Below are 54,941 nucleotides of genomic sequence, written 5' to 3' on the forward strand. Positions count from 1 at the left end.
CCTCGTCGTCGAGATGACCGACGGCACCGCCGAGTACAACCGGGACACCTACCGCGTCTCCTTCTTCTACGACCTGGCCAAGGCGTCCGTCCTGCGCATGGCGTTCTCCCTGGGCCACGAACTCGGCCCGCGCGGCGCCACCGCCCTCGCGCTCACCCCCGGCTGGCTGCGCTCGGAGATGATGCTCGACACCTTCGACGTCGGCGAGGAGAACTGGCGGGACGCCCTGGAGCGCGTCCCGCACTTCGCCATCTCCGAGACGCCCTTCTACGTCGGCCGTGCCGTGGCCGCGCTGGCCGCCGACCCGGACGTCGCGCGCTGGAACGGCCGCTCGCTCTCCAGCGGGCAGCTCGCCCAGGAGTACGGCTTCACCGACCGCGACGGCAGCAGGCCCGACGCCTGGCGCTATCTCGTCGAGGTCCAGGACGCGGGCAGGCCGGCGGATGCGACGGGGTATCGCTGAGATCAGGTGTGGTGCACCGGCTGCAGCGGCCAGCGAGCAGAGTGGCCCGGGGGCAGCGCCAGATCGTCCCGTACGGCCGCGTAGTAGCCCTCGCGCCCGGCGCGCTGCCGATCCAACAGGGCCTGCCACGCCTGCGGGTCACGCGTCCCCTCGCGCAGGAACTGCTCCATCTCCATCACCCCGACCACCCACGTCCGAGCCCGCTCCACCACCTCCGGACTGCCCAGGAGGATCAGCGCCTCCCCGGACGGATCCCGTGCGAGGGTGGCCTCGGCCAGCAGCGGCGCGGCCTCTTCCGGGGACAAGGGGTGCGGGTGCGGGTCGTTGCCCAGGTATGACGCCACCCGGTATGTCAGAGTGACGCTCTTCTTCAACGAGCGCGCGTAGTCGGCGTACACCGAGAGCCGCCGTTCCTCCCACCGGGCCGCCCGCTCCCGTTGGAAGCGGGCCCGGTCGCCCCGCACGATCGCCAGATACGAGCCGAGGGCACCGATGACCACGCCGATCAGTGCCGGAAGTTGTTGTATGAACGCGGACATGGGCGCACGGTATCTGTCATGAGGCGCTTTGAAGGATACGGAGTTCTGATCACGGGCGCGGCCCGCGGCATCGGCGCGGCCACCGCCCGTCGGCTGGCCGAGGAGGGCGCTCGGGTGCTCGTCACGGACGTGGACCCGGCCGAGGCGGAGAAGACGGCCGCCTCGATCCGCGAACTGGGAGCGTGGGCCGAGGAGTTGGCGTGTGATGTGGGGGACCGGGCGGCGGTGGAGGCGGCCGTCGCGTACGCCGTGGACTCCTTCGGCTCGCTCGACGTCCTGGTCAACAACGCGTACGGGTGCTCTCCCGACGCCCCGCTCTTCGAGGACGAGCCGGACGAGGTGTGGGCCCGTGACCTCGACCTCACCCTGACCGGCGCGTACCGCTGCAGCCGCGCGGCCCTCCCGCATCTGGTGGCCTCGGGCCGGGGCGCCATCGTCAACATCGGCTCGGTGAACGGCATCCAGGACTTCGGCAACCATGCCTACAGCGCGGCCAAGGCGGGTCTCATGTCCCTCACGCGTACCCTCGCGGGGCACGCGGCCGCCCGCGGTGTGCGGGTCAACCTGGTCGCGCCGGGTACGGTCCGCACCACGGCGTGGGAGGGCCGCGACGACGATCTCGCCCAGGCGTCGGGGATCTATCCGCTGGGACGGGTCGGTGAACCGGACGACATCGCGGCCGCCGTCGCCTTCCTCGCCTCCCGGGACGCGGCATGGATCACCGGGACCACGCTGTGCGTGGACGGCGGCCTCACCGCGGTCAACACGGGTTTCCGGAACGCGGTGAGGCAGTGAGGGCGGCCGACCGCAGGACGGAGAACACCCTCTCGGTGTCGGCCTTGGTCGTACGCCAGTTGCTGAAGGCGGCCCGCAGCCCCTGCGTCCCCGCGTACACGGTCGGCGTCACGAAGGCCTCGCCCGAGGCCGCGACCGCCGCCGCCAGCGCGTGCACCCGCTCCCGCGTGGGCTCGTCCGCGAGGGTGAAGCAGACGACGTTGAGCCGGACGGGTGCCAGGAGCCGCAACTCCGGTACCTCCGTGATGCGTTGCCCCAGCAGCCGGGCGAGCGCGATGTTCCGCTCGACGATCTCGCGATGCCCCTCGCGTCCGTACGCCATCAGCGAGAACCACGCCGGGAGCGCCCGCAGCCGACGCGAGTTCTCCGGCGTGAGGTGCAGGAAGTCGGGGTCGCCGGTCGGCAGGCCCAGGTACGGGGACTCGTTGTGGAAGACCCGGACCTGAAGGTCCCGGCGGCGCGTGAACTGCACGGCCGCGTCGTAGGGGACGTTGAGCCACTTGTGCAGGTCGACACAGACGGAGTCGGCCGCGTCGAGCCCGTCGACGAGATGCGCGTACGACGGTGACAGCGCGGCGAAGCCGCCGAACGCCGCGTCCACGTGCAGCCAGAAGTCGTACCGCTCCTTGAGCGCGGCGATGGCCCGCAGATCGTCGAAGTCGACGGTGTTCACGGTTCCGGCGTTCGCCACGACGACCGCCGGGCGCCCGTCGAGGCCGTCGAGGGCGGCGGCCAGCCGCTCGACGTCGACGGCCTCCCGGTTCCCGGACAGCACCGGCACCGTAAGCAGCCGGTCCCGGCCGATGCCGAGCACGGACAGCGCCTTGGTGACGCTGGAGTGCGGGGAGGCGGACAGCACGTCGACCGGTCCGAGCGCGGCGGCACCTTCCTGTGACACGGACACGCCCAGCCGCTCGCCGAGCCACTCCCGCGCGATCGCCAGACCGACCGTGTTCGAGACGGTCGCGCCGGTCACGAACGCCCCGCTGTGCGCCTCGCCCAGTCCGAACAGCTCGCGCAGCCAGCCCACCGTCTCCCGCTCCAGCGCGCTCGCCGAGGATCCGCCGCCGCCGGACACGTTCTGGTCGTACGCGCCGGTCAGCCAGTCCCCGGTGAGCGAGGCGGGCGTCGCGCCGCCGGTGACGAAACCGAGGTAGCGGGGCCCCGCGGAACCGGAGAATCCGGGCGCCCAGCGCTCGGCGAACCGACTCAGCGCCCCCTGCGCGCCGTGCCCCTCGGCGGGCAGGGGCTCCGGGTCGGGCACCTTGCCGGAGTGGGCGACAGGACGCCCGTCGAGTCCGTCCACCTCCCCGGCGGCGAAGTCGCGGGCGGACTGCAGGAGCTCGGGAAGCCGGGAGAGATCGTCGGCGAGTGTGCGGTGCATGGCGGCAGCGTAGATCGGGCGGCGCACCCGGAGCCTGGTCCAATTCGGGGTCATTGGACTGCTCCCAATGTCACCGTTTCGTCGCAGACCGGACAGCCGTACAACGCCTGCGCCCCGACGCGGGTCTAGCAGGCGGAAAACGAGGGAAACACCGGTGAACACGCAGACAGAAGGGCCTGACATGGGGGACATACGCAGACGGGGAGCCGTCGCTCTGGGCATCACCGGACTGGTCGCGCCGCTGACGCTCGCGCTGGGCACGGCGCCCGCGCAGGCCGCGAGCTGCACGACACAGACCGGCCCGTACCAGAAGCAGGTGGAGAAGTTCCTCGGCCGACCGGTCGACGGGCGGCAGTCCACCGCCGACTGCAAGGCGATCCAGGCCTTCCAGACCAAGCACGGCATCACCCCGAACGCGGGCTACGCCGGGTCCGTCACCTGGGGCGTGATGGACCTGATGAACAAGCAGAAGGCCGTCGGCAACAAGCCCAACAAGGACGGCAAGTGTCCCGTCAACAAGGGCCGCATCGCCTGCGTCAACCTGACCCTCCAGCTCAGCTGGATCCAGGACGGCAGCAGGCTCGTCTACGGTCCGGTGCCGGTCCGCACGGGACGCGACGGGTACGAGACCCGCACCGGTCTGAAGAAGATCTACTGGCGGGACATCGACCACGTCTCGAACATCTACAACGTGCCCATGCCCTACAGCCAGTTCTTCGACGGCGGCCAGGCCTTCCACTCGGTCGGCCTGAGCATGTGGAACCCGCCCGGCTCGCACGGCTGCGTCAACATGACCACGACCACCGCCAAGAAGTACTGGTCGCTGCTGAAGAACGGCGACGACGTCTTCGTGTACGGCCGCAAGCCGGGCACCTGACGGCACCCGGCCCCGCCCGGGGACCTCACGCCCCGGGCGCCTCCCCGAAGTCCGGGATCTCCAGCCTGACCCCGCCCTGCCGCGCGGACTCGTGCGCGACGATGCCCGGCAGGGTGTAGCGGGCGGCGACCCACGCGTTCACCGACGGCAGCTTCCGGGTGTTGACCGCGGTCACGAAGTCGTCCACCAGGAAGTGGTGGCTGCCCTCGTGCCCGTTGTGCAGGTGGTCGAACTCCCGGGGGAGCCGCGCCCGGTCGTGCACCGGCGCCGACCCGGACGTGAACGCGGCCCGCAGCGCCGGGGCGATGTGCTGGAGCGAGGGATCGTCCGGCGCCAGCGTCGGCTTGGGCTCGAGCAGCTCCGTGATGTCCCGCACCCCCTTCTTGTCCTGCCAGAAGCTCACCGTCGCGAGCTGTTCCATGCTGGCGTCGGTCCCGAAGAACCGGAAACGCGACTCCCGGATGTGCGAGGGATAACCGACCCGTCGGAACTCGTTCGTACGGAACGAGCCGCCGCCCGCCACTTCGAACAGCGCGGTCGCGTTGGAGAAGTCATTGCCGAACTGGCTGACCTCCTTGTCGAACACCCCGTCCCCGCGCTCGTCGCGCACCCCGATCGCCGACACGCTCACCGCGTGCGTACGCCAGGCGCCGAGCACCCCGCCCACCGAGTGCGTCGGGTAGAGCAGCGGGGGATAGCTGGCGGTCGCCTTCCAGTTCTCGCCGCCGCTGTACTGGTAGGCCTCGTAGAACCCGAGATCCATGTCGTGGACGTAGTCGCCCTCGGCGTAGAACAGCCGCCCGAAGGCGCCCTCGGCGATCTGGTTGCGGGCGTGCACCGTCGCCGGGTTGTACTGGCTGGTCTCGCCCATCATGTACGTCAGTCCGGTCGCCCGCACCGCGTCGATGATCGCCGCGATCTCGTCCCGGGTGATGGCCATCGGCACCGCGGAGTACACGTGCTTGCCGGCCCGGAGTCCCCGGAGTACCAGCGGCCCGTGGGTCCAGCGCTGGGTGAAGATCGCGACGGCGTCCACCGCCTTCGACTCCAGCATCGCCTCGTACGAGGGGAAGGTGCCCGACAGCCCTTCGGCTGCCGCCAGTTCGTCCGCCCGCTCGGGGAGCAGATCGGTGACGTGGACATCGCCGACGCCGGGGTGGGCGAGGAACAGCTTCGCGAACTGGCCGGAGAACTGACCGGCGCCGACGATGCCGAGAGAGAACGTCATCTGAGCAACATCCTTCACTGGTGGAGACTTCACGGGTCGGGCTCGTCCTGGACTCATTTACTTTTGATGCGGAACAATCAAGGCGTCAAGAGTCGTGTACGCATCCTTTCCGGCGAACTGCCGTGCCATAGAGTGGCGCCATTACTTCTGAGGCGAAATAAAATCTTGTGGGAGTCCTCATGACCACACGTGCCGAGGCCGGCTGGCCGCCGCTGAGTCCGGGTGAGCGTGCGGTGGCGATCGAGGTGCTCGTGCACGGACCGCTGTCGCGCAGCGAGATCGCGCGCCGCCTGAACCTGTCGGCGGGCAGTCTCACCCGGCTGACCAAACCGCTGATCGAGTCCGGCCTGCTGATCGAGGCCGTCGAGTCGGGGGAGGGGGAGAACGCGGAGGTACGGCAGGGGCGTCCCTCACAGCCGCTGGACATCGTCGCCGAGTCCCGCTCCTTCATCGGATTCAAGATCACCGAGGACATGGTCTACGGCGTCGTCACCACGCTGCGCAGCGACGTCGTGGCGCGTCATGACCGCCCGCTGACCACCCACACCCCGGCCGAAGTCGCCGACCTGCTGGCGGAGATGACCGAGGAACTCACCCGGTCCCTTCCCGCACCGGCCGGCATCGGCATCGGAGTCGGCGGCCGTGTCGAGAAACGATCGGTCGTCGCCGAGTCGGCCTTCCTCGGCTGGACGGACGTCCCACTCGCCGAACTCGTCGAACCGCGCACCGGGTTGCCGGTGGTCGTCGAGAACGACGTCGCCGCCCTCGTGGAGGCCGAGACCTGGTTCGGCGCCGGCCGTGGACTCGACCGTTTCGTGGTCCTCACCATCGGCGCAGGGATCGGCTACGGCCTCGTCCTCGGCGGCAGCCGGGTCGCCTCCGTCGAGGACGGGCGGGGCGTGGGCCGCCGCTGGATCGTGAACCCGTACGGCCCCCTCACTCCCGAAGGGGAACGTGGCAGCGCCATCTCCCTGTTGACCATCCCCAGCATCCGCTACCAGGTGAGGGCCGCCACCGGCGAGGACCTTACCTACGAGGAGATCCTCGCCCGTGCCGCGGCGGGTGACCCGCTGCCGGCCCGCGTCCTCGACGAGGCGGCCCGCGCGCTCGGCACCCTCGTCGCGCAGATCGCCAACTTCGCCATGCCGCAGAAGATCCTGCTCGCCGGGGAGGGCGTCGGACTCGTCGATGTGGCGGGCCCGGTCGTCGAGGAGACGATCCTCACACACCGCCACCCGCAGGCCGATCCGGTCGACCTGGAGACGAAGGTCTCCGACTTCCACGACTGGGCGCGCGGGGCCGCGGTGCTGGCCATTCAGGTGCTGGTGCTGGGGACGGGGGAAGGACGGTCAGCAGGTGCGGAGGGTGATCCCACGTAGGACGAGTGATCAGGTTCACGGTCCGTAATGTCGCAAGGCGCACCTTTACTCACATCGCCTTCACGCCAAGGCCCGTATGCTTCACACCATGTCCACCACTCCTGAAACCGACTCCGTGCGGTCCGCCGCCGATGTCAACGAGGAGATCCGGGCCCTCTGGTTCAGGGCCGGTGGGACGCTGAGCATGGAGGAGCGGCGGGAGTACCAGCGGCTCGTCCTGGAGTGGGCGGAAGCCGCCCCCCAGTCGCCCACACAGGCGGCGTGAGCCCGCTCGGCCGCCCCACGGGGCCCGTGACGAACGGGGCGTGACTCCTGGTTGCGAATCTCCGCCCCGTTCCCCGTCCGCAGCCCCGGCCTCAGCCCCAACTCTGCGAGTACTGCCGTCGGTAGCGGTTGCGATCCTGTTCCGTGCGGATGTACCGCGTGGCGACCAGCGCGATGATGCTGCCGGCGATGACCAGCAGCCCCGGACCGATGTTCTGCGGGTCCGTGAGGCGGGTGAGGAGCGGTTCGGAGGGGCCCGAGCCGACCGCCTGGACCGAGCCGGGCGCGGCGGATCCCGGCACGACGGCCGCGCCCTGCGAGGACGCGGGGGCGGGGGACGACTGGGCGGTGGCTCCCGCCGCGCCCTGGGCCGCGGCCCCCGGTCCGGTCAGTTTCACCCCGAGCGCCGTGAGCGCCTTGGTGATCGGCTGGAAGAACGTCGTACCACCCGCGGTGCAGTCCCCGTTGCCCCCTGAGGTCACGCCGAGCGCGATGCCCTCGGAGAACAACGGACCGCCGCTGTCGCCCGGTTCGGCGCACACATTGGTCTCGATCAGACCGGTCACAGTGCCCTCGGGGTAGTTGACCGTCGCGTTGAGCGCCTTCACCTCACCGTCGTGGAGTCCACTGGTGCTGCCGCTGCGGAAGACCCGCTGGCCGACCGTCGCATCGGCGTCGCCGATGATCTGGACGCCCTTGCCGCCCCCGATCGAGACGACGTTGTTCCCGGTGTCGTTCTGACCGTTGTTGTACTGGATGAGGGAGAAGTCGCTGCCGGGGAACGCCGTGGTGACCGTCTGCCCCAGCTGCTTGGCGCCCTGGTTGTCGCCGAACCAGACGGACCCGGCCGGCCCGCAGTGCCCGGCCGTCAGGATGAACTCGTTGCGCCCGTTGGTCACGTTGTAGCCCGCCGAACAGCGCCCGCCGGTCGAGAACATCGGCAGGGCGGCGTTGAGCCGTGTGGTGAACGTGCCCTCGGTCCGCTCCATGCGGACCGAACTGCCCATGCTCTCGCCGAGCTTCTTCATCCGGGACCAGTCGGCGGCGGAGACGGTGCGGTCGGCCTGCACCACCACCTCGTTGTGGACATAGTCCATGGCCCAGGCGGTGCCCGCGACCCGTGGCGCCGCCTTCAGCGCCTTCGTCACGGAGTTGAGGTCCTCCATGCTGTGGCTCACGACCTTGGGGCGGGCGCCCGCCGTCTTCACCTCGGCCGCCGCGGCCGAGTCGGTCACCGCGACCACAGGGCGCCCGTCGGCGGCGATCCAACTGCCCGCCGTACGGGAGGTACCGAGGGTCGACACCAGGCCCGCGCCCTTGCCCGCGGCGGCCAGGGTGGCGCTCTGGGGGGCACGTGACGCGGCGGACGGCTCGCTCGCCATGGCGTGCGTCACCATCAACCCTCCGCAGAGGACCCCGCCGACGGCCGCGAGTCGCGCCCCCCGTCGGACGATCCGTCGTCGTGCGTGCCTCATGCATGGGCTCCCGAAGCCGTACGGTGCGGCGTCGACGCCGCCGGGGCTCCGGTCGTGAGCCCTCCTTCCATACGTGCGCCCGTGCCCCCGCGTTCACCCTCGGCCGTTCTCCGGTTCAGGGTTTGCGGCCCACCCCGCCGAACATGGCCACTTCCGCCGGTTCGTCCCCGTCCGTCGCCTCCGGCCGCCAGCGCGAACAGGAGACGACACCGGGCTTCAGGAGATCGAGACCGTCGAAGAACCGGGTGATCGCCTCGGGGGTGCGCTGGGTGATCCAGGGTGTGCCGTGCTGGTTCCAGTAGGAGACGGCGGCATCCACGTCCGGCATCGCCGGGCTGGTGATCGTGTGCGAGAGGACCAGATGGCTCCCCGAGGGCAGCCCCTCCAGCAGTCGGCGCACGATGTCGTACGCCTCCACGTCGTCGCCGATGAAGATGACGACCCCGAGCAGCATCAACCCGACCGGCTCGCTCAGGTCCAGCGTCCTCGCGGCGCGTTCGAGGATGGCGTCCACATTGCGAAGGTCCTCGTCGAGATGGTCGGTGCGGCCCTCGGGGGCACTGGTGAGCAGGGCGCGGGCGTGCGCCAGGACCAGCGGGTCGTTGTCGACGTACACGATCCGGGCGTCCGGGGCGAACCGCTGCGCCACCTCGTGCGTGTTGTCCGCGGTCGGCAGGCCGGTGCCTATGTCGAGGAACTGGCGTGTTCCGCACTCGGCGACCAGATGGCGTACGGCGCGTCCCAGGAACAGCCGGTCCGCCCGCGCGTAGTCGCCGATTCCCGGGTGCAGTTGACGGATCCGCTCCCCGGCCGCCCGGTCGACCTCGTAGTAGTCGCCACCGCCGAGCCAGTAGTTCCAGATCCGGGCCGTGTGCGGGCGCGTCGTGATGATCCGGCTGAGCACCTCCTCGGCGGGGAGGTTCGAGGCGGCCGGGTTCTCGGGCACGGAATCAGCTCCTGGGCATTTCCTGAGATGACGTGGCAACCGGCAATGTAGGCGTCAACAAGTCGGCGGGAAAGGGAAGTTGCCACTCTCTTGTCGGCCGTACCAGTGGCAACCCCGGGGGCCTGCCATGATGTGCGCATGCGCGTGCTGATGCCGGTCCCCGACCGCGACTTCGATGTCACTGAAGTGGCCGTTCCCTGGCGGATCCTCACCGATGCGGGGCACGAGGTCGTGCTCGCCACCGAGCACGCGGGCACCCGGCCGGCGGCGGACCCGCGGCTGCTGACGGGGGTGCTCTTCGGACAACTGGGCGCCGCCGAGGAGCCCCGGCGCTTCTACGAGCAGCTCACCGGGGCACCTGAGTTCACCACCACCGTCTCCTGGGCCGAGGCCGATGTCATGGAGTACGACGGCCTGCTGCTGCCCGGCGGACACGCACCCGGCATGCGGCAGTACCTCGGCTCGACGGCGCTTCACCAGCAGATCGCCCGCTTCTGGGCCCTCGAACGGCCCGTCGGCGCGATCTGCCACGGCGTCCTGGTGCTCGCCCGCGCCCGCGACCTCACCACCGGCCGCAGTGTCCTGGCCGACCGGCGCACGACTTGCCTGCCCAAATACATGGAACGCACGGCCTACTTCACCACCGCCTGGCGCCTCGGCCGCTACTACCGCACTTATCCGGCGTACGTCGAGGACGAGGTCAGGGCGGCCCTCGCCGACCCGGAAACGCAGTTCGCACGCGGCCCCCGCACCCTGACCCGGCGCGGTACCGCCGCCGACGACACGGACGCGTTCGTCGTCGAGGACGGCCGCTACCTCTCGGCCCGCTGGCCGGGTGACGCCTACCTCTTCGGCCGCCGCTACCTCGCTCTGCTGAACAGCACCACCGAACGATGACCAGGTCCTGTCCACCCGACAGGCCTCAGCGGCGCATGCGGGCGGCGACCTCCTCCGGCGTCAGGTACCTGTCGGTGTGCTCGAATTCCCGCAGGGTCCCCTTCCGGTCGGCGAGGAAGCCGGTGCGCACGAAGTCGTCGCCCGCCACCGCGTTGAGGAACCAGTTGGTGGCCGTACGGATCCGGGCCGTGCCCGTGCGCAGCGCGTACAGGTGGTATCCACGGGCCACGACCTGCGCGGGCACGCCCTTGAGACCGATGCCGAGCGGCTTGGACACCGCGTCGTGGCCGCCGAGGTCGACGACCAGGCCCAGGTCCTTGTGCTTGTACGGCGTCATGGGCTGCCCCCGCAGCACCGCCGCCAGGTTCTTCGCCGCGTGCCGGCCCTGCCGGGCGGCGTGCTGCGCGGTCGGCGGGCAGTAGGAACCGTCGGCCCTGGCCAGGTCGGGCACGGCGGCCGCGTCGCCCAGCGCGAACACCCCGTCCAGGCCCGGCACCTTGAAGTCCGTCTCGGTGAGGACCCGGCCGCGTACGGTCTCCGCGCCCAGCGAGTCGACCAGCGGACTCGCCGCCACACCGGCCGTCCACACCAGCGTCCGTGACGGCAGTACCCGGCCGTCCGTGAGGGTGATCTTGCCCTCCGTGACCGAGGCGACGGTCGTCTTGAGGGAGATCTCCAGTCCGCGCTCGCTCAGCAGGCGCAGCGCACTCGCCCCTAGCTTGTCACCGAGCTCCGGGAGCAGCTTGGGGGCGACGTCCACCAGGTGCCACTTGATGAGCCCGGGATCCAGTCGCGGGTGGTAGCGCTTCGACGCGGCGGTGGTCAGGCGCTGCAGGCAGGCCGCGGTCTCGGCGCCCGCGTATCCGCCGCCGACCACGACGAACTGTAGTCGCGCCGCCCGCTCGTCCTCGTCCGACGTGGCCGCGGCCAGGTCGAGTTGGGCGATCACATGGTCACGCAGATACACCGCTTGGGCGAGCGTCTTCATTCCGCGCGCCTCGTCGAGGAGACCGGGGATGTCGAAGGTGCGGGTCACGCTGCCCGGGGTGAGCAGCAAGTAGTCGTACGACAGATCGACGAACTCCCCCGTGATCTTGCGTACGACGCACCTCTTGGACGCGGGATCCACGCCGATCACCCCGCCCGGCAGGAACGTCGTGCGCCTCAGGATCCTGCGCAGCGAGGGGGCCACGGACTGCGGGGTGACGACACCGGCGGCGACGTGCGGCAGCAGCGGCAGATAGAGCTGATAGTCGGTGGGGCTGACCAGGGTGATCCGGGCGTCACCCGGCTGAAGTGCGTGCTCGAGCCCGCGTGCGCACTCGACGCCGGCGAACCCGCCGCCGACGATCACGATGTTCGGTGCGTCCATCCCAGCTGCCTCTCTCCGTGTGCCGACATCGCGGCCCGCCGCCCGCGAGCCCAGGCTCACACGGGATGACCCTGGGTGCCACCCCGCGTCGGAGGGGAGGGCAGCGGCCACGAGTTCTTCTACCGATCAGTAACTTCCTCTTCCCTTCTCGTACATCCTTAGGCACGATCATTTGTCCAGCGGCGACGGTCGAGGCACCTCGCCGCTCCGACGTGAAAAGGGGACGAGCATGACAGGACGCGGTGTGGGGCGCCGGATCGGCGCGGTCTCGGCGGTCGTGGCGCTGGGCATCGGGGGGACGGTCACCGCTGCGGGGACCGCCGCCGCGGCTCCGGCCCAGACGGCGGTGAGCGCGACGGCGACGACGGCCGCGGTCGACTACGCCACCTGGCAGAGCGACGTCAAGGCGGTCATCGACCAGGCACGGCCCTACGTCGAGCAGCGCACTGCGAACGCCGCAGGGCAGAAGCTGGCCCTCGTCTTCGACATCGACAACACCACGCTGGAGACGGACTTCCACCCGTGGTACGAGCTGCCGACCCCGGCGGTCAAGCCCTCGCTCGACCTCGCCCGCTACGCGCGCTCCCGCGGCGTCGACATCTTCTTCATCAGCGCACGTCCGGGCATCATCTCGTCCTTGACGCAGTGGAACCTGACGAGCGTCGGCTACCCGGTCTCCGGTCTCTACACGCGCGACCTGCCCGATCTGTTCGACGAGGTCAGCGCCTACAAGACCAGCAAGCGCGCGGAGATCGAGTCGCTGGGCTACACGATCATCGCCAATGTCGGCAACAACGACACCGACCTCGTCGGTGGCCACGCCGAGCGCACGTTCAAGCTGCCGGACTACAACGGCCAGCTGTCCTGAACGGGCGGCCTGGACTCCCGGCCGTGACTGCTTAGACTTCCCGCATGGACGAGACGAAGCTGGACGCGCTCGGTTCGAGCAAGTTCCTGCTGATCACGAGCTACCGCAAGAACGGTACGGGGGTGGCGACGCCCGTGTGGGTGGTCCGCGACGGTGCGGCGCTCGGCGCCTGGACCAGCGCGGACTCTTGGAAGGTGAAGCGGATCCGCAACCGGGCCGACGTTCTGGTGGGTCCGTGCGACGCGCGCGGCAATCCGACCGGCGAGCAGGTCCCCGCCACGGCGGAGATCCTCGACCCGGCCGCCACCGCGCGCTACCGGCAGCTGATCGCGGGCAAGTACGGCATCATCGGCCGTCTCACCCTCTTCGGCAGCCGTCTGCGGCGGGGCGAGGGCGGCACGGTCGGGATTCGCATCTCCGTGACCACGTGAGGAGGGGGTGAGGGCCCGGCCACCGCCGGGGCAACTCACCTGTACGGGGCCGAAGTTCATGGAGAACTTCGGCCCCTCGTCCGAGTCGTGGTTCCGGTCCCAGGACAGGATGTAGTTGCTGTCCGGATAGAAGTAGTTGTCCAGGAACTGCTGTCGCGTGGTGCGGACGACGAAACTCGTACCGTGGTCGAAGGTGCCGTCCGGGCGCAGACAGCCGAAGGTGCGCGCGGTGTCGGCGTTTGCGGCGAATGCGCCGCCCACGCTGGTGAGTCCGGCCGGATGGCCGGGCTGGTAGCGCAGGTTGTGCAGGACGACGTCGAGCTTGAAGCCGCCGCAGCCCGGGGTCGGGTCGTAGTCGTGGTGGACGACCAGGCACTTGCGGTCGCCGAAGTAGGCGGTGGGGTCAGGGTTGTAGTGATGCGGCACCGTCTGCCTGTAGAACCTGACGCTGGCCGAGACGCCTCCGTCGGTCGGTGTATGCCTGGTTGCCCGGTGGGTGGGGTTGTCGGGGGCCTGTCGGGGTTGTCGGTGCCGTGTAGGTGATCTGTCAGCCGCTGTTGCGACCTTGAGCCGTCCCGTCGCAGCGAGCACCAGGAGCCTGCCCCATGTCGCCCACGTCGCCCATGTCGTCCATGTCCCGTACCCGGTCATGGGATGTCCGTCGGCTGCCGCGTGCCGACGGCAGCACCATTCTGATCACCGGCGGCAACGCGGGCATCGGGTATTTCGTTGCCGAGCAACTCGCCGGGACCGGAGCCACCGTCGTCCTGGGCAGTCGGGATCCGGCGAAGGCCGAAGCCGCCATGGGCTCGATCCGATCCCGCGTCCGGGGTGCGCGGCTGCGCCATCTCCGGTTGGACCTAGCTGATCTGGCGTCGCTCAGGACCTCGGTGGACTCGCTGGAGACGGAGCGCCTCGACGCGGTGGTCTGCAACGCCGGGGTGGCGCTCGACGAGCCGCCGCGCCGGTGGACCGGGGACGGCAACGAGCTGATGTTCGGAACCAACCACCTCGGGCACTTCGCGCTGACCCGGTGGCTGGCGCCGCTGCTGTCGGCCGCACCGGCGGCCCGCGTCGTGACGGTCGGCAGTTTCGCGGCGCGGTCCGAGCGGCTGGACCTGGACGATCCGCAGTCCGGCAGGGACTACCGGCCGAAGCGCACCTACGGGCGTTCGAAGCTGGCGCAGATGACCTTCGGATTCGAGCTCGACCGCCGTCTGCGGGCGGCCGGCAGCCCGGTGCTGAGTGTGGTGGCTCATCCCGGCGGCGCGCTGGACTCCCTGACCCCTTCCCGGCCGCCGGTGCATGTGCGCAGTGCCGGTGCACGGCTGCGTGGCCTGCCTGCCGGTCTCCTTGTCCAGGGCAAGGAGGCCGGTGCGTGGCCCGCGGTGCGGGCCGTTCTCGACCCCGGGGTGGGAGGAGGGCAGTTGTGGGGGCCGACGGTCTTCGGCCTGCGCGGCGAGCCGCGGCTCGAACCTGTCCGGGACCACTTCGCCGACGCCCGGGTCGCGGCTCGGCTGTGGGATCTCAGCCGCGACCTGACGGGCGTCGAGCCGAGTTTCGAGCCGCGGTAGACCCACGCGAACGGGACGACCCGGCCGCGCAGATCCGTTCCTCAGCGGGATTCGTAGCCGGTCCAGGCATGGAGCTTGTCGGGGTTGAGGACCATCCACACGTCGGTGATCAGTCCGTCATGGATGTCCACGGCGAGGACGGCGATCGTGGTGCCGGCGATGCGGACGGTGACACCGGGGGTGCCGTTGACGTCCTCCTCGACGAGTTCCACCTCGGGTTCGTTGCGCATGAGGCCGAGGAAGAGGCGGGCGACCTTGTCCCGGCCAATGATCGGGCGCAGGGCGGCGCGGACCTTGCCGCCTCCGTCGCTGCGTGACTCGACGGCGGGGTCGAGGAGCGCGACGAGGGTGTCGAGGTCGCCGGTCCGGCAGGCGTGGCGGAACGCAGTGACGATCTGCCGGTGTTCGTCTGCGGTACTGCTGCCGGGCCGCTGGTCGGCGATGCGTCGGCGGGCGGAGGAGGCGAGCCGGCGGCAGGCGGCGGGGGTGCGGCCCACGGTGTCGGCGATCTCGGTGAACGGCATGCCGAAGATGTCGTGGAGGACGAAGGCCACGCGCTCCGCGGGAGTGAACGAGTCCAGGACCACCAGCATGCCCATGCTGACCGACTCGTCGAGGGTGATCCGGTCGGCAGGGTCGGCCCCGCCCTCATCGCCTGCGCTGGTCCACGCGGCACTGTGCCGGACGGGCTCGGGCAGCCACTCACCGGTGTATTGCTCGCGGCGGACGCGGGCCGAGGCGAGGTGGTCGAGGCAGATCCGGGAGGCGACCCGGGTCAGCCAGGCCAGCGGTGCGACGATCGCCTGCTGTTCCTTCTCGGGCAGGCTGTACCAGCGGGCGTAGGTCTCCTGGACCACGTCCTCGGCGTCCTGCAGGGATCCGAGCATGCGGTAGCCGAGGTTGAGCAGGCGGCGGCGTTCGGCCATGAGGCTGCCGAGGGTGGGGTCCTGGGCGGGTCCCGGGGGTGTGGACACGGGGCCGTCATCCTCCCTGGTGGGCGTGGTGGGCGGTGTGGTGGGTGAGCCATTCGGCGAAGGTCTGGCTGCCGCGGGGGCCGGGTCCGGTGGGGAGCAGGCCGTCGCCGGTCATGGCCGTGCCGGTGGCGCCGGGCATCTTCACGGGCAGCAGCAGCCGGTGCTGGTGGCGGGCCCGCAGCAGACGTCGCGTCATGTCGACGACCTGTTCGACACGCGGTCCGGCGAGTTCGGGGGCCATGGCCTGGGCCGGGCCGGGGACGAGTTGTACGAGGTGCCGCGCGACCTCGCGGGCGGCGACGGGTTGGGTTCGCATCCGGGGTACGACCGCGAGCGGTCCAGGGACCCGGTCGAGGGTCTGCTGGGCGAACTCGTGGAACTGGGTGGCGCGCAGCACCGTCCACGGCGTCCGCCCGCTCCTCAGTACGTTCTCCTGGCGCAGTTTTCCCTGGTAGTAGCCGAGGCCGACCCGGTCGATCCCGACGATCGACAACAGTATGTGGTGGCGGACCCCGGCCTGTTCACCGGCGCCCAGGAGGGCGTGGGCGACGCGGTCGAAGAAGGCGATGGCCTTCTTGCCGCTCGTGGTGGTCACGTTGGTGACGTCGATGACCGCCTCCACGCCGGCCAGGGCCGCGTCGAGTCCGGTGCCGGTCACGAGGTCCACCCCTGTGGACCGGGCCAGTACCACCGGGTGGTGCCCGGCCGCAGTCAGCTCCTCGACCACGAACCGTCCCACCAGTCCGGTACCGCCTGCCACCGCCACCCGCATGCCGGGCTCCTCCTTCGCGCTCACGCTGCCGTTGTCGCCGTTGCGGTTGTGCGTCATCGTGCGCGGTCCTGTCGTGCGGGGAGGGCGGGGAGCAGCAGCAGGGCCGCGAGCAGGATGAGTGCGGCGAGGAAGACCACGTTGAGGATCTGGTCGCGGGTGTTGTACATGTCGAGGTGCTGGACGTGGTAGCTGAAGTGCAGCACGTTGAAGAGCAGCCACACGGCACCTGTGGTCTGCACCAGCCGCGTGTTGTGCGCGGAGCGCAGGGCGATGACGGTCAGGACGGCCAGGGCCAGGAACATGGCTCCGGCGTCCTTGGTGAGGTGTTCGTTGTAGGGGCCCAGCTGGGGCAGCCAGCTCAGTCCGAGGCCGGGGAAGTTCGCGTACCAGCTCGTCGGCGAGCAGTAGGCCCAGATGCCTGTGTACAGCCCGGTCACGGCCAGGAGACCGAGACTGGCGTACCTGATTTTCGAGTTCATACCTCTATGACGAGACAGCCCCCTCGAATGTGAGGGGGGTGCCCCGCCCGGGTGAAGACGGCCGGTGGCGACCGCCCGGGCCATGGCCCCTCCCTCCCCACCGGTGCCGAACTTCGCCGCCTGCGGCAACGCCCTCTTGGTCGATCCGGCGATCGGCCGGGTCGCCACGACGAGGCCCACGACGAGGCCCGCGGCGCCGGCACTGCGACAGGGCCTAGAGGCATTCCCAGGGGCGCGCCCGGTCGTCTCCGCGAGGGCGACGAACTTTCCGTGGCGGGCGGCGACAGACTCGCCGACGCGCGCCTCCTTGGTGGGGAGGCGCCGACAGAGAGTGGTCGGCTTCACTCCGGACCGACCGTGCGTTCCGCCCCCTGCGGCGTCAGGGCCGGGGCCCCGGATCCGTCGGTCGTTTCCCGCACGCGGTCCCCCGACGCCGAGGCGGCTCCGAAGACGTCCCGCGTTGAACAACCAAGCCGGGACCATGACTTCATCCGAAGCTGCCAGGCCATGGATAAACCTTCAATCAAGCGTCTCCCGGTCCGGTCAAAGGGTCTACCCGCATAGACGTTCCCAGTGCTGTCATGCGCACGACCGCCCGGAATTCCTGCCGGGCACCACATCGGGAGACCCCCACGATGTCCCGCATATCCCGCCCCCTCATCACCTCCCTGTCCGCCCTCGCTCTCGCCGCCGCCAGCATCACCGTCGCCACCGGAAGCGCCCACGCCGCGACGTGCAGCCAGGCCTACCTCCCCCTGCCGGACCCCAGCTGTCAGCCCGGCGCCCTCAACCCGGACGTCACCCAGTCCACCATCGACTCCACGATCTGTGTCTCCGGCTGGACCGCGACCGTACGGCCCTCCAGTTCGTACACCACCGCCCTGAAGAAGAAGCAGATCGTCGAGTACGGCTACACCGACACCAGCACTTCGGACTACGAAGAAGACCACTTCGTGCCCCTGGAGCTCGGCGGTGCCCCGAAGAGCGAGCTGAACCTCTGGCCCGAGCCGCACTACGGCAGCAAGACCGCGGCCAACAAGGACACCGTCGAGAACAAACTCAAGAAGGCCGTCTGCGCGGGTACGGTCTCGCTCTCCGACGCCCAGGACGCCATCATCAACGACTGGACCACCGCTCTCTCCGACCTCGGCCTCAGCTGACGCGCCATCCCTCGCGGCGCGGCCGAACAACCTCGCCGGGCCCGATCCCTCTGTGGATCGGGCCCGGCTTCCTTGTGTCACCGAACGGGCGGGGCAGGGGAGTCGACCGGATGTGTTCTGCGCGAAGCGTTGACTAGAAAGCGCTTACCCCTTACGTTTCCCGTTCGGCAGCCTGACCCGCGCCTGACATCTCATATGTGAGACATCAGATCTCCGAGCCGCATCACCTGGGAATGTGCGCACTCCCTGGAGCCGAAGATCCTCGGTGGGAGCGTCATGAGCGCCTCATGCTGTCCGCCATGGTGTACATCGTTCGCGTACATGACCTACGGCACTCCCGAAGGGACGCACCCGCATGCGTACTCGCCCCCCACGAACACGCACCCGCAGACCGGCCCTGGCCACGGCCACCGCGGCCGCCCTGGCCGCTACCACCGCTCTCGTCCTCCCGTCGTCCGCCTCGGCGACCGACAACTCTCCGGTCGGTTTCGGTGCCGGGACCACCGGTGGCGGGGGAGCCACCGCCGTCACCGTCTCCACCCTCGACGCCTTCAAGGCGGCCGTCACGGGCGACACCGCCAAGGTGGTCCGTGTGAACGGCCTGATCACGCTCAGTGGACAGGTCGACATCGGCTCCAACACCACCGTTCTCGGCGTGGGTTCGGCGTCCGGTTTCACCGGCGGCGGGCTGCGGCTGAAGAAGGTGACCAACGTGGTCGTCCGCAACCTGGACATCAGCAAGCCGCTCAAGCCGGCCGACGGCATCACCGTGCAGGCGTCGACGAAGGTGTGGATCGACCACAACTCCTTCTCGTCCGACCGTGACCACGGCAAGGACTACTACGACGGTCTGCTCGACATCAATCACGGCTCCGACTACGTCACCGTGTCCTGGAACACCTTCAAGGACCACTACAAGGGCTCGCTCGTCGGCCACAGCGACAACAACGCGAGCGAGGACACCGGGCATCTGCGGGTGACGTACCACCACAACTGGTTCAACAACGTCAACTCCCGCATCCCCAGCCTGCGCTTCGGCACCGGCCACTTCTACGACAACTACGTCGTCGGGGCGGACACCGCCGTGCACTCCCGCATGGGCGCCCAGATGCTCGTCGAGAACAACGTCTTCCGCACCACCACGGTCGCCGTCACGACCAACCGCGACAGTGACGTCGACGGATACGCCAACCTGCGCGGCAACGACCTCGGGGGAGCCGCCACCGAGATCTCGCAGGTGGGCACCTTCACCACCCCGCCCTACGGCTACACCGCCGAGCCCGCCTCAAGCGTCGTCGCCTCGGTGACGTCCGGCGCGGGCGCAGGAAAGCTCTGACCGCCCCCACGTTCAGAAGGAGGAATCGGGACATGACCTCATCAGTACGCCCGCGTGCCCGACGGCGCGCCCTCACCGGCTCCCTGGCCGCAGTCGGCCTGTCGGCTGTCATGATCATGGCAAACGGCGCCCTGTCTCCGGCGAGTGCCGCCACCTGGCCCACCGCGAACGGCAGTCAGGCGGTCTCGGCCACCATCTCGGTCTCCGGTACCAAGGACTACGGGATGAAGCGGCTCTACGGCACCGGCGACCTGGGCTCCGGCAGTCAGGACGAGGACCAGGGGCCGATCCTGGAGCTGGCCGCCGGCACCGTTCTCAAGAACGTCATCATCGGCGCCCCCGCCGCGGACGGCGTCCACTGCCTGGGCAGCTGCACGCTGCAGAACGTCTGGTGGGAGGACGTGGGCGAGGACGCGGCGACGTTCCTGGGCTCCTCGTCATCCAACGTCTACACCGTCTCGGGCGGCGGGGCGAAGGAAGCCAGCGACAAGGTGTTCCAGTTCAACGGCGCCGGAACGCTGAACGTCTCGAACTTCGCGGTGCGGACCTTCGGTACGTTCGTCCGCTCGTGCGGCAACTGCAAGACGCAGTACAAGCGGGCGATCAACCTCAACGGGATCGAGGCCACCTACAAGGGAAGCAAGCTCGTCGGCATCAACACCAACTACGGCGACAGCGCGACCCTCAAGGCCATCAAGATCGTCGGGGATTCCAGCAAGAAGATCATCCCCTGCCAGAAGTACATCGGCAACAACACGGGGGCCGAACCGACCACGAACGGGACCGGCCCCGACAGCACGTACTGCAAGTACGCGACGTCCGACATCACGTACGGCTGAGGGTTCTCTCCCGGTGACTGAACGAACTGGCAGCGCGCGCCGGTTCGTTCAGCCGCCCCGCATCAACTCCAGCCGCGATAGGGGCCGTCGACGAGCTGGAACACCGGCTGGTCGCGCACCGGGTCCTGGGCGGTGGAGAGTTGGACCCGGTCGCCGCTGTGGACGTCGGCGGGCGCGCCCATCACCCGACCGCGCACAGTGAACCCCTCCGCCATCTCGATGAGGGAGACGTTCCGGGCCGCCGGGGTGTTGCGGTGGACGACGGTGGAATGGCGTACGACGCCGGCCCCCGCACTCGTCTCCGTCCGCAGGTCGCTGCCCGCGCAGACCGGGCAGAGAAGGCGGTGGAACATCGCCGTCCCGCACCAGCGGCACCGCTGGAAGAGGAGAGCGTCCGAGGTCGACGTCCCGTTCGGTGCGGAGTCGCTGCCGAGTATGTCCGTCGCCGATCCGACGCCCGGATGAAGGGCGATTCCTGAGTGGTACACGTGTCATCTCCCTGCACTGGGCCGGAGTCTGAAGTGCCCGGAGCGCCGCGCACGAGCCACAGGGTATGGCACTGAGTGCCACACGTAAAGGCACTCGGTACCCTCAATGAGGAAGTGGGTGCGATTCGGCGTCTCACTCCCGGCCGAGCGCGGACTCGATCTCCCGTACGACGCGCCACATCGGTGCCCCTCGCCGGGAGATCACGACGACCACGTCCTCCTGCTCCTCGGCCCGCGCGTGACCGTCCCCGGGGGAGCTGCCGAACGAGGCCTGCACGTATCCCAGCGCGTGGTCCACGGCCGTGTCGGGATCGCTCTGTCCGTCCGAACGCAGCCAGGAGCGCAGGGCGTTGTTGTGCGCGGCGACCACCGCCGCGGCGATGACGTCGGCCTGCAGGGTGCCGTCGGGCCGGCCGGCGAAGCGGTCGCGCAGATACTCCGCGAGGGCGCGCTCGTAGCGCCAGACGACCGACAACTCGTACGCGCGCAGACCGGGGACCTTTTTGGTGAGGCGGTAGCGCTGCACGGAGAAGGTCGGGTTCTCGGCGTACATGCGCAACACGAGTCGGGCGGCGTCGCACACTCTGCGTACCGGCTCCTCCTCGCCGGTGCCGGCGCCCAGGAACGCCGTCATATCGGTCAGGCAGCGCTCGTGGTCCGGGAAGACCACGCCCTCCTTGGAGGGGAAGTAGCGGAAGAAGGACCGTCGGCCGACCCCGGCGAGCGTGACGATGTCGTCGACCGTGGTCTGCTCGTACCCGCGCTCCAGGAACAACTGGAAGGCCGCCGCGACCAGCGCGTCCCGCATGGGCGGCTTCGCCGTCGTCGTGTCGGGGGTGTCGCCGCCGCGGGGTTCCTCGCTCATGGACGGAACCTAGCATCGCGTGGAAAGCGTGGCACTCAGTGCACATGATCGAGGGAACTGAGTTCCCCCGGTGAAGGTGCTGGTCGATCGCGTGCCCCGTCGGCATCGGCGTCGGCGTCGGCGTCGGCGTCGGCGCTCGGCCTGACGCGGGCGACTGCGGACCGGCCGCCGTCGAGCCACCGCGGAATCGCTGATTCCCTGTGTGTCGGAAATGTGGCGGCACGTGAACTCATTGTGTTTTCAAGGAGGTTGACAGCCCCTGCAGGGTGATCGACTATGTGGTCGAGCTGTGGCCCATCTGACCCTTGGGTCCAGTGTTTCTTCGACCACTCATCCCCGGTGCGGCCCCGGCTGCTGTGCGCTGCCCTGCCGCCGACGACCGGGTCTTGGATCATCAAGATGGGATCTGCATGTCCATAGCGAGACGTGTCACCCTTCGCTGCCTGCTGGGGACGGGCGCGGCGGCCCTCGCCCTCTCCGCGGCCACCACCAGCGCCTGGGCCACGGGTACCCCCGGCGGAGACGGCTGGGACAGCGGCAACAGTGCCTACAAGCCCGGCCAGGGCGCCGGTACGGTGACCGCGGCGGATCGCTGCGAGTTCTCCCTGGACGGGACGAACTTCTACGACTGGGTCCGCGTCGACGACCAGAACCTGAAGCCCACCGAAGACGGCAAGGTGCACATCAAGGTGCGCGCGGCGGGCGACGCCGGGTCCTGCACCGCCTCCCTCGCGGCGTACCGCACCCACGGGGCCACCTTCAAGACCTCCGGTGAGCAGGTCTTCCACGACTTCGACAGTGTCAAGGTCAAGCCGGGCGAGACCGACTCCCTCGACATCGCGGTGCCCGACGCCGGCTGCTACGCGCAGATCGACCTCTACCGCGGCGCCGTGAAGTTCGACGGCAAGCTCGATGCCAAGGACGGCTTCGAGCACGGCGACCTGCCCAAGGGGCCGGACCGCGCGGTCATCAAGGACAAGCTGATCATGGCGTGGAACGGCGGCAAGAAGGACTGCACGGCGCAGCCGCCGAGCACGCCCGAGACGACGCCACCGGCCTCGACTCCGCCGGCCTCCACGCCGCCGGCGGAGACCCCCGGCAGCCCGACCCCGACGACGCCCGACGAGCCGTCGACCCCGGAGACGTCGCCGGCCACCCCGTCGGCCTCCGACTCGACCACGCCGCCGGCTCCCTCGCCGAACGGCGGCCAGTCGACCCCGCCCGGCGACCTCGCGGAGACGGGCGGTGGCAACGCCCTGCCGATCGCCGCCGGCGCTGCGGCTCTGCTCGTGGCCGGTGGAGCGATCACCGTCGTCACCCGGCGTCGACGCTCGACGCGTACCAGCTCCTGACGTCTGTCGTCTGATGTCTGACAGGTGATTTTTGAAATCTGAAATCTGAAATCTGAAATCTGAAATCTGAAATCTGAAATCTGTCATCCGAATCACCGGATCTCGACGACTCTTCGACGGGCCCCGGCACTCACCGAGTACGTGAGCGCCGGGGCCCGTTGCGTGATTCAGATTGATGAAGCGGGCTCACGGACATGAACTAAGTGCGATCGACCCCGACCTGGAGGCAGTCCCGGAGTGCACGAGCCCCTCGCGCTGCGCTGTGTCCTGCAACTCGTCCTGGAGGACGGCACCGTGGGCCTGGGCGAGACCCCCGGCGGCGACGACCGGCTCGAACGGTTGCTGGCCGCCGGGAAGGTGATCGTCGGCATGGACGTCTTCGACACCACGGCCGTCGCCGCCGCCATCGACGCCGCCCTGCTGCCCACCGTGCCCGGCTCCCACGAGCGTGGCTGGATCACCTCCGCCGTGGAGGTGGCCTGCCTCGACGCGCAGGGCAGGCTGACCGGACGTCCCGTCAGCGATCTCCTGGGCGGCAGGGTCCGCGACTCCGTGCCCTTCGCCGCGTACCTCTTCTACAAATGGGCCGAACACCCGGCGCTCGACGGCCGCCCGGCGATCGGCGACGGCTGGGGGGAGGCCCTCGACCCGGCGGGCATCGTCGAACAGGCCAAGGTGATGCGAGAGCGGTACGGGTTCGACTCGTTCAAGCTGAAAGGCGGAGTCTTCCCGCCGGACGAGGAGATCGCCGCGATGAAGGCCCTCGCCGAGGCCTTCCCCGGCAGCCCGCTCCGCCTGGACCCCAACACGGCCTGGACCGTGGAGACCTCGCGGTACGTGGCACGGGAACTGGACGGCGTGATCGAGTACATGGAGGACCCCACTCCCACCATCCCCGGTATGGCCGAGGTCGCCGAGACCTCACCCCTGCCGCTGGCCACCAACATGTGCGTGATCGCCTGGGAACATCTGCGCCCGGCCGTGGAACAGAACGCGATCCAGGTCCTCCTCACCGACCACCACTACTGGGGCGGGTTGCGCCGCCCCCGTGAACTCGCCGCCATCTGTGAGGCGTTCGGCATCGGACTGTCGATGCACTCCAACTCCCACCTCGGCATCAGCCTCGCCGCGATGACCCACGTGGCCGCGACCCTCCCGAACCTCGACCACTCCTGCGACACCCACTACCCGTGGAACTCCGCGGACGACGTGATCGTCCCTGGCACCCTGGAACTGCGCGACGGTGCGGTCAAGGTCCCCACCGGTCCCGGCCTCGGCGTCGAACTCGACCACGACGCCCTGGAGCGCCTCCATCGCCGCTACCTCGACTCAGGCCTGCGCGGCCGCGACGACACCGGTTACATGCGGCGGTTCCACCCCGAGTACGAGCTCCGACTTCCACGCTGGTGACCCGGCGACGCTTCCCGCGCAGGCGACCGGCGACGACAGCGCCGCGGGCGCGCTCGACCACTCCTTGCGCACCATCCAGAAGGCCGTGGACAGGGCGAATCCCGGAGCAGTCATCGCCGCACGGTGCCAGGGGGAGTCCGTGCTTCCTCCGCGCAAGCTGTGTACGGCAACACATCCGTCAGCTCGAATCACCATGGCACGACTCCCTTGTCGTCGAACAGCCGGCCGGTAGGGCCGTCGTCGGGCAGAGCCGCCAACCGGATGGCGATCACCGCGCCCTGCTCAGGGGTCTGGGTACCGCTGAACCCATTGAGGTCGGTGGCCACGTAGCCGGGGCAGGCGTTGTTGATCAAGATGTTGGTGTCGCTCAGCTCCTTGGCGTACTGGATGGTGACGGCGTTGAGACAGGTCTTCGTCGGCGCGTAGGCCCCGCTGATCCCTCCGAGGTCGACACCGGGTGTGGTCTGCAGGGCCAGAGAGCCGACATGGCTGGACTGGTTGACGATCCGCGGGTGCGCCGAGCGGCGCAGCAGCGGCAGCATCGCGTTGGTGACCCGGATGACGCCGATGACGTTGGTCTCCACCAGCCGCCGCACGGTCTCGAGGTCGACGGTTGTGGGCTCCTCCGGCCAACCGCCCGCAGTGCCGGCATTGTTGACCAGCACGTCAAGGCGTCCCGCTCGCTCCTCGATCAGCTGCGCCGCGGCGGTCACGCTCTCGTCGTCGGTCACGTCCAAGGGCACGCCGAACGCATCGGCACCCGCCGCGCGCAGTTTCGCCACGGCGTCCTTCCCGCGCCCCTCGTCTCGAGCGCCGACACCGACGCTCCAGCCCAATGCGCCCAGCCCGAACGCGATCTCGTACCCGATTCCCTTGTTCGCACCGGTGACCAGCGCGATTGTCTTCTCACTCATGACAGCGAGCATGGCCGCGCTTCGACCAGGCACCAACACCATCTCGGTCATGCAGCAATACCTGCGCGACATCGGTCGACCGTCCGCCGGAGTTACTGTGAACGCATGGAGATACGCGAGTTGCGGTACTTCGTCGCCATCGCGGAGGAACTGCACTTCGGGAAGGCCGCCCAACGTCTGGAGATAGCCCAACCGCCCCTGTCCCGCGCGATCGCGCGGCTCGAACGACACCTCGGGGTCACGCTGTTGGAGCGCACCAGCCGCAAGGTCACGCTCACCGAGGCCGGGGCCGTGCTGCTGTGCGAGGGGCGTGCGATCCTCAGCGCGGTGGCCGCAGCCGAGCGGCGTACCCAGCAGGCTGCGCAGAGGCGCCCCCGTCTCGTCCTCGCCGTCAAATCCGGTACTGCCGGCGAGTTGCTGGCCAAACTGCTCGATGCCTACCGTGCGGAGCCCGGCGCGGCCACCGTCGATCTGATGCTCTGTGAGGCGCGTCAGCAACAGAAGTTGCTGGTGGATGGGCAAGCCGATGTGGCTCTGCTGCACTTGCCATTCGATTCGACGGTCGGGCTCGACACCGAAACCCTGTACACCGAGGGACAGGTGGCGATCCTGCCCACCTCTCACTCACTTGCCGGCCGCTCTCATCTCCGGGTGGCCGAGGTCACCGCATTGCCGGAACTTCCGATGGCTCGCTGGCCCGATCCTGGCGGCGGCTACCCGGAGGGACCAGGGGCAGAGGTACGGAACCTGACACAGCTCCTGCAGCTGATCGCGCTCGGCCGTACCACCGTGATCATGCCCGAGTCCGCCGGCGCAGACCTGCGCCGGGATCTCGCCGCCGTGCCGGTCCTGGATGCTCCGCCCGTGACAACGGTGATCGCCTGGCCGTCGCAGAGCCGACTTCGCGCGGTCGCCGACCTGATCCGCGTAGCGGCACGTCTTTGAAGGCCCAGTACGTCAGTGCCTGCGGTGCTCGGGGCGCCACTTCCCGGCCGCGTGCATGCGCCGCGGTCCAGTAGCGTCATGGAATCCCAAGCTGCGGGCGTTGAGGGACGCGTCAGCGAGCTGCCCGTATCCGCAGAGCTGCGACGGACCAGTCGATCACCGGGGCGAGGCGCTCCGGTGCCGGCCACTCGTTGATCAGCGCGACCAGCTGGAAGTACTGGTCCCTGCGCTGATCGCTCGCGGCTTCCAAACGGTGCAGCAGCCACCGGTGCAGCTCGGCGTCATCGGGGCGGCCGTGGGCGAGCGCGCAGTGAGCGGTGAGCGCCGCTACGACAGGACCGGCCTGAGACGAACCCGGGGTGATGCCGCACGCCACGGCTGGTTTCACGAGATCCCGGGCGACGGCGACCATGTCCGGGCGCGGTGGCGTGGTGGGGGTGCCGTCGGGCGGGCCGGCCACATGGTCTTCGGCCAGGCGCCGCAGGCCGGCGCGGAAGTCCGGGTCCAGGGACAGTTCCGCCAGCTCCACCCATGCCCTGACCTGATCGTCTGTGGGGTTGTCGGGGAGCTCGGGTGTCATGGAGCGCCGAGCCGCGGCATGGTGGGAGCCGCTGTGGAGGCCTTCGAAGACGGTGTCGAGGAAGTCGTCGATCAGGCGTCGGCGTTCGGCTTCGGACAGCGTCGCCAACTGGTGCATGAGTTCCATCTCCTTGGGGGTGGGCTCGCGTTCGGCGGCGGCCGTCAGCACCGCCCGTCGCAGACGCAGGACGCTGATCTGTACGTCCAGTGCGGCGGCGTGCTCCGCGGCCACTGCGCTGAGGGTGAGTTCCTGATCCACGACCCGCCGGATCATGTCGAGGCCGAGTCCCAGTTCGCGCAGTGTCCGCACGAGGGCGAGGCGAGCGACGGCATCCGGGGCATAGCGCCGGTAGCCGGCGTGGGTGCGGTCGGCAGGCGCCACGATGCCGCGATCGGAGTAGAACCGGATCGTCTTGACTGTCAGCCCGGTGCGCTGAGCCAGTTCACCGATTGAGTACAGGGTGCCGCCGTCCATGAGCTCACCTTTCTGTCTCCCCCTGCTGGAGACTCAAGATTGCGCCCCACGTTTCCACACCCCCTCCTGCTCGCTCTGCATCTGAAACGCGCGAAGGCCCGCGGCCTTGCCCTCCGGTGGCGCCATGGGAGCCCGGACCTGGAAGGTGAAGGCCGAGCCTGCAACGGGTGCTAGGCGGTGGTGCCGCCCGAGTAGTCGCTGTTGAAGGTGGTCTCGATGGTGGTGGCAACGGCTTGGGCCACACCGGTGCCCGTGAGGATGATGCCCAGTTCCCGGTTGTTGCTGAGCGAGTTGCTGCTGATGTTCATGGAACCCGCTTCCACCTTCTGGGTGGACAGGCCGTAGTCGGCGACCATCGCCTTGGCATGGATGTAGAAGCCGTTGGGGTCGGAGTATCCGACGACCGTGCCGCCGGCCGCCTTGATCGCGGACACCTCGCTGGAGTAGCTGGAGGGGGTCTCCAGGACCAGGCGTACGGTGACGCCCGCCTGTGCCCTGGCCACGATGGCGTTGACCACCGCGCTGTCGCTGAGTTCCAGTTCCTCGACGTCGAGCGTCGTGGTGGCGCCGTTGATCAGGGACAGCAGGCGGTTGCGGGAGTCGGTGGGGGACCAGAGCAGATGGTCGCCATCGGTCGGCGTGATCGCGGTGCTCGTGTAGTCCGCGTTGAAGACCTTCTCGATCGAGGCGACGTCGCGGCTGTCGTCGTCGAACACGCCGTAGTCACGGCCGGTCGGGTAGTACTGGGAGGTGAGGTTGCCGGTGAGGATCAGTGACTTGGCGCCGTCCACCGTGACGGTCTTCTGGTGGGTGTAGACGAAGGTCGAGGACGACCAGACCACTCCCGCGCCCGCGCTCGTCAGGGCGTTGTACGCCGACTGGTTGGCGGACTTGTGCGCGCCGTCCAGGATCACCCGTACCCTGACGCCCTTGTTCTCCAGGGCTATGAGGTCGTTGACGGCCGTGGTGTCCTCCAGCTCGTACATGGTCATGTCGAGGGAGGAGGTGGCCGAGTTGATGAAGCCATAGATGGTCGGCTGGCTGCTGCTCTGCGAGAAGGCGAACGCGGAGTAGCTTGCGGCGTTCGCGGGGACGGCGGTGGCGAGCACGGCGGCGCCGACTGTCAGCGTGACACCCGCGCGGCCGAGGACCTTCCACAACATGCGTCGCTCCTGGTCGAGTTGACGCCCACCCGGGAGTGATGGGCACGTGCATGACAGCACGCGCGTAGAACGGTGAGGAAGGGAGGCTTCGTGAACGCGGAGTTACCGCCGGGCCGTGCAGACGGACAAAGGGGACTTCGCGCAGGTGGGGAGTGGTTCATGCGATCCTCGCGCGATCGCAAAATCTTCGTACTTGGAGTGCTCGTAGCCCGGACCGGCCGGCCAGGGAAGGGCGCGCACCCCACCGGCGGACCAAAGAGGACTCCGTACCTCGAGGGGACGGACGCAGTCGTCGTCCCCCTGGCGGCGTAGTCGATACTCTCCCCGCGGGGAACGCGTGTGCGGATGCGGGGCGTCGATGGCGAATCGGAGGCCAGTGCGGCTGCGCTGCGGCACCTTGGTCATCGGGCGTGTACTGCTGCTCGCGGTCGCGTTCTTGGAACCGGGGGCTCGGCGGTCCTGTCACCGTCCGCCCCTGAACGGCCGTTCGATAACAGCCGGGGACCCCCGGCTTCGTGAAGCGCAATCCGTACGAGAGTGACCCCGGCTTCTGGCCCGTGCTCGACGCGAACTGTGTCTGGCAGCGCGATCCACTGCCCGCGACGGTACTCCCCACCCTCACTCGCTACGGCGAACTGCCCGCGCAGGACGGCAGGGGTCCGATCCGCGTCGCCGCTGTTGTCACTGCGCAACGAACCGCGTAGGAAGCCGACTGGGGGATGGTCGAGACCCTCGTGATATCGATTTGCCCTGTTATCTTCATTACCTAGAGTTATGTCTCATTGCGTGGCTGTGAGCGTCCTCGCCGCGCAGCCCGTGCCTGACCCGGCACCCGGCGAAGCGTTGATCCGGCGCGGCCGTGGACATCGGTGCGCGGGCCCCGAAGGGGGTGTCCCGGCGAATGACCAGGTCTGAGAGTGCGATATTTCGCTGTTTCTGCGGTTATTTCTTGATCGACCTATGCTGATGCCGTGAGGACTCGGGCAGTCGACGGCCGGTGCTGAACCGGCGGGAGGCGGGCTTACATGACTGAGCGGTTCAAAAGGTCGGGGTTGATTGGCGAGCTATCGGCTGAATTCGCGGGCACCATGATTCTCATCCTCTTCGGTTGCGGCGTGGTGGCCCAGGTGGTCGCCGGCGGAGCGCTCACGACTCCACCGGGTGGCCTCGGAAACCACGACAGCATCTCCTGGGCGTGGGGCATCGGCGTCACCATGGGTGTCTACGTCGCGGCACGGCTGAGCGGCGCGCATCTCAACCCCGCGGTGACCGTCGCCCTCGCCGCGTTCAAGGGCTTCCCGTGGAACAAGGTGGCGCCCTACGCGCTGGCGCAGACGGCCGGCGCTTTCGTGGCGGCCCTCCTCGTGCGGTGGGACTACACCGAAGCGCTGGCGAAGGCCGACCCAGGTCACACGATCAAGACGCAGTTCGTGTTCTCCACGCTCCCCGCCAACGGCAACCCGAACCTGCCGGTGTACGAGTGGGGCGCGTTTCGCGACCAGGTCATGGGCACCGCCATCCTGCTGCTGCTGATCCTGGCCATCACGGACCTGCTCAACACACCCCCTGGCGCCAACCTGGGCCCGTTCATCATCGGCCTGGTCGTCGTGGGCATCGGCATGGCCTGGGGTACCAACGCGGGCTACGCGATCAATCCGGCACGTGACTTCGGTCCCCGTCTGGCCAGTTTCCTCACGGGGTACGGCGGCGCATGGCGAGATCAGTACGGGAACTTCTACTTCTGGGTGCCGATCCTCGGTCCCCTGGCCGGCGGTCTGGTCGGTGCGGCCCTGTACAAGTTCTTCGTCGGCCGATTCCTGCCGACAGCGGAGCCGGAGCCCCCGGGCCGTATCCCCGCTCCCAAGGACTGACACCTACCAAAAGGTGGCACCCTATGGCTGATTTCGTCGGCGCGGTGGACCAAGGGACCACCAGTACCCGATTCATGATCTTCGATCATGCGGGCAACGAGGTGGCGAAGCACCAGCTGGAGCACGCCCAGATCCTTCCGCGCTCCGGATGGGTCGAGCACGACCCCGTCGAGATCTGGGAGCGCACCAACTCCGTGATACAGAACGCTCTGCGGCACGGGAACCTGTCCCCGACCGACCTGGCCGCGATCGGCATCACCAACCAGCGGGAGACCACCGTTGTCTGGGACCCGCGCAACGGCCGCCCCTACTACAACGCCATCGTCTGGCAGGACACCCGCACCGACTCCATCGCCGCGGCCCTGGAACGCTCGGGCCAGGGAGACGTCATCCGCCACAAGGCGGGCTTGCCACCGGCGACCTACTTCTCCGGCGGCAAGATCCAGTGGATCCTGGAGAACGTCGACGGCGTCCGCGAGGCAGCCGAGCAGGGACACGCCCTCTTCGGCAACACGGACTGCTGGGTTCTGTGGAACCTGACCGGCGGCCCGGACGGCGGCATCCACGCCACCGACGTGACCAACGCCAGCCGCACCATGCTGATGGACCTGGAAACCCTCGACTGGGACGACGAACTGCTGGGCTTCTTCCATATCCCCCGGGAGATGCTGCCCACCATCAACCCCTCGTCCCATCGGGAGGCGTTCGGTGTGACGCGCACATCCCGGCCACTGCGCGCCGCCATCCCCATCAGCGGGGTGCTCGGCGACCAACAGGCGGCCACCGTCGGACAGGTCTGCTACGCGCCCGGCGAGGCCAAGAACACCTACGGCACCGGCAACTTCCTGGTGCTCAACACCGGCACGGAACTGGTCCGCTCACAGCACGGCCTACTCACCACCGTGGCGTACCAGTTCGGCGACAGCCCAGCGGTCTACGCCCTGGAGGGCTCCATCGCGGTCACCGGGTCCGCGGTGCAATGGCTGCGCGACCAGATGAAGATCATCAGCAGCGCGGCCGAGAGCGAGACCCTGGCTCGCACCGTCGAGGACAACGGCGGCATGTACTTCGTCCCGGCGTTCTCCGGCCTGTTCGCCCCGTACTGGCGCTCCGACGCCCGGGGCGCGATCGTCGGCCTCGCCCGGTACAACGACAACGGCCACCTGGCCCGGGCGACGCTGGAAGCCATCTGCTACCAGAGCCGCGACGTCGTCGAGGCCATGGAGCAGGACTCCGGCGTCCACCTCGACGTGCTCAAGGTCGACGGCGGTGTCACCGCCAACGACCTGTGCATGCAGATCCAGGCCGATGTCCTCGGCGTACCGGTCAGCCGCCCGGTCGTCGCCGAGACCACCGCGCTCGGCGCCGCCTACGCGGCAGGGCTGGCCACCGGCTTCTGGCGGGACACCGACGAACTGCGCACCCACTGGCAGGAGTCCAAACGCTGGGAGCCCCAGTGGTCCGACGACCAGCGAGCGGAGGGTTACGCGGGCTGGAAGCAGGCAGTGGAGCGCACGCTCAACTGGGTCAAGGTCGAATAGGCCGGGTGCGTCCCGGCGCTCCCGGATCGACAGCACCTCTTCGGGACCGGGCCGTTCGTCAGGGTGATCGCTCGTCGCATCCAGGCGATCGGCTTCCGCCACGAGGAAGGCGAGGTTCCGATCGCCCACTTCGTCGACCTCACCGACGTACGGTCGCTGCCGGACACCGTGATCGCCCAGGACGATCGCTGGCAGGACCTGGTGCCGGGCAACTCGTATGTCGGCGGAACCGTTATGACCGAGCAGGCGCGCCCATGATCGAGGCCGTTGTCCGGAACACGATCGAGGCAGCCGAATCAGTGCGGTTGCTCGAACTCGAAACCCGTCGACGGCAGCCCGCTACCGGGGTTCGTCGCCGGCGACCACATCGACGTCACGCCGGCCCCTGGGCTGCTGCGCGGCTACTCGCTGATCGGCGCCCCCGAACGGGAACCGTCGTCCTATCGGATCGCGGTGGCACTCGACCCGGAAAGCAGGGGAGGGTCACGTGCTGTCCACGAGTCCATCCACGTCGGCTCCCGCCTCGTGATCAGCGAACCGGTCAGCGATTTCCGGCTCACCGAATCCGCCCCGCGCAGCGTTTTGACCGCCGAAGCCCCCGCCACGCCCGGAATCTTCGCCGGCAACTGCATGGCGAACTCCGCCGGCTGGCCCGCCGCCCCCCTCCCGCTCCAGCTCTCCGTCGCCACGGAACAAGGCCGCCTGCGGACGGATGACACAGTGGCACAGTTCGGCCTGGCCAGCGGTGCCAGTGCCGGCGTGATGCTGATGAACTGGTCGGCCCCACCGCCCGCCCCCACCAGATGACTTCGATCAGCGCTGAACACAGGCTCGCGGGTCTGAACCGGGTGGTCGGGGCGGTTGGAGTCGGCGAGCGTGAACTGCCGCAGTGGTGGCGAAGCGGGTCTCGATCGGGTCGACCCAGGAGGCGTAGGGTCGGTCTGTTCGGCCGGCACGGTGCGGGCGTGGGCCATGGAACGACATCGGCGCCGGGAGCGGCCGCATCGCCCTCGACCGCTACAAGGCGCACATCATCCTGTACGTCGGTGACGCCCAGGGCGCGAACCCTCCGCCCCGGCGGACGGCACACTCGGCCTGTACCCCGTCGACCAGAAGGGCACCCATGGTCGAGGCGGCGTCTCAGCCGACGCTGTCGCGTGGAAGCACCATGCTGCGTAGGTCGTTGCAGCCCGCCGAGGGAGAGTCGCCCGGAACCGGCCACGTCTGGTGGGCCTTCAGAGCGAGGCTCACCAGGGTGAGGAGCAGACCGATGTCGGCGTCGACTTCGAGGCGTATGGTCACCCACCGCGATTCGGGCACCATCCGGACCGCGCTCGCGCCCCTGAGATGATCCTGGAAACGGTGAATGGCACGGGCTGTGAGGTGCAGGTCGACATCGTGATCCGAATGGAAATGCACGATCTCGCCCTGTGCCGAACTCAGCGCCCGCCCTGTGCCGCAGCTCGGCCGGGCCTCCGTGAGGTCCGGCCAGCCCGCCAGTTGCGTCATGGCACGCGAGGCCAACGTCATGCGCCCATCATGACGAGCTCACCGTCCGGCCACCAGGACTTGAGCAAGCTGTAACTGAGCCGTAGCCCACGCATGTCCGGAAATGGCGGGTGGAAGTCAGAGGTGTTTCTCTCCGAGCGGGCTGCGTTGCGCGACGTCGAGGGCGAGGTCGTACGGGACGGGTGGGTCAGGCGGGGGCGAGCGCCATGAGCTGGAGAGCGAAGACGAGCCTGATGCCGGGATCGGCGAGATTGACACCGACGGTCTGTTCGATCTTCGTCAGTCGGTAGCGCAGGGTGTTCGCAACGTCTCCCGTGTCAACGGGCTGGTCGGCGAGCCCTTCAAGTCCTTCAACGGCGCGCCCGTCGCGGTCGTCGTCGTCCTCGGTTTCGCCGGCGCCTGGTGGCACAGCCGAGCGGCCCCGGACTGCGAGGTCCGGGGCCGCTCGGTATCGGCGCGCGGGCTCACGCCATCGGTACGCGGACTCACGCCATCCAGAAGAAGACCGCGGTCATCCGCTTGTCCTCCATCGTGCTGCCCCAGTAGCCGGTGGCACTGTGCATCAGGTTGGCGTGGTAGAGGAGCAGCCGGTTGCAGCGGTGCGGGACCTCGAGGTCCTCGACGAAGGAGTCCGGCGCCACGAACCGCGTACCGAGCGCGTCGACCAGGTTGTTGTGCGGAGCCGCCACCACATTCCCGCCGAGCCGGCCGCCGGGCAGGTTCTGCCGGTAGAAGCTCGTTCCGCAGCTCTTGGGTACGACCGGGTTGAGATAGAGCACGGCGGCGTAGCGGCACAGCGCGCGGGAGTCGGTGTGCGGCCGCGGTTGGCCCTCGTCCTTGCCGACCACCTGGACGCAGTTGTGGTTGAGCGTGCCCCCGGAGGGCGTGCTCTGCACCCACAGCTCCTTCGCGCCGGTGGCCTTCTTCACCAGCCGCTCCACACGGGCCAGTTCGCCCGGTTCGAGCCCCGGCATCGTCCGCAGGCCCGGCCAGCTCTCCGAGGTGTACGGATAGCCCTTGGCCCAGTCGTCCTTGGCGAGACAGCGCGCCCGGACGGCGTCCACGTCGGGCAGCACATCGTCGAAGACCCAGTAGTCCCGGTCACGGGTCGGTTTCCGATACGGGAGGACAGGGAGGGCCGGAGTCCGTGGGGGGTGTGAGGACATGCGGCCGACCATAGTGGCGGCGTCGGTCACCACTCGCCTTGGAATTGGTCAACAATCTGTCAACTCCCCTTGGTCGCAAAGCCGTCGGCGCGCCTTCCGCGCCCCGCGCATGCTCCGTGCGCATCTCACGCACGCGCCGCGCGCCAGCTTGGAAATGAGATCCATTTTCAGATAGCGTGAGCCGTGTCCACCTACCTTGGAGACCGACATGGCCGTGCCCAAACGCAAGATGTCCCGCAGCAACACCCGCCACCGTCGCGCCCAGTGGAAGGCCGCCACGGCGCAACTCGCCCCGATCACCGTCGACGGCGCCTCCCACCTCGTACCGCAGCGTCTGGCCAAGGCGTACGAACGCGGCCTGCTGCGCCCGGAGGGCTGACATGCGCGCGGCCTTCGTCGGAAAGGGCGGCAGCGGCAAGACCACGCTGTCGGCCCTCTTCTCCCGCCGGCTGGCGCACTCCGGCGCGCCCGTCGTCGCCATCGACGGCGACATCAACCAACACCTGGCACACGCCCTCGGCCTCAGCGACGACGAGACCTTCGCCGCCCCGCCCCTCAGTGCGCGGCTCGGTGAGATCAAGGCCCACCTGCGCGGCAGCAACCCGCGCATCACCTCGCCCGAGGCCATGATCAAGACCACCCCTCCGGGCCGCGGCTCACGCCTGCTGCGCCTCCTCGGCGACGACCCGGTGCACACCCCGCACCTCCAACGGGTCGGCGGCGTACCGCTGATGGTCACCGGCGAGTTCGACGAGAGCGATCTCGGCGTGGCCTGCTACCACTCCAAACTCGGAGCGGTGGAGCTGTACCTCAACCATCTCGTCGACGGGCCGGGCGAGTACGTCGTCGTCGACATGACCGCCGGCGCCGACGCCTTCGCCTCCGGACTGTTCACCCGCTTCGACATGACCTTCCTGGTCGCCGAGCCCACCCGCAAGGGCGTCTCCGTCTACCGCCAGTACCGCGACCACGCCCAGGAGTTCGGCATCCCGATCGCGGTGATCGGGAACAAGGTCACCGGCGAGGACGACCTGCTCTTCCTCAAGAAACACGTCGGCGACGACCTCCTGACGTACGTCCGGCACTCCTCCTGGGTGCGCGCCCAGGAGCAGGGCCGACCCCACGGCGACCTCGAACCGCACAACATCCACGCGCTGGGTCACATGCGGACGGCCCTGGACGCCCGTACCAAGGACTGGACGGCCTTCCAGGAACACGCCGTCGCCCTCCACCTCCGCAACGCCGCGGCCTGGGCCGACCGGGCCACCGGCACCGACCTCTCCGCACAGATCGACCCCGACTTCCGGCACGGCCCCACCGCTCTCGCACCGTCCGCCGACTGACCCTCCCCGCGCACGGCCCGAGTGCGACCGGCACAACACCGAACCACCGAACCACCGAAACGCCGAAACACCGAACCACCTAGCGACAGGACTGCCACTCTCATGTCACTCGACGTCTCCCCGAAGCTGCTCGCCGAAGCCGAACGCGGTCCGGTCCGCGAAGCGGACTTCGTGGACACCGTCCGTACGTCCCTGCCGTACGCGTACGGCCTCATCGCCGACCTGGCTCATCAACTCCACGACGGGACGGCGGAGTTCGCTGACAACCACACCCCGCCGCCCTCCGAGAAGGAACGCGGCCAACTGCTGCGGGCGCTAGCCAGCGACGCGATCCGCGGCAGCCTGGAACGGCACTTCGGCGTCACCCTCGCCTTCATGAACTGCCATCGCGTCGCCGCCTTCCGCCCCGAGGACAGGGGAGGCGCCACCCACGCCCGGTTCACCTCGCAGCGTTCGCAGATCCTCAACCAGTCACCCGAGTTCCGCGACTGCTGAACCCCGCGGCCGCGCGGCCGTGCGTCCGTCCGTCACATCGCGGGCTGGGTGGTCAGCGACTGCTCGGCCCAGATGATTTTCCCCTCGGGGGTGTAGCGGGTTCCCCAGCGCTGGGTGAACTGGGAGATCAGGAACAGCCCGCGGCCACCCTCGTCGGTGGTCTTCGGGTGGCGCAGATGCGGGGCGGTCGCGGCGCCGTCGGAAACCTCGCAGATCAGCGCCCGCTCGGTGATCAGACGCAGCTGAATCGGCCCCGAGGCGTACCGGATCGCGTTGGTGACGAGCTCGCTCACGACCAACTCGGTGGTGAAGGCCAACTCGTCCAGGCCCCACGCGCTCAGCTGCTGTGTCGCCACCTTCCTGGCCTCGGCGACCATGGCCGGGTCCGTGGACAGGTCCCAGGTCGCGACCTGGTCGGCGCCGAGCCGGCGGGTGCGCGCCATCAGCAGCGCCACGTCGTCGTACGGCCGTGACGGCACGAGATCGTCCACGATCGTGCGGCACACGCCGTCCAACGGCTGACGGTGCGAGGCCAACGCGCCCCGCAGCCGCTCCCGGCCCGCATCCGGATCCCGCCCCGTGCGGGGCGTGGCGATCAGCCCGTCGGTGTGCAGGGCGAGCACACTGCTTTCCTCCAGGGTGAACTCCACCGATTCGAAGGGCAGTCCGGCGACACCCAGCGCGGGACCACGGGGAAGGTCCGCGAACGTGACGGTGCCGTCGGGAGCGATGACCGCGGGTGCGGGATGCCCCGCGCCCGCCATCACGCACCGCCCGCTCACCGGGTCGTACACCACGTACAGACAGCTGGCTCCGACGGCCTGCATCCCGCTGGTGAGGGTGTCCGCGCCGCTGCCCTCCTCCCGGGCGGCCCGGCTGACCAGGTCGTCCAGGTGCGCGAGCACCTCCTCGGGCGACAGGTCCAGATCGGCGAGGGTCTGTACGGCGGCCCGCAGCCGCCCCATGGCGGCGGCGCCGTCGATGCCGTGACCGGTCACCTCGCCCACGACCAGCGCCACCCGGGCCCCGGACAGCGGAATGACGTCGAACCAGTCCCCGGCGAGGCCCGTCAGCTCGTCCGCGGGCCGGTAGCAGGCCGAGACCTCCACCGCGTTCTGCTCGGGGAAGCGGTGCGGGAGCAGATTGCGCTGGAGTACGAGCGCCGCGTCGCGCTCACGGGTGTAACGACGGGCGTTGTCGAGGCACAGGGCCGCCCTGCCGACGAACTCCTCCGCCAGGCTCAGATCGTCCTCGTCGAAGGGGTCCTCGCGCTCGCGCCGGAAGAACGTGGTGATACCCAGCGTGACGCCACGGGCCCGGACGGGCACGATCATCGCGCTGTGCAGCCCGAGGTCGAGGAAGGAGGCGACCGGACCCTCGCGGGCGCTCGTGCTCCACTTCCTGGCCAGCGGATCCAGCCGCGCCTCACACCAGGACCGGCCCTCGGCCAGCGCGCGCACCGGGGGAGAGGTCGTCCGGTAGGTCGCGGCCTCACCCACCTCGACGGCGGTTTCGGGGACCCCGGCCCGGACCGACTGCTGTCCGGCACGCCGCAGCGACACCACGTCCGTGTCGCTCAGCCGGCCGGACACCGGCTCGGCGCCCCTGAGCACGGACTCCAGCAGGTCCACGGTGACGAAGTCGGCCAGCCCCGGTACGGCGACATCGGCCAGCTCCTGCGCGGTGTGCAGGACGTCCAGGCTGCGCCCGATGTGCTCCCCGGCCCGGTCGAGCAGCGCCAGCCGCCGTCGCGCACGGTAGTGATCGGTGACGTCGACGACGGTGTAGTACACCCCGATCGGATGGTCGTGGTCGTCCTCCAGCCGGATGAACGACAAGGAGTGCGCGGTCTCGCGATGCGGCGCGGACCGTATCCGGCCCACGTGCTCGTACCCGACGACCGGCCGACCGCTCTCAAGTACCTGGCGCATCTGCGCCTCGAGCGCCTCGGCGTCCAGGCCCGGCTGGATGTCGGCGAGCCTGCGCCCCAGCCGCCGGTGCGGCGGGCCCCCGCCGAACTGCTCCAGCGCGGCGTTCGACCACACATAGCGCAGGTCCGTGTCGACGATGGCGATGCCCACCGGCGAGCGGGCGTTCATCCGCTCCAGCACCGACCGGCTCATGTCCCAGCCGGGGCCACCGGCCAGATCGGCGAGCAGCACCACCCAGCGCGTCGGCCCGCCGCTCTCCCGTATCGGGACGACCCGGACCATCACCCGGACCGCGTGCCCGTCCCGGTGCAGCGCGGACAGCAGTCCCGCCCAGCCGTTGCCGTCGCGGCACCGCGCCGCAAGGTCGGGGATCCGCGCCGCGTCCTCCGGGAGCAGCAGGTCGGCGGCGCGGCGGCCCAGGACCTCGGAGGGCGCGTACCCCAGCAGCCGCTCGGCGTCCGCGGTCCAGCTGGTCACCGTCATCCGGGCGTCGAGCAGCAGCGGCGCGGCGTCCGCCATGTTGAAGCGCCGGCGGGCGGCCGACACGTCTCGTTCCTCGCTCGCAGCCACGGCGACCCTCTCCGCTCCCCCGAGGTGGTCCTACCCGCTATTTGCCCATTCTTCACGTTGTACGACCACGTGGGCCCGGGGGCCTGGGGCGCCGTTGAACCCTGGGGCCGGTGGCCGCGTATCACTCCACGGGGATGGCGTGAAACCGCGCGCGCGGAAGGAGAGCAGTGTGCCGACACCGCCCGAACCAGGGCAGCCCGGGGGGCGACGGGCGATCGAACCCACCTATGTTCAGCGGCGCCGCCGGACGGAGGCACTCGCGCAACTTCTGAAGGAGGTGCGCGAGGAGCAGAACGGGCCCGACCCGGACGAGAACTACGAGGTCATCGCCGTACCGGCCACGACGGGCGCTGTCATGCCGCCGGTGGCCGAGGACGCGACCGAGGAACTGCCACCCGTCCTGGTGGGCGAGGACTACACCCGGGGCGCGAGACCGGTGGGGGCGCGTGGGCCCTCCTTCACTCCCGGCGTCCGCCACGGGCTCGGGCCCGCGGGCGAGCGGACGGCCAGGTGGGGCACCGGGCAGCGCCGCGCGGCGGTCGTCATCGGGGTCACGGGGGCGGCCCTCGTCGGCTTCGCCCTCGCGCTCCTGTTGCCCGGCGGTGAGCAGGAGGCCGGAGCACAGGCCGGGCGGGCCCCGACCGGCGCACCCACGACGGCCGCCGCCCAGGCCCCGTCCGCGAGCGGCGACCCGGACGGAGCGGGCACCCTCCGCGAGGGGGACAGCGGCCCCGCGGTAAAGGACCTGCAGCAACGGCTGCTCCGGATCCCGAACGTCTACGACCACGGCTCCGCGAACGGCACCTACGACGCCACGCTCACGGCCGCGGTCGCGCGCTTCCAGCTCTGGTACGGGATCCGGGGCGACGAGACGGGGGTCTACGGCAACGACACCCGCGCCGACCTCGAATCCCGTACGACGCTGTGACCCCGTACGGCCGCGTCTGCGGCATGATCCGTCGGACAGGCCCAAGGACCGTCAGGTGGCCGCGAACGACAGGGTGAACTCCCTTATGGCCCGGGCGAGTTCCGTCGGCCGGTCCAGGGGCACCAGGGTGTAGCTGTCGTCGATCTCGACCAGCCGTCCGCGCGGCAGCAGCGTGGCGAGGCGCCGGCCGTGCTCGGGCGGCATCACGCGGTCGCCGCGCGCCCAGACGACGAGGGCGGGGCGGTCGAAGCCCGGCAGCCGTTCGGCCGCGGCGAGCAGCAGACCGGTGTCCGCCGCCGCCGCGCGCAGCGTGCGCACGGCGTCGCGGCGGATCTCCGGCCGTTCGAGGACCGGCCTGATCCACCGTGCGGTGGCGGCGTCTCCCCGGAGGGTCAGCCACCCGAAGGCGACCGGCATGCGGCGCAGCGGCCGCAGCCGCATCTGTTGCATGAACATCCCGAACAGCCGAGGTGGGAGCCTGCCGCTGAGGACGAGCGTCCGGCCCGTCAGCCCGGGCGGGAAGTTGTCGAAGGCGTCGCACGACACGAGCACCACCCCCGCCACCCGTGCCGCACCGTCGCCCATCATGAGCTGGACGAGCGCACCGCCGGTGTCATTGCCGACCAGGACGACGTCCCGCAGATCGAGGCGGTCGAGGAACTCCGCGACCAGCCGGGCCACCCCCGGCAGCGACAGGTCGGCGTCGGCCCGCATTCCGTGCCGATGCGCCCCGAGCGGCAGGGTCGGCGCCACGCACCGGTGGTCGGCGGCGAGTTCGGTGATCGTCTCGTCCCACAGCGAGGCGTCCATCATCAGCCCGTGCAGCAGCACCAGCACCGGACCGTCGCCACCGGTGTCGCGGTACGCGACCGTCCCCGCCGACAGCTCGATCTCTCCCGTCGTCATCGGCGCTCCGCGGAGGCGACGGAGGCCACCGGGGAATCGAGCACATGTCGGCGCAGGAACGACAACTCGACGTCGACGGCCCGTTCGTGCGCGTCCAGGAACGGTGCGTAGTGCCCGCCGGGCAGCCGGACCAGCTCCGCGCGGGGCGCCCGCCGCGTCGCGTGCACGGCCGCCGTGGGCGAAGCGGACTGGTCCTGCTCGCATACGACGACGAGCAGCGGACACCGTACGCGGGGGGCGTCACGGCCGGGACGGTAGAACCCGAGGCCGAGCGCCGAGCGGGCCGCGACCTCCTGCCGCCAGTCCGGGTACCGGTTGCCGGGATTGAGCGCGCGCGGGACGTCGGCCGTGTCCGGCGTGGTGAGGACGGCGACGGTGCCGGGCTCGCCGCCGAGCGGCACCAGCAGGGGCGGACGGCCGAGGAGGCCGCCGGCCGCGTCGAGGACGCCCCTGCCGAACAGGCGCAGCAGGGCGAGTGGCTTCTGGTGGCGCGCCGCCAGGCGTGCGGCGGCCGGCCCCCCGACGTTCGGCGTCTGGGCGATCACCGCGGCGAGGTGCGGGGTGCGCGCCGCGACCCGCAGGAGGTGACCGGCGGATGCGGAGAAGCCCCAGAGCGCCAGCCTGCTCCGGTCGACTCCCGGCAGGGTCGCGGCGAACTCGATGGCGGCTCGCCAGTCCGTCACCTGCCCGCTGGCCGAGGCGACTTGGCGCGGCCGGCCACCGCTCTCGCCGAATCCGCGATAGTCGAAGGCCAGCACGCCGAACCCGGCGTCGTGGAACCGTCGCGCGAACAGGTCGGTGCCCGGTTCCTTCGTCACGGCGAACCCGCCCGCCATGATCACACAGGAGCCGTCGGTCCCCGGATAGTGCCAGGCGGCACACTCGCTGCCGCCACTGCTGAAACGGACCTTCTCCCGCTCCCCGGACACCGGATCGGTCACGTCTTTCATCAGGGCCTCCCATGTGCGTCTGCCGTGTCTTTGCCGAGCGTCTGAATCCAAGAGGGTTCATGAGGACCCCGGTGTGACATCGCCGCGCCCCTCCGTTGGACTTCCCACCGGGAGCAGACCTCCGCGGGCCGCTGTAGTACCGCGGTGGCACATGGACTCCCCGGAATGACTCCCTGGGTACGACGGCTTCGCGCCCACGGGCTTCTACCGTGGCGAGTGAGGAAGCGGGGGATCGAAGCGCGGGGGATCGAAGCGCGGGGATCGAAGCGGCGGGATCCATGAGCCGTCCAGTCACGAAGGGAGCCGGCGAAGATGGCCACCGCCCACAGCGACGCCGCCCAGGACAGGCAGGTGCCGGAGCCCGACGGCACGCGCCCGCTCGCCGTCGTGCTGCTCTGCGCAGGTGTCGCGATGCTGCCCTGGCTTCTGGTGCTGGCGAACTCCCTGCCCGCCACCGAGTCCGCCACATGGATAGGACTCGACGTACTCGAGGCACTGGGTCTGGCCGCCACCGGCCTCCTCATGCTCCGCCGGGACCCGCGGGGCTGCCTCACGGCCACCGCGACCGCAGTACTCCTCGTCGCCGACGCCTGGTTCGACGTGACGACCGCGGCCCCCGGTACCGAACTCGCCACGGCCGCCGCCATGGCCCTCGGCGTGGAACTCCCCATGGCGGTCCTGTGCGCGGTGCAGGCTGTACGTTCCTGGCCGGACTCGGCGCGGCGAAACCGGCGGTGACGGAGTCGCCCTTCATCCGTTCGGCCGAGCTGGTTGAATGACGCTCCATGGACAGAGGCCGGTCGGCGTCCGAACCGCTCGGCCCCTCGTCACTGGCCTGGCGCTACTTCAGCGACTGGCGGGGCATGCTGGTGGGCCTGTGGGCCGGGTCGATGCAGAACATGCACCCCGGTCTCGGCGCCGGGGTGGAGGAGCACTCGAAGTTCTTCGACGAGCGCTGGGAGCGGCTGTTCCGCTCGCTCTACCCGATAGCCGGAGTGGTGTACGACGGCCCCGACGCGCCCCGTACGGCACGCGCGGTGCGCGACTACCACCTCGGCATCAAGGGTACGGACCGCCACGGCCGCCCCTACCACGCGCTCGACCCGGACACCTTCTTCTGGGCCCACGCGACCTTCGTCATGGTTCCGGTGCTGGTCTGCCGGCACTTCGGCCGTCCGCTGACGGAGGAACAGAAGGAGCAGCTCTACGCCGAGAGCCTGCAGTGGTACCGGCTGTACGGGGTGAGCGACCGCCCGGCCCCGACGGACTGGCGCGGCTTCTGCGCCTACTTCGACCGGATGTGTGCCGAGGTGCTGGAGGACAACTGGGCGACACGAGCCGTTCTGGACCTCGGACGCATCGGCAAGCCACCGGCGATGGGGTGGTTGCCGGACGCCCTGTGGAGGGTGATCCGCGCCCCGCTGACGCGGTCCTTCGTATGGCTCACCGTCGGGATGTACCCGCAGGCGGTGCGGGCCAGGCTGGGGTATCGCTGGTCGCGGCGGAGCGCGCTCGGGCTCTGGCTGCTGGGCCGCGCGGTCGCGCTCGGCTGGCGTCTGGTGCCCTTCGAGCGGCGCTACCACCCGCGCGCCCGGGCCGCCTGGCGACGCGCCCGCGGCCTGTCAGGACCGCCGGTCGAGACACCGCCACGGAACCTGCCTCCGGTCGAACGCCGTGGCGACCCCATGCACTACGCACCGGACGAGTGAGAGCCCGCCACCGACCCGAGGACGGGGGAGCGGGGCGACTCACGAGGGCGCTGCGGCGATGCCTGCGGGGGTGCTCGGCTCGGCCGGACTGCCGGGGAGGGGGGTTCGGGCGGGGTGCTCGGTGAGGACGTCGAGGATGTTGTCGACCGCGAGGTCGACCATGGCGGCCCGAGTGGCCTCGGTGGCCGACCCGATGTGGGGCAGCGTGACCACGTGCTCCTCCGCCACCAGTGGCGACAACTCCGTTCCCATCGGCTCGCGTTCGAAGACGTCGAGCCCGGCGGAGTGCAACCGTCCCTCCCGGACGGCGTGCAGCAGGGCCTCCTCGTCGACGACACCGCCGCGGGAGGTGCTGACGAGTGTGGCCGTGGGCTTCATCGTGGCCAGTTCGCGGGCCGAGATCAGGTGCCGCGTCTCCTCGGTGAGCGGCACGTGCAGCGACACGATGTCGGACTCGGCCAGCAGTGTGGGCATGCCCACCGAGGTCGACAGGTCGTCGTCGGCGGCGTAGGGGTCGTGGTGGAGCACGCGCATGCCGAACCCATGGGCCCGGCGGGCCACCGCGCGCCCGATCTGCCCGTAGCCGATCAGACCGAGGGTGGCTCCGTGGATGTCCAGGCCGAGGTAGTCATGCATCCGGAACAGCTCCCAGGAGCCCTCCGCCAGGCTCGCTGCGGCGGCGCCGAGCCGACGGCGGGCGGTGAGGATCAGCGCGAAGGTGAGGTCGGCGGTGGTCTCCGCGAGCACGCCAGGGGTGTGGGTGACGACGATGCCGCGCTCGGCGGCGGCCGCCCGGTCCACGTTGTCGAATCCCATGCTCGCCAGCGCTATGACGCGCAGCGAGGGGCCCGCCGCGTCCATCAGCGCGCCGTCCACCGGGTCGTTGCCCAGTGCCAGTACGCCGCTCACTCCGGGGGCGAGCGCCGCGAGGTCAGGGGGGCCGGGCTTCCCGGTCCCGGGCCAGGCCACCACGTCCGCCGCCTCGGACAGGCGGGCCAGGCCGCGGCCGGGCAGGTTTTCACGGGTGGCGAGGACACGCGTTTTCATCTGTTTCTCCAGTGGCGAGCCGTGCATTGCCAGACCAGGTGGATCGTTTCGAAAAACGCTAGCCGTGGCGGTCACCGGAAACAAATAGCGGATTTGTTTGACGCTATTGGCGATCCTTATCCTCGATCAGTTCGAGGAACAGATCGTGCACTGCCAATGCCGGCTCCGAGAGAGGCTGATTGTCCGACGTCACCAGGGACAGCTTGACCTGGATCACGGGTTCCACGATGCGGCGCACCGACAGCGAGCGGACGTCGAGGATGGCGCGCGCCGCCGACCAGGGCAGGACCGTGGCGCCGAGACCCGCGTCCACGGCGTTGACGAGCGTCAGCGCGGATTCGACCTCGCCCACCACGTTCAGCTGGAGCGACGCCTGCTGGAAGGCGGCGTCCACGACCTGCCGGATCGTGTGGATACGGCTGGGGAGCAGCAGGGGCACGCTCGTGAGTTCCTCCAGGTTCACCTCGCCCTGTCCCGGCGGGGCCGCTTCGCCCGGTGCGCCGATCAGGAACAGGTCCTCCGTACGTACCGGCTCGAACTGCACACCCCGCAGCGGGCCGGCCCCGTAGATGAACGCCATGTCCATCCGGCCCGTCATGATCGCTTCGCTGATCACGCCACCGAAGTTCTCGTTGATGTGCAGCAGGATGTCCGGGTAGCGCTCGCGCACGCTCTTGAGGAGCGGCAACGCGAGCGCCGCGCCCAGGCTGTACGGCGCGAGGCCCACCGACACGCTGCCGGCGGGAGCCCGGCCGGAGACCTCGACGGCGGCGTGCGCGAGGTCCACCTGGCGGAGGATCAACTGGGCGTGCCGGTACAGTGCCCGGCCCGCCTCGGTCGGGGCGACCCCGCGTTTGCTGCGGATCAGCAGCTGTTGCCCGAACTGCGCCTCCAGTGCGGACAGTTGCTGGCTGAGCGCGGGCTGTGCGATGTGCAGGATGTCGGCCGCGCGCGTGATGCTCCCAGCGTCGATGATCTTGATGAACGAATACAGACGCCTGGTGTCCATGCGGGGGGCCTTCCACGGGGAGCGGAGCCTCATCGTAGGGAGGGGCCACCCCGAAGCACAGCCCCGGCGAGCCCCGGGTGTAAGGCGGGTCATAGCCGTTCGCAATAACGCCAGACCGAACGCATATTGGCGGTCACGCGAGCAGGGGATTAAGTTGAGCCGAACATCCAGCCGGAACCGCCCGACAAGGTCGAAGCAAGTCGACACCCAGGGATTCCTTCTGCTCGCGATCACATTTTGTGTCGGAGAAAAGAAGAACCTTTCCGGCTATCACGAAGACGTGATGACATCTCCTTTCCAGCATTCTCTCCCGGAGGACGTCATGACCCCCATGGTTGATCTCGTCGCCGATCTCGGCGAGGGATTCGGCGCCTACACGATGGGCGACGACGAAGCCCTTCTGGAGATGCTCACCTCCGCCAATGTGGCCTGCGGGTTCCATGCCGGTGATCCGCGCATCATGGACGCCACCGTTCGGACGTGCGTGGAGAAGCAGGTGGCCGTGGGCGCTCACCCGAGCTTCCCCGACCTGGTCGGCTTCGGCCGCCGCGCGATGGACCTCACTGCTGAGGAGGTCCGTACGGACGTGCTGTACCAGATCGGCGCCCTCCAGGCGTTCGCCGTCGCGCACGGCACCCGGGTGCACCACGTCGCCCCGCACGGACGCCTGGGCAACCTGGTCGCCGTACGCGCCGACTACGCCCGTGCCGTCGTGGACGCGGTCGCCGCCCTGGACGAGTCGCTGATCGTCCTCGCGCAGGACGGCGAGCTCGCCGACGCGGCCCTCGCCCGCGGACTGCGCGTGGGCATCGTCGGCATCGCCGACCGCGCATACCGCGCCGACGGGACCCTCGTCCCCCGCTCCGAGCCCGGAGCGGTGATCCACGACCCGGACGAGGTGGCCCGGCGCACCCTGCGGATGGTCACCGAAGGCGTTCTCCGCAGCGTCGACGGAACGGACGTCCAAGTAGCCTGCGACACCGTCCTGCTGCACGGCGACAGCCCCGGAGCGATCGCACTGGCCGGCCGTGTCCGCGAGCAACTCCTCGCCGCAGGTGTCGAGATCACCTCTCTCGACAAAGTACTGAGCGGCAAGGGCGTCTGACATGAACGGCAACGTCACGATCACGGACTGCGGCGACTCCGCCCTGGTCGCCAAGGCCGTGGGCCTGGACGCCGAAGCCGCCTGGCGGCTCGTCCACGCCCTGGCCGATGCCCTGGACACCGTCCGACTCACCGGTGTCCACGACGTGGTGCCCACCTATGACGCCCTGCTCGTGGAGTTCGACTGCGCCGCCACCGACCACGACTCCGTCAGGCGCGTCCTGGCGCACGAGGCCGCCCGCCTCGGACCGCACCCCGCGCTGACGACACCTCCGCGCCGCTTCGTCGTACCCGTCGTCTACGGCGGCGAGTACGGGCCCGATCTGCCCGAGGTGGCCGCCCAACTCGGCCTGGTGGAAGGCGAGGTCGTCGCCCTCCACTCCGGGTCCGATCTCACCGTACGCTGCCTCGGCGCGCCCGCTGGGGCGCCGATGATGGACGGGCCGCCCTTCCCGGGGCCGGTGCCGCGGCTGCCGTCGCCCCGCACCCGTGTCGATCCCGGCTCGGTCGCCGTCGCCAGCCGGCAGGCGGTCATCTGTCCGATGCCCTCGCCCGGTGGCTGGCCGCTCCTCGGTCGCACTCCCGTGCGCGTCCTCGACCTGCACCGCGACCCGATCACCGCCTACCAGCCCGGCGACACCTTCCGATTCCTCCCCATCACACCCCGACAGTGGGACGAGTACGCCGACATGACTCTGGCGGACTGCCATGGCTGACACCCTCACGATCCGCACCGCGGGCATCGTCACCGTGCAGGATCTGGGCCGAATCGGCCGTTCCCGCTACGGTCTGCCGGCGAACGGAGCCGCCGACCAGCACTCGGCGCGCGTCGCCAACGTCCTGTGCGGCAACGACGAGCGCGCCCCGCTGCTGGAGATCACCGCTCTCGACTTCGCGTGCGTCCCCTCCGGCGACATCCTCCTCGCCGTGACCGGCGCCCCCGCCGACGTGACCGTCGACGGAACGGTCCGCCCGCAGTGGGAACCGGTCCCTGTGCGCGCCGGCGAGATCGTCCGGATCACCGGTATCCGGCAGGGGCTGCGCGTCTACCTGGCCGTACTCGGCTCGTTCGAAGCGGACTGTCTTCAGGGCAGTTGCGCCCCCGACACCATCCTGGGATTCGGCCCCACCCTGCGCAACGGCGACGAACTCGTCCTCCGCACGGCCTGCCCGCCCATCGACCACCCCTTTTCGCGGATCCCGCTGTTCCGCCTGCACGCACCCGTCCCCCCGTTCCCCACCACCTGGACCATCGACGTCACCGACGGCCCCGATCGGGCCGAGTTCGCAGACACGGGAAGCCGCCTGTTCGACGCCCCCTTCACCGTCACCCCGCGGAGCAACCACATCGGCCTGCGGCTGCAGGGAGAGGTGCCCCGCCGAATGACCGAGGGCGAGATGCTCTCCCGCGGTGTCCCCATCGGCGCCGTCGAAGTACCGGCAGGGGACGAACTCCTCGTACTGCACCGGGGCCGCGGTGTCACGGCCGGCTACCCCGTCCTCGCCGTCGTCACCGCCACCGGTCTGTCCGCCCTGGGGCAGGTACGCCCCGGCCAGACCATCCGCTTCCGCCACCGCACCCTCGACCAGGCGGTCACCGCCCACCGCTCGCAACGCAACGCCGTCGACGCCCTGAGAACCAGGGTCCGTACGGCCTTCGGGGCCCTGCGCATCCGCGCCCCCGCCGACAGCTGACTCCCCGCACGGCACCCGCTCAGCAGCCCCCTCTGCTCACCCGCACGAATCCCGCTCGCACGAAGCCCGCCTGCACGAGTCCCGCTCGCACCAAGCCCGCTCGCACCAAGCTCACCCGCACGATCCCGCTCGCACGAATCCCGCCTGCACGATCCCGCTCGCACGAATCCCGCCTGCACGATCCCGCTCGCACGAATCCCGCCTGCACGATCCCGCTCGCACGAATCCCGCCTGCACGAAACCGCTCGCACGAAGCTCACCCGCACGAAACCGCTCGCACCAAGCCCGCCCGCACGAAACCGCTCGCACCAAGCCCGCCCGCACGGAGCCGTAACGCCCCTCATCCCACGCCTGCTGCTCAGACAGGAGACGCCATGAGTACCGTGGCCGCTCAGCCAGTCCCCAACACCGTCGATCCCAGAACAGCCCGCAAGGTCACCCTCGCGGGATGCGTCGGGATCTTCGCCGAGCTCTACGACAACGGCATCTTCGGCTTCATGGCCGGATCGCTCGCCGCCGTCTTCTTCCCCGGCTCCGACAACGCCGTGCAGCTCGTCTTCCTCGGTTACGCCGTCTCCTTCTTCTTCCGCCCCCTCGGCGCCGTCATCTGCGGCCACCTCGGCGACCGCATCGGACGCCGGCGGATGCTGGTCTTCGTCATCCTGCTGATCAGCGCCGCCACCGCGGCCATCGGCGTGCTGCCCACCCACGCGAGCATCGGTGTCGCGGCGCCCGCCCTGCTGATCCTGCTGCGCGTCGCGCAGGGCTTCTCCGTCGGCGGTGAGGCGTCCGGCGCCATGAGCTTCCTCGCCGAGCACGCCCCGGAGGGCAAGCGCGGCCTCTACACCAGCTACGCGCAGATCGCGTCCTTCCTCGCTCTGCTCACCGGCACGCTCGTCGCCGCCGCCATGACCAGCGGCCTCGGATCCGCCCGCATGGAGTCCTGGGGCTGGCGCATCCCGTTCCTGCTCGCCGTCCCGCTCGGCATCGCCGGCATCTACATCCGCAAGCGCATCAGCGACACGCCCAACTTCACGCGCCTGAAGGAAGAAGACGGCCTGTCCAAGAACCCCCTCAAGGAGGCGTTCAGCTCCGCCGAGCACCGGCGCGCCATGCTGCTGGCCCTGTTCATCCCTCTGATGAACGGCTCCGGCTACTACGTCCTGTTCAGCTACATGCCCACCTTCATGAGCAGCGAGCTGGACTTCGGCAAGGTCCAGGGCCTCCTCGTCACCGCCTCCAGCCTGGTCGCGATCTGTATCGCCATCCCCTACATGGGCCGTCTCTCCGACCGCATCGGGCGCAAGAAGGTCCTCGCCGGAGCCGCCATCGCCATGGCCGTCGTCGGCATCCCCTGTTACCTCCTGATCGGCACCGGCAACGTCGCCCTCGCCGTCATCGGCGCCTGCATCATGGCGGTCGTGTTCGCCGGCCACACGGGCGTCATCCACATCCTGCTCGTCGAACTCTTCCCGACCCGTGTGCGCTACTCCGCCTACGGCCTGGGCTACAACGTCTCCTCCGCACTCTTCGGCGGCACGGCCCCCCTGCTGATGACCTACCTCATCGACCGCACGGGCAACGTCAACATGCCGGCCTTCTACGCCGTCGTCACCGCCCTCGGCACGCTCATCGCCGTGTCCCGTGTGCAGGACAGGGCCCACCTCCCACTGCGCGACGCCTGACGGACACGGACATCGGCACCCGCGCGCCCCCCACCACCGAGCACATCAAGGAGCACATCAGCATGCCCATCTCCGACTACAGGACGGCCCTCGTCACCGGAGCGTCGACCGGCATCGGAGCCGTGGTCGTCGAGCGACTCGCCAAGCGCGGCCTCGAAGTCCACGCCGTGGCCCGCAACGCCGAACGGCTCGACGCCCTCGCCGACGCCACCGGCTGCATCCCCCACGCAGTCGACATCACCGACACCGAGGCCCTCACCACCGTCCTCGACGGCCTGGAGATCGACGTCCTCGTCAACAACGCGGGCGTCTCACGCACCGGCAACATCCTGACCGCCGACGAGTTCGCCGTCGACGAGCAGATCGCCGTCAACATCCAGGCCGTCCTGCACCTGGTCCGCCTGCTCATGCCCGGCATGGTCGAGCGCGACCTTGGCCACATCGTCAACATCAGCTCGATCGCCGGCGTCTACAACTTCGGCGGCAACACGATCTACCACGCCACCAAGGCCGCCGTGCACACCCTCTCCCGCCAACTGCGCGTCGACGGCTACGGCCGCCGCGTGCGCGTCAGCGAGATCTGCCCGGGCCGCGTGGAGACGGAGATCTTCGGCCGCCTGCTCGGCGACATGGAGGCCGCCCAGCGCGAGTACTACGACGGCTACGAGTCCCTCAAGCCCGAGGACATCGCCGACGCCATCGAGTTCGCCGTCGACTCGCCCCGGCACGTCAACATCGGCCACATCGAGATCCTGCCCACCTTCCAGGTGCCCGGCGGCCTCAACTTCGAGCGCAGGGAGGGCTGATCACATGAACACGACAGAGCGCGTGAACAACGGAGAGCGCATGAACACCGCACAGCGCGTACGGCGTATCAAGCCCTCGCCCAGCACGGCGGCGGCGCAGCGCGTGCGCGAACTCAAGAGCCAGGGGCTCACCATCCTCGACCTGACCGTGGGCGAGCCCGACTTCGACACCCCCGACCACGTCAAGGCCGCCGCGATCCGGGCGATCGAGGCGGGCGAGACCAAGTACACCCCGGTGAACGGCACTCCGGCCCTGCGCGCCGCGATCACGGGGAAACTCCGCGAGCGCCACGGCCTGGAGTTCACCGACGAGCGGATCACCGTCGGCGGTGGCGCCAAACAGGTCATCTTCCTCGCCCTGATGGCCACCCTGGACGAGGGCGACGAGGTCATCGTCCCCGCCCCGTACTGGGTGTCGTACCCCGACATGGTCCGCGCCAACGACGGCACGCCGATCATCGTCGACTGCCCGGAGGCGGAAGGCTTCAAGCTGACCCCGGAGCGGCTCGCGGCGGCGATCACCGAGCGCACGCGCTGGGTCGTCCTCAACACCCCCGGAAACCCGACCGGATCCGCCTACACCACCGTCGAACTGCGCGCGCTGGTGGAGGTGTTGCTGGAACACCCCGACGTCCGCGTCCTCACCGACGAGATCTACGACGAGATCTGGTACGGCGACGAGGACGCCCCGTCCCTCGCGGCCGTCGAACCCCGCCTGGCCCACCGGGTGTTCCTCACCAACGGCGTCTCCAAGACGTACGCGATGACCGGCTGGCGCATCGGGTACGGGGTCGGCCCGGCGGACCTGGTGACCGCGATCAACACGCTCCAGTCCCAGACCTCTTCCTGTCCCTCCTCCGTGAGCCAGGCCGCCGCTGCCGCCGCGCTCACGGGACCGCAGGCCTTCGTCAAGGACACCGTGCGCGTCTACCGCGCCCGCCGCGACGAGACCGTGAAGCTCATCAACGACGTTCCTCGGCTCAGTTGCACCGTCCCGGACGGCGGCTTCTACCTCCTCGTCAACTGCCAGGAAACCATTGGCCAGTTCACACCGGACGGAACCCGGATCGAGAACGACGAGGACTTCGCCCGCTACCTCCTCGACAGCCGGCAGGTGGCGGTGATCCACGGGACCGCGTACGGCGCACCCGGCTACTTCCGTATCTCGTTCGCCACGTCGACGGATGTCCTCACCGAGGCGTGCGAACGCATCGCTGTGGCCTGCGCAGTACTGACCCCCGCCCAGACCGAGCCCTCCGCCTGATTCATTCGAAAGGTCATCATGATCCGCGTCAGCACCAAGTTCGAGCGGCCGGAGCCCGCCGTGGTCAAGCAACTGAGCGCCTTCTCCTCGGCGACCATCCACGAGGCACAGGGCCGACTCGGGGCGCTGGACTCGGCCATCAAGCCGGTCGACCACAGCATGTCCCTGTGCGGCCCCGCCTTCACCGTCCAGTGCGCACCGCGCGACAACCTGATGCTGCAGACCGCCATCGCCTACGCCCGCCCGGGGGACGTCGTGGTCGTGTCCGCCGGCGCCTACGAGGAGGCGGGCTCCTTCGGAGACGTGCTCGCCAACGCCTGCCAGGCGAAGGGCCTCGGCGGCCTGATCACCGACACGGGTGTCCGGGACACCGAGGACCTGCGCGCCCTGGGATTCCCGGTCTTCTCCCGCAGTGTGTCCATCAAGGGCACGGTCAAGGAGACCGTCGGACCGATGTGCGAACCGGTCACGGTCGGCGGAGTGCTCGTCCGCCCCGGCGATGTGATGCGGGCCGACGCCGACGGTGTGGTCGTCGTCCGCCGCGAGGACGCCGCCGAGGCGGTCGCCGCCTCACAGGAGCGGGTCGACGTCGAGGCGGGGTACATCGCCGCGTATCGGGCGGGCAGGACGGTCGTCGACATCTGCAATCTCGCGCCGCTTCTCGCGGCGAAGGGGCTGGTGATCGAGGACTAGCCACATTGCACAGGGCGATACCGGGCGACCCCGGTGACGCGTGCGTCAGGAGGTCGGATCGATCAGGCCGGGAACCCCGAAAGACTCGGCGCTCACGGAGTGACGCCGGTCAGAACCGCCTCAATGGTTGACGTCCATGCACTGTGCGCCGACGACCGACAGCAGCCGTAGCGCCTCTTCGGAGGGCGAGCCTGGGACCGCGGCGCAGATCACGACCTGCTGGTCGCGGTCGGCGATGTCGAGGACGTCGCGGTTGACGGTGGCGCGCAGCCGCTGCGTCGGAGAAGTCCCCATCAGGGCCGCCGCCAGATCGTTCCAGGCGAGTACCTCGCAGGTCACGGACGTTAATGTTGCCGCGGCCCGCGGTTCGGCTGCTCATCGGCACGCTGCTGGAGTTCGGGAAAGTGGATCGCCCATCAGGGCGCACTCCACCTCGTCACGATCCTCAGCCGGGCTTCACGCGTGCGGCTCGGTGTCCAGGACCATGCCTGACGTGGAGCCGATCAGGCGGCGCAGGATGGCGTCGGCCCGCTCACTGTCGCGGGCCATGACCGCGTCGAGCAGGTCGCGGTGTTCTTTGTGGACCGCCTGGTCGGTCCAGTGGTGCGCGTCTGCCGGTGTGGGCCGGCTCCACCGCCGGTACAGTTCGGCCTCTTCCCTCAAGGAAGCGGCCAGGTCGCGTAGCCGGGGATTGGCGCAGCCGGCCAGGAGCGCGGTGTGGAAGTCGGCGTGGGCGATCAGCCAGTCCTCGCCGGGCTGGTCCCCGTCGCCGCGTGGGGTCTGCTCGAAAGTGTGGTGGGCGGCCAGCACTTGGGCCTGCCATGCGAGGCCGCCCTCGCTGATGGCGCGGCTCAGGGCGAGGGACTCGATCTCGATGCGGGTGTCGGTCAGGTCGGCCAGCCCGCGAGCGGTCACGTCGGTGACCTGGAAACCGTGATGCGCCTCGGAGCTGACCAGGTGCTTGGCGACCAGTTTGAGCAGAGCTTCGCGTACGGCGCCGGTGCTCACGCCGTATCGCTCGCTGAGCTCGGGGAACTTCAATCGCTGGCCGGGCCGGAGCCGGCCGCCCAGGATGTCGGCCCGAATGCGGTCTTGCACCGCCTCGCTGCGGGTCTGCTGCCCGGCTCCTCTTGCCACGAGACGGATCCTACAACATTTGACAGCTGGCGTGACTTTTAAAAGTGTGGTTCATTGTTGAAAGTCAGGAAGCGTCTGGCTCGATGGGAGACCCGATGACCAGTCCGTACGACACCATGCCCGCCGTTCCCGAGTTCGCCGTCACGAGCGCGGACGTCACCGACGGGGCACCGTTGCCGGCGGCGCACTTCGCCGCCATGAGCGGCGCCGCCGGGGCCGAGGACCGCTCCCCGCAGCTGTCGTGGGGCGGCTTCCCGGCCGCCACCCGCAGCTTCGTCGTCACGATGTACGACCCGGACGCCCCGACCCCGTCCGGTTTCTGGCACTGGGCGGTGGCCGACATCGCCGCCGACGTGACGTCCCTCGACGCCGGCGCCGGCACCCCCGGCAACGGCGGCCTGCCGGACGGCGCTTTCCACGTCTCGAACGATGTTCGCGCCACCGCCTACGTCGGAGCCGCACCGCCGCCGGGAACCGGCAAGCACCGCTACTACATCGCCGTCAGCGCACTCGACGTACCGTCCGTGACGGCCCTTGGGATAACCCCGGACTCGACCCCGGCCGCCCTCAGCTTCTTCATCCTCCAGCACACGCTCGCCCGCGCCGTCCTCGTGCCGTGGGCCGGCGAGTGAGGGCGTTCGTGGCGAGCGCGGGCCGCCGCTGCCACAACGTCGTCAATCCCGTGCACTCATCCGTGTACTTCGCGCCGGAGCAGCAGGACGAACTCGCGGCGCTCGGGCTGGAGCGCGGCGCCATGGCCTACTTCGCGGGCCGCGCGGCCCCGCTCGGGGCGGTCGGCGCGGGCACCGTCACAGCGACGTTCTACAACTTCAACCACGAGCACGTGACCCGGTACATCCCCGCCGCGTGGGCCGTCACCACGCCGGAGGCGGTGCTCGCGGCCCGGCTGCGCGGCGCGGACGGGACGCTGCGGCGACTGCTCGGGGAGGAGGCCCTCACGTCGAAGGAGATGGCCGAGGCGGCCGAGCTCGCGCTGCGCGCCACCGAGGCATGCCGCCGCGAGGCGAGGCCGCTGTACGCCGCCAACGCCGGCCTCCCTGTGCCCGAGGAACCGCACCTGGCCTTGTGGCACGCCGCGACGCTGCTGCGCGAGCACCGGGGTGACGGACACCTCGCCGCCCTGGCGGTGGCCGGCCTGTCCGGGATCGAGGCCCTCGTCCTGCACAACGCCACCGGCACGGCGCCGACGTCGGCGTTGTTCATGCGGACCCGCGGGTGGTCCGCGCAGCAGTGGGCCGCCGCCCGGGACCGGTTGCGCGAGCGCGGCCTGCTGGACGAGGCGGGGGACCTCACGGAGGCGGGCGGGGTCCTGCGCGGT

General features: G+C 69.7%; 57 protein-coding genes and 3 pseudogenes (2 of these 60 cut by a window edge). 35 read left to right on the forward strand and 25 right to left on the reverse strand.

Translation table 11 applies throughout. The annotated features are described in order from the left end of the window. Positions 1–463: the 3' portion of an SDR family oxidoreductase gene (locus tag ACFVWD_RS12930; RefSeq protein WP_389595739.1), read on the forward strand. It extends 452 nt beyond the left edge of the window; the window shows 463 of its 915 coding nt (coding positions 453–915); the start codon falls outside the window, past its left edge; its stop codon occupies positions 461–463. A gap of 2 nt (positions 464–465) precedes the next feature. Here ACFVWD_RS12930 and ACFVWD_RS12935 read toward each other — a convergent pair whose 3' ends face one another. Further along, a complete protein-coding gene (locus ACFVWD_RS12935) occupies positions 466–1,002 on the reverse strand; it encodes a hypothetical protein (protein WP_389595740.1) in 537 nt (178 codons plus the stop codon). Positions 1,003–1,020: 18 nt separating this feature from the next. Here ACFVWD_RS12935 and ACFVWD_RS12940 point away from each other — a divergent pair, with 18 nt between their 5' ends. After that, positions 1,021–1,797 (forward strand): SDR family NAD(P)-dependent oxidoreductase, encoded by a 777-nt coding sequence (locus tag ACFVWD_RS12940; protein ID WP_389595741.1) that lies wholly within the window; start codon positions 1,021–1,023, stop codon positions 1,795–1,797. Here ACFVWD_RS12940 and ACFVWD_RS12945 read toward each other — a convergent pair. Further along, a complete protein-coding gene (locus ACFVWD_RS12945; protein ID WP_389595743.1) occupies positions 1,763–3,181 on the reverse strand; it encodes a pyridoxal phosphate-dependent decarboxylase family protein in 1,419 nt (472 codons plus the stop codon). The two genes, ACFVWD_RS12940 and ACFVWD_RS12945, sit on opposite strands and share 35 nt — an antisense overlap. 181 nt (positions 3,182–3,362) lie before the next feature. On the opposite strand from ACFVWD_RS12945, the gene ACFVWD_RS12950 reads away from it, so the two are divergent. After that, entirely contained in the window at positions 3,363–4,058 is a 696-nt protein-coding gene (locus ACFVWD_RS12950; protein ID WP_075028209.1) for a L,D-transpeptidase, read from the forward strand. 25 nt (positions 4,059–4,083) lie between these two features. Here ACFVWD_RS12950 and ACFVWD_RS12955 read toward each other — a convergent pair whose 3' ends face one another. Continuing rightward, a complete protein-coding gene (locus ACFVWD_RS12955) occupies positions 4,084–5,286 on the reverse strand; it encodes a Gfo/Idh/MocA family protein (protein ID WP_389595745.1) in 1,203 nt (400 codons plus the stop codon). A gap of 179 nt (positions 5,287–5,465) precedes the next feature. Between ACFVWD_RS12955 and ACFVWD_RS12960 the strand changes: the two genes are divergently transcribed. Further along, positions 5,466–6,665 carry an ROK family protein gene (locus ACFVWD_RS12960; protein ID WP_389595747.1) on the forward strand — a complete coding sequence of 400 codons (1,200 nt, stop codon included), beginning with the start codon at positions 5,466–5,468 and terminating at the stop codon, positions 6,663–6,665. 76 nt (positions 6,666–6,741) lie between these two features. Further along, the gene (locus ACFVWD_RS12965) at positions 6,742–6,930 is read left to right on the forward strand and encodes a hypothetical protein (RefSeq protein WP_060896602.1); all 189 of its coding nucleotides are present in this window, start codon (positions 6,742–6,744) and stop codon (positions 6,928–6,930) included. Positions 6,931–7,021: 91 nt separating this feature from the next. On the opposite strand, the gene ACFVWD_RS12970 is transcribed toward ACFVWD_RS12965, so the two are convergent. Both ACFVWD_RS12970 and ACFVWD_RS12975 read right to left on the reverse strand, forming a co-directional pair. Further along, positions 7,022–8,404, reverse strand: a complete 1,383-nt coding sequence (locus tag ACFVWD_RS12970; RefSeq protein WP_389595749.1) for a S1 family peptidase — start codon at positions 8,402–8,404, stop codon at positions 7,022–7,024. A gap of 115 nt (positions 8,405–8,519) precedes the next feature. Beyond that, positions 8,520–9,350, reverse strand: coding sequence for an SAM-dependent methyltransferase (locus ACFVWD_RS12975; protein ID WP_389595751.1), 831 nt, complete (start codon positions 9,348–9,350; stop codon positions 8,520–8,522). A 138-nt stretch (positions 9,351–9,488) separates the two neighbouring features. Between ACFVWD_RS12975 and ACFVWD_RS12980 the strand changes: the two genes are divergently transcribed. Then, positions 9,489–10,247, forward strand: a complete 759-nt coding sequence (locus ACFVWD_RS12980; protein WP_389595753.1) for a type 1 glutamine amidotransferase domain-containing protein — start codon at positions 9,489–9,491, stop codon at positions 10,245–10,247. A 25-nt stretch (positions 10,248–10,272) separates the two neighbouring features. Here ACFVWD_RS12980 and ACFVWD_RS12985 read toward each other — a convergent pair whose 3' ends face one another. Next, entirely contained in the window at positions 10,273–11,619 is a 1,347-nt protein-coding gene (locus ACFVWD_RS12985; RefSeq protein WP_389595754.1) for an NAD(P)/FAD-dependent oxidoreductase, read from the reverse strand. A 229-nt stretch (positions 11,620–11,848) separates the two neighbouring features. Here ACFVWD_RS12985 and ACFVWD_RS12990 point away from each other — a divergent pair, with 229 nt between their 5' ends. From ACFVWD_RS12990 to ACFVWD_RS13000, 3 genes are all read left to right on the forward strand, one after another. Further along, positions 11,849–12,487, forward strand: coding sequence for an HAD family acid phosphatase (locus ACFVWD_RS12990; protein WP_389595756.1), 639 nt, complete (start codon positions 11,849–11,851; stop codon positions 12,485–12,487). 44 nt (positions 12,488–12,531) lie between these two features. Then, positions 12,532–12,918 (forward strand): PPOX class F420-dependent oxidoreductase, encoded by a 387-nt coding sequence (locus ACFVWD_RS12995; RefSeq protein WP_389595757.1) that lies wholly within the window; start codon positions 12,532–12,534, stop codon positions 12,916–12,918. Positions 12,919–13,523: 605 nt separating this feature from the next. Then, on the forward strand, positions 13,524–14,492 hold the full coding sequence (locus ACFVWD_RS13000; RefSeq protein ID WP_389595759.1) for an SDR family NAD(P)-dependent oxidoreductase: 969 nt from the start codon (positions 13,524–13,526) through the stop codon (positions 14,490–14,492). Between the two features lie 41 nt (positions 14,493–14,533). Here ACFVWD_RS13000 and sigJ read toward each other — a convergent pair whose 3' ends face one another. Genes sigJ through ACFVWD_RS13015 form a run of 3 tightly spaced genes read right to left on the reverse strand, consistent with a single transcriptional unit; the run spans position 14,534 to position 16,717 of the window. Beyond that, positions 14,534–15,466, reverse strand: a complete 933-nt coding sequence (gene sigJ / locus ACFVWD_RS13005; protein WP_389595761.1) for an RNA polymerase sigma factor SigJ — start codon at positions 15,464–15,466, stop codon at positions 14,534–14,536. Between the two features lie 7 nt (positions 15,467–15,473). Further along, complete coding sequence (locus ACFVWD_RS13010; protein WP_389595763.1) at positions 15,474–16,295, reverse strand: SDR family oxidoreductase; 822 nt, start codon at positions 16,293–16,295, stop codon at positions 15,474–15,476. Continuing rightward, positions 16,292–16,717: a hypothetical protein gene (locus ACFVWD_RS13015; RefSeq protein WP_389595765.1), complete on the reverse strand. Its 426-nt coding sequence runs from the start codon at positions 16,715–16,717 to the stop codon at positions 16,292–16,294. The genes ACFVWD_RS13010 and ACFVWD_RS13015 overlap by 4 nt, the downstream gene beginning before the upstream one ends. Before the next feature lie 635 nt (positions 16,718–17,352). Between ACFVWD_RS13015 and ACFVWD_RS13020 the strand changes: the two genes are divergently transcribed. From ACFVWD_RS13020 to ACFVWD_RS13030, 3 genes are all read left to right on the forward strand, one after another. Beyond that, a complete protein-coding gene (locus tag ACFVWD_RS13020; RefSeq protein WP_389595767.1) occupies positions 17,353–17,877 on the forward strand; it encodes a hypothetical protein in 525 nt (174 codons plus the stop codon). A gap of 355 nt (positions 17,878–18,232) precedes the next feature. Next, entirely contained in the window at positions 18,233–19,213 is a 981-nt protein-coding gene (locus ACFVWD_RS13025) for a polysaccharide lyase family 1 protein (protein WP_389595769.1), read from the forward strand. A gap of 32 nt (positions 19,214–19,245) precedes the next feature. Beyond that, the gene (locus tag ACFVWD_RS13030) at positions 19,246–20,052 is read left to right on the forward strand and encodes a pectate lyase (protein WP_389595771.1); all 807 of its coding nucleotides are present in this window, start codon (positions 19,246–19,248) and stop codon (positions 20,050–20,052) included. 62 nt (positions 20,053–20,114) lie between these two features. Here ACFVWD_RS13030 and ACFVWD_RS13035 read toward each other — a convergent pair whose 3' ends face one another. Then, positions 20,115–20,540, reverse strand: coding sequence for a Zn-ribbon domain-containing OB-fold protein (locus tag ACFVWD_RS13035; RefSeq protein WP_389595773.1), 426 nt, complete (start codon positions 20,538–20,540; stop codon positions 20,115–20,117). 133 nt (positions 20,541–20,673) lie between these two features. After that, a complete protein-coding gene (locus tag ACFVWD_RS13040) occupies positions 20,674–21,348 on the reverse strand; it encodes a TetR family transcriptional regulator (protein WP_389595905.1) in 675 nt (224 codons plus the stop codon). Between the two features lie 467 nt (positions 21,349–21,815). On the opposite strand from ACFVWD_RS13040, the gene ACFVWD_RS13045 reads away from it, so the two are divergent. After that, complete coding sequence (locus tag ACFVWD_RS13045; RefSeq protein WP_389595775.1) at positions 21,816–22,757, forward strand: LAETG motif-containing sortase-dependent surface protein; 942 nt, start codon at positions 21,816–21,818, stop codon at positions 22,755–22,757. A 228-nt stretch (positions 22,758–22,985) separates the two neighbouring features. Beyond that, positions 22,986–24,167: pseudogene (locus tag ACFVWD_RS13050) on the forward strand (enolase C-terminal domain-like protein); the annotation flags it as partial. 188 nt (positions 24,168–24,355) lie between these two features. Here the strand turns inward: ACFVWD_RS13050 and ACFVWD_RS13055 are convergent. Further along, a complete protein-coding gene (locus ACFVWD_RS13055) occupies positions 24,356–25,093 on the reverse strand; it encodes an SDR family oxidoreductase (RefSeq protein ID WP_389595907.1) in 738 nt (245 codons plus the stop codon). Positions 25,094–25,186: 93 nt separating this feature from the next. Between ACFVWD_RS13055 and ACFVWD_RS13060 the strand changes: the two genes are divergently transcribed. Then, positions 25,187–26,026, forward strand: a complete 840-nt coding sequence (locus ACFVWD_RS13060; protein ID WP_389595777.1) for a LysR family transcriptional regulator — start codon at positions 25,187–25,189, stop codon at positions 26,024–26,026. Here the strand turns inward: ACFVWD_RS13060 and ACFVWD_RS13065 are convergent. The 3 genes and pseudogenes from ACFVWD_RS13065 to ACFVWD_RS13075 all read right to left on the reverse strand — a co-directional run. Beyond that, positions 26,025–26,099, reverse strand: a pseudogene (locus tag ACFVWD_RS13065) (GNAT family N-acetyltransferase); the annotation flags it as partial. The gene ACFVWD_RS13060 and the pseudogene ACFVWD_RS13065 sit on opposite strands and share 2 nt — an antisense overlap. A gap of 39 nt (positions 26,100–26,138) precedes the next feature. Then, positions 26,139–27,080 (reverse strand): MerR family transcriptional regulator, encoded by a 942-nt coding sequence (locus ACFVWD_RS13070; protein WP_389595779.1) that lies wholly within the window; start codon positions 27,078–27,080, stop codon positions 26,139–26,141. A gap of 170 nt (positions 27,081–27,250) precedes the next feature. Then, the gene (locus tag ACFVWD_RS13075; protein WP_389595781.1) at positions 27,251–28,243 is read right to left on the reverse strand and encodes a phospholipase D-like domain-containing protein; all 993 of its coding nucleotides are present in this window, start codon (positions 28,241–28,243) and stop codon (positions 27,251–27,253) included. A 515-nt stretch (positions 28,244–28,758) separates the two neighbouring features. Here ACFVWD_RS13075 and ACFVWD_RS13080 point away from each other — a divergent pair. The 5 genes from ACFVWD_RS13080 (at position 28,759) to ACFVWD_RS13100 (ending at position 32,462) form a co-directional block, all read left to right on the forward strand. Next, the gene (locus ACFVWD_RS13080) at positions 28,759–28,947 is read left to right on the forward strand and encodes a hypothetical protein (RefSeq protein ID WP_389595783.1); all 189 of its coding nucleotides are present in this window, start codon (positions 28,759–28,761) and stop codon (positions 28,945–28,947) included. Between the two features lie 321 nt (positions 28,948–29,268). Continuing rightward, positions 29,269–30,114, forward strand: coding sequence for an MIP/aquaporin family protein (locus ACFVWD_RS13085; protein WP_389595785.1), 846 nt, complete (start codon positions 29,269–29,271; stop codon positions 30,112–30,114). A 23-nt stretch (positions 30,115–30,137) separates the two neighbouring features. After that, complete coding sequence (gene glpK, locus ACFVWD_RS13090) at positions 30,138–31,655, forward strand: glycerol kinase GlpK (protein ID WP_389595787.1); 1,518 nt, start codon at positions 30,138–30,140, stop codon at positions 31,653–31,655. A 63-nt stretch (positions 31,656–31,718) separates the two neighbouring features. Further along, positions 31,719–31,913, forward strand: coding sequence for a hypothetical protein (locus ACFVWD_RS13095; protein ID WP_389595789.1), 195 nt, complete (start codon positions 31,719–31,721; stop codon positions 31,911–31,913). A 9-nt stretch (positions 31,914–31,922) separates the two neighbouring features. After that, positions 31,923–32,462: a hypothetical protein gene (locus tag ACFVWD_RS13100; RefSeq protein ID WP_389595791.1), complete on the forward strand. Its 540-nt coding sequence runs from the start codon at positions 31,923–31,925 to the stop codon at positions 32,460–32,462. Between the two features lie 333 nt (positions 32,463–32,795). Here the strand turns inward: ACFVWD_RS13100 and ACFVWD_RS13105 are convergent, their stop codons facing one another. The 3 genes from ACFVWD_RS13105 to ACFVWD_RS13115 form a co-directional block, all read right to left on the reverse strand. Continuing rightward, positions 32,796–33,185, reverse strand: coding sequence for a luciferase family protein (locus tag ACFVWD_RS13105; RefSeq protein ID WP_389595793.1), 390 nt, complete (start codon positions 33,183–33,185; stop codon positions 32,796–32,798). A 166-nt stretch (positions 33,186–33,351) separates the two neighbouring features. Then, a complete protein-coding gene (locus tag ACFVWD_RS13110; RefSeq protein WP_389595795.1) occupies positions 33,352–33,573 on the reverse strand; it encodes a helix-turn-helix domain-containing protein in 222 nt (73 codons plus the stop codon). 76 nt (positions 33,574–33,649) lie between these two features. Further along, entirely contained in the window at positions 33,650–34,330 is a 681-nt protein-coding gene (locus ACFVWD_RS13115; RefSeq protein ID WP_389595797.1) for a DUF6445 family protein, read from the reverse strand. 208 nt (positions 34,331–34,538) lie between these two features. Here ACFVWD_RS13115 and rpmF point away from each other — a divergent pair, with 208 nt between their 5' ends. From rpmF to ACFVWD_RS13130, 3 genes are all read left to right on the forward strand, one after another. Then, positions 34,539–34,709, forward strand: coding sequence for a 50S ribosomal protein L32 (rpmF, locus tag ACFVWD_RS13120; protein WP_168514536.1), 171 nt, complete (start codon positions 34,539–34,541; stop codon positions 34,707–34,709). Position 34,710: 1 nt separating this feature from the next. Next, entirely contained in the window at positions 34,711–35,673 is a 963-nt protein-coding gene (locus ACFVWD_RS13125; RefSeq protein ID WP_389595799.1) for an ATP-binding protein, read from the forward strand. 102 nt (positions 35,674–35,775) lie between these two features. Beyond that, on the forward strand, positions 35,776–36,168 hold the full coding sequence (locus ACFVWD_RS13130) for an SCO5389 family protein (RefSeq protein ID WP_389595801.1): 393 nt from the start codon (positions 35,776–35,778) through the stop codon (positions 36,166–36,168). A gap of 32 nt (positions 36,169–36,200) precedes the next feature. On the opposite strand, the gene ACFVWD_RS13135 is transcribed toward ACFVWD_RS13130, so the two are convergent. After that, positions 36,201–38,618 (reverse strand): SpoIIE family protein phosphatase, encoded by a 2,418-nt coding sequence (locus ACFVWD_RS13135; RefSeq protein WP_389595909.1) that lies wholly within the window; start codon positions 38,616–38,618, stop codon positions 36,201–36,203. 220 nt (positions 38,619–38,838) lie between these two features. Between ACFVWD_RS13135 and ACFVWD_RS13140 the strand changes: the two genes are divergently transcribed. Continuing rightward, complete coding sequence (locus tag ACFVWD_RS13140) at positions 38,839–39,597, forward strand: peptidoglycan-binding protein (RefSeq protein ID WP_389595803.1); 759 nt, start codon at positions 38,839–38,841, stop codon at positions 39,595–39,597. Positions 39,598–39,648: 51 nt separating this feature from the next. Here ACFVWD_RS13140 and ACFVWD_RS13145 read toward each other — a convergent pair whose 3' ends face one another. Together ACFVWD_RS13145 and ACFVWD_RS13150 are read right to left on the reverse strand one after the other, a co-directional pair. Further along, on the reverse strand, positions 39,649–40,503 hold the full coding sequence (locus ACFVWD_RS13145; RefSeq protein ID WP_389595805.1) for an alpha/beta fold hydrolase: 855 nt from the start codon (positions 40,501–40,503) through the stop codon (positions 39,649–39,651). Next, on the reverse strand, positions 40,500–41,453 hold the full coding sequence (locus ACFVWD_RS13150) for an alpha/beta hydrolase (protein ID WP_389595807.1): 954 nt from the start codon (positions 41,451–41,453) through the stop codon (positions 40,500–40,502). The genes ACFVWD_RS13145 and ACFVWD_RS13150 overlap by 4 nt, the downstream gene beginning before the upstream one ends. A gap of 312 nt (positions 41,454–41,765) precedes the next feature. Between ACFVWD_RS13150 and ACFVWD_RS13155 the strand changes: the two genes are divergently transcribed. Both ACFVWD_RS13155 and ACFVWD_RS13160 read left to right on the forward strand, forming a co-directional pair. Then, positions 41,766–42,191 (forward strand): hypothetical protein, encoded by a 426-nt coding sequence (locus tag ACFVWD_RS13155; protein WP_389595809.1) that lies wholly within the window; start codon positions 41,766–41,768, stop codon positions 42,189–42,191. 47 nt (positions 42,192–42,238) lie between these two features. Further along, a complete protein-coding gene (locus ACFVWD_RS13160) occupies positions 42,239–43,162 on the forward strand; it encodes an oxygenase MpaB family protein (protein ID WP_389595811.1) in 924 nt (307 codons plus the stop codon). A 39-nt stretch (positions 43,163–43,201) separates the two neighbouring features. Here the strand turns inward: ACFVWD_RS13160 and ACFVWD_RS13165 are convergent, their stop codons facing one another. After that, positions 43,202–44,209 (reverse strand): 2-hydroxyacid dehydrogenase, encoded by a 1,008-nt coding sequence (locus ACFVWD_RS13165; protein ID WP_389595813.1) that lies wholly within the window; start codon positions 44,207–44,209, stop codon positions 43,202–43,204. 103 nt (positions 44,210–44,312) lie between these two features. Then, positions 44,313–45,218 (reverse strand): nitrogen assimilation transcriptional regulator NAC, encoded by a 906-nt coding sequence (gene nac, locus ACFVWD_RS13170; protein ID WP_389595815.1) that lies wholly within the window; start codon positions 45,216–45,218, stop codon positions 44,313–44,315. Positions 45,219–45,540: 322 nt separating this feature from the next. Here nac and ACFVWD_RS13175 point away from each other — a divergent pair, with 322 nt between their 5' ends. From ACFVWD_RS13175 to ACFVWD_RS13205, 7 genes are all read left to right on the forward strand, one after another. Further along, positions 45,541–46,323 carry a LamB/YcsF family protein gene (locus ACFVWD_RS13175; RefSeq protein ID WP_389595817.1) on the forward strand — a complete coding sequence of 261 codons (783 nt, stop codon included), beginning with the start codon at positions 45,541–45,543 and terminating at the stop codon, positions 46,321–46,323. A 1-nt stretch (position 46,324) separates the two neighbouring features. Then, positions 46,325–47,038, forward strand: a complete 714-nt coding sequence (locus ACFVWD_RS13180) for an allophanate hydrolase subunit 1 (RefSeq protein WP_389595818.1) — start codon at positions 46,325–46,327, stop codon at positions 47,036–47,038. Then, on the forward strand, positions 47,031–48,017 hold the full coding sequence (locus ACFVWD_RS13185) for a biotin-dependent carboxyltransferase family protein (protein ID WP_389595820.1): 987 nt from the start codon (positions 47,031–47,033) through the stop codon (positions 48,015–48,017). Before ACFVWD_RS13180 ends, ACFVWD_RS13185 begins: the two co-directional genes overlap by 8 nt. Before the next feature lie 374 nt (positions 48,018–48,391). Then, the gene (locus ACFVWD_RS13190) at positions 48,392–49,702 is read left to right on the forward strand and encodes an MFS transporter (protein WP_389595822.1); all 1,311 of its coding nucleotides are present in this window, start codon (positions 48,392–48,394) and stop codon (positions 49,700–49,702) included. Between the two features lie 62 nt (positions 49,703–49,764). Further along, a complete protein-coding gene (locus tag ACFVWD_RS13195) occupies positions 49,765–50,508 on the forward strand; it encodes an SDR family oxidoreductase (protein ID WP_389595824.1) in 744 nt (247 codons plus the stop codon). Positions 50,509–50,512: 4 nt separating this feature from the next. Continuing rightward, complete coding sequence (locus ACFVWD_RS13200; RefSeq protein WP_389595825.1) at positions 50,513–51,772, forward strand: aspartate transaminase; 1,260 nt, start codon at positions 50,513–50,515, stop codon at positions 51,770–51,772. A gap of 18 nt (positions 51,773–51,790) precedes the next feature. Further along, positions 51,791–52,465, forward strand: coding sequence for a 4-carboxy-4-hydroxy-2-oxoadipate aldolase/oxaloacetate decarboxylase (locus tag ACFVWD_RS13205; protein ID WP_389595826.1), 675 nt, complete (start codon positions 51,791–51,793; stop codon positions 52,463–52,465). A gap of 120 nt (positions 52,466–52,585) precedes the next feature. On the opposite strand, the pseudogene ACFVWD_RS13210 reads toward ACFVWD_RS13205, so the two are convergent. Both ACFVWD_RS13210 and ACFVWD_RS13215 read right to left on the reverse strand, forming a co-directional pair. Then, positions 52,586–52,726 (reverse strand): annotated as a pseudogene (locus tag ACFVWD_RS13210) (transcriptional regulator); the annotation flags it as partial. A 195-nt stretch (positions 52,727–52,921) separates the two neighbouring features. Beyond that, positions 52,922–53,602 (reverse strand): GntR family transcriptional regulator, encoded by a 681-nt coding sequence (locus ACFVWD_RS13215; protein ID WP_389595828.1) that lies wholly within the window; start codon positions 53,600–53,602, stop codon positions 52,922–52,924. A gap of 95 nt (positions 53,603–53,697) precedes the next feature. On the opposite strand from ACFVWD_RS13215, the gene ACFVWD_RS13220 reads away from it, so the two are divergent. Together ACFVWD_RS13220 and ACFVWD_RS13225 are read left to right on the forward strand one after the other, a co-directional pair. Beyond that, complete coding sequence (locus ACFVWD_RS13220; protein WP_389595830.1) at positions 53,698–54,234, forward strand: YbhB/YbcL family Raf kinase inhibitor-like protein; 537 nt, start codon at positions 53,698–53,700, stop codon at positions 54,232–54,234. Positions 54,235–54,242: 8 nt separating this feature from the next. Further along, positions 54,243–54,941 carry the 5' portion of a hypothetical protein gene (locus ACFVWD_RS13225; protein ID WP_389595832.1) on the forward strand. 153 nt of this gene lie beyond the right edge of the window, so only the first 699 of its 852 coding nucleotides appear in the window; the start codon lies at positions 54,243–54,245; the stop codon falls past the right edge of the window.

This window comes from Streptomyces sp. NPDC058086, from assembly GCF_042885015.1.
In the GTDB taxonomy this organism is placed as follows: domain Bacteria; phylum Actinomycetota; class Actinomycetes; order Streptomycetales; family Streptomycetaceae; genus Streptomyces.

Coding starts and splice junctions, on each gene's coding strand:
- ACFVWD_RS13015 (WP_389595765.1), bottom strand. CDS start 16,717: ATGAACTCGAAAATCAGGTACGCCAGTCTCGGTCTCCTGGCCGTGACC.
- ACFVWD_RS13060 (WP_389595777.1), top strand. CDS start 25,187: ATGGAGATACGCGAGTTGCGGTACTTCGTCGCCATCGCGGAGGAACTG.
- ACFVWD_RS13085 (WP_389595785.1), top strand. CDS start 29,269: ATGACTGAGCGGTTCAAAAGGTCGGGGTTGATTGGCGAGCTATCGGCT.
- ACFVWD_RS13125 (WP_389595799.1), top strand. CDS start 34,711: ATGCGCGCGGCCTTCGTCGGAAAGGGCGGCAGCGGCAAGACCACGCTG.
- ACFVWD_RS13150 (WP_389595807.1), bottom strand. CDS start 41,453: ATGAAAGACGTGACCGATCCGGTGTCCGGGGAGCGGGAGAAGGTCCGT.
- ACFVWD_RS13030 (WP_389595771.1), top strand. CDS start 19,246: ATGACCTCATCAGTACGCCCGCGTGCCCGACGGCGCGCCCTCACCGGC.
- ACFVWD_RS13195 (WP_389595824.1), top strand. CDS start 49,765: ATGCCCATCTCCGACTACAGGACGGCCCTCGTCACCGGAGCGTCGACC.
- ACFVWD_RS13020 (WP_389595767.1), top strand. CDS start 17,353: ATGTCCCGCATATCCCGCCCCCTCATCACCTCCCTGTCCGCCCTCGCT.
- ACFVWD_RS13135 (WP_389595909.1), bottom strand. CDS start 38,618: ATGGCGGACGCCGCGCCGCTGCTGCTCGACGCCCGGATGACGGTGACC.
- ACFVWD_RS13040 (WP_389595905.1), bottom strand. CDS start 21,348: ATGCGGGACGCGCTGGTCGCGGCGGCCTTCCAGTTGTTCCTGGAGCGC.
- ACFVWD_RS13010 (WP_389595763.1), bottom strand. CDS start 16,295: ATGACGCACAACCGCAACGGCGACAACGGCAGCGTGAGCGCGAAGGAG.
- ACFVWD_RS13055 (WP_389595907.1), bottom strand. CDS start 25,093: ATGCTCGCTGTCATGAGTGAGAAGACAATCGCGCTGGTCACCGGTGCG.
- ACFVWD_RS13075 (WP_389595781.1), bottom strand. CDS start 28,243: ATGTTGTGGAAGGTCCTCGGCCGCGCGGGTGTCACGCTGACAGTCGGC.
- ACFVWD_RS12990 (WP_389595756.1), top strand. CDS start 11,849: ATGACAGGACGCGGTGTGGGGCGCCGGATCGGCGCGGTCTCGGCGGTC.
- ACFVWD_RS13115 (WP_389595797.1), bottom strand. CDS start 34,330: ATGTCCTCACACCCCCCACGGACTCCGGCCCTCCCTGTCCTCCCGTAT.
- ACFVWD_RS13045 (WP_389595775.1), top strand. CDS start 21,816: ATGTCCATAGCGAGACGTGTCACCCTTCGCTGCCTGCTGGGGACGGGC.
- rpmF (WP_168514536.1), top strand. CDS start 34,539: ATGGCCGTGCCCAAACGCAAGATGTCCCGCAGCAACACCCGCCACCGT.
- ACFVWD_RS13160 (WP_389595811.1), top strand. CDS start 42,239: ATGGACAGAGGCCGGTCGGCGTCCGAACCGCTCGGCCCCTCGTCACTG.
- ACFVWD_RS12940 (WP_389595741.1), top strand. CDS start 1,021: ATGAGGCGCTTTGAAGGATACGGAGTTCTGATCACGGGCGCGGCCCGC.
- ACFVWD_RS13175 (WP_389595817.1), top strand. CDS start 45,541: ATGACCCCCATGGTTGATCTCGTCGCCGATCTCGGCGAGGGATTCGGC.
- ACFVWD_RS13180 (WP_389595818.1), top strand. CDS start 46,325: ATGAACGGCAACGTCACGATCACGGACTGCGGCGACTCCGCCCTGGTC.
- ACFVWD_RS13165 (WP_389595813.1), bottom strand. CDS start 44,209: ATGAAAACGCGTGTCCTCGCCACCCGTGAAAACCTGCCCGGCCGCGGC.
- ACFVWD_RS13145 (WP_389595805.1), bottom strand. CDS start 40,503: ATGACGACGGGAGAGATCGAGCTGTCGGCGGGGACGGTCGCGTACCGC.
- ACFVWD_RS12955 (WP_389595745.1), bottom strand. CDS start 5,286: ATGACGTTCTCTCTCGGCATCGTCGGCGCCGGTCAGTTCTCCGGCCAG.
- ACFVWD_RS12995 (WP_389595757.1), top strand. CDS start 12,532: ATGGACGAGACGAAGCTGGACGCGCTCGGTTCGAGCAAGTTCCTGCTG.
- ACFVWD_RS12960 (WP_389595747.1), top strand. CDS start 5,466: ATGACCACACGTGCCGAGGCCGGCTGGCCGCCGCTGAGTCCGGGTGAG.
- ACFVWD_RS13105 (WP_389595793.1), bottom strand. CDS start 33,185: ATGACGTTGGCCTCGCGTGCCATGACGCAACTGGCGGGCTGGCCGGAC.
- ACFVWD_RS12985 (WP_389595754.1), bottom strand. CDS start 11,619: ATGGACGCACCGAACATCGTGATCGTCGGCGGCGGGTTCGCCGGCGTC.
- ACFVWD_RS13070 (WP_389595779.1), bottom strand. CDS start 27,080: ATGGACGGCGGCACCCTGTACTCAATCGGTGAACTGGCTCAGCGCACC.
- ACFVWD_RS12950 (WP_075028209.1), top strand. CDS start 3,363: ATGGGGGACATACGCAGACGGGGAGCCGTCGCTCTGGGCATCACCGGA.
- ACFVWD_RS13205 (WP_389595826.1), top strand. CDS start 51,791: ATGATCCGCGTCAGCACCAAGTTCGAGCGGCCGGAGCCCGCCGTGGTC.
- ACFVWD_RS13185 (WP_389595820.1), top strand. CDS start 47,031: ATGGCTGACACCCTCACGATCCGCACCGCGGGCATCGTCACCGTGCAG.
- ACFVWD_RS13000 (WP_389595759.1), top strand. CDS start 13,524: ATGTCGCCCACGTCGCCCATGTCGTCCATGTCCCGTACCCGGTCATGG.
- ACFVWD_RS12980 (WP_389595753.1), top strand. CDS start 9,489: ATGCGCGTGCTGATGCCGGTCCCCGACCGCGACTTCGATGTCACTGAA.
- ACFVWD_RS12970 (WP_389595749.1), bottom strand. CDS start 8,404: ATGAGGCACGCACGACGACGGATCGTCCGACGGGGGGCGCGACTCGCG.
- ACFVWD_RS13155 (WP_389595809.1), top strand. CDS start 41,766: ATGGCCACCGCCCACAGCGACGCCGCCCAGGACAGGCAGGTGCCGGAG.
- ACFVWD_RS13200 (WP_389595825.1), top strand. CDS start 50,513: ATGAACACGACAGAGCGCGTGAACAACGGAGAGCGCATGAACACCGCA.
- ACFVWD_RS13025 (WP_389595769.1), top strand. CDS start 18,233: ATGCGTACTCGCCCCCCACGAACACGCACCCGCAGACCGGCCCTGGCC.
- ACFVWD_RS13220 (WP_389595830.1), top strand. CDS start 53,698: ATGACCAGTCCGTACGACACCATGCCCGCCGTTCCCGAGTTCGCCGTC.
- ACFVWD_RS12945 (WP_389595743.1), bottom strand. CDS start 3,181: ATGCACCGCACACTCGCCGACGATCTCTCCCGGCTTCCCGAGCTCCTG.
- ACFVWD_RS12935 (WP_389595740.1), bottom strand. CDS start 1,002: ATGTCCGCGTTCATACAACAACTTCCGGCACTGATCGGCGTGGTCATC.
- ACFVWD_RS12965 (WP_060896602.1), top strand. CDS start 6,742: ATGCTTCACACCATGTCCACCACTCCTGAAACCGACTCCGTGCGGTCC.
- glpK (WP_389595787.1), top strand. CDS start 30,138: ATGGCTGATTTCGTCGGCGCGGTGGACCAAGGGACCACCAGTACCCGA.
- ACFVWD_RS13130 (WP_389595801.1), top strand. CDS start 35,776: ATGTCACTCGACGTCTCCCCGAAGCTGCTCGCCGAAGCCGAACGCGGT.
- nac (WP_389595815.1), bottom strand. CDS start 45,218: ATGGACACCAGGCGTCTGTATTCGTTCATCAAGATCATCGACGCTGGG.
- ACFVWD_RS13190 (WP_389595822.1), top strand. CDS start 48,392: ATGAGTACCGTGGCCGCTCAGCCAGTCCCCAACACCGTCGATCCCAGA.